Here is a 57,116-nt window from a genome sequence, read left to right as displayed (position 1 = left end):
TCTATATATATTAGATGTTGAAGCTGGGGAACTACAAAAGATGAGTATAGATACGTTGTTAGGAGCGAGCATCTGCTTTTCTCCTGAGGGCGATAAAATATGTTACTCAGCAAGCATAAGAGAGAAGGATTACTATAGAAATCATATACAAGATAATACATTAGAGATATATGATATGAATACTGGAGAGGTAATTCAGCCTCTAACAAACTTTGATAGTACGGTTACGCCATTACAGTGGACAGCTAAAGGAATTTTAATTAGATGGCAGGATAAAACGAATTATCGTATTGGATTACTAGCTGAAGATGGCACTGTGGAAGCATTAAGCGACAAGGTAGATGGCTTTATAATGGATGCCTCTATAACAAAGGATGGAAATCATATAACCTATAATAAGGCTATAACAAATGAAACCTTTGAAATCTATTTGGATGATAAAAAAATAACGAATGAAAATAGCTTTTTCGAAGACAAGCTTAAAAGTAATAGGGAAATCATCTCATGGAAAAGTAGTGATGGCCTTGAAATTGAGGGTGTGTTATCAACCCCAGCAGAGTTTGACTCAAATAAAAAATATCCTTTATTAGTAGTAATTCATGGTGGCCCGGCTTGGGCATCCTTTCCGATATTTTCAGACTGCTTCAATGAGAAATATCCGATTGAACAGTTTATCGAAAAAGGCTTTATCGTTTTAGAGCCAAACTACAGAGGAAGCTCAGGTTATGGTAATGAATTCTTAAAAGCAAACTACAGAAAACAGGGAATCGCTGACTATGATGATGTTATATCAGGGGTGGATAAACTAGTTGATCAAGGGATTGTAGATAAAGATACAGTAGGAGTTATGGGATGGAGTAACGGAGGATATATATCAGCTTTCTGTTCTACATTTAGTAGTAGATTTAAAGCTATTTCAGTTGGGGGCGGAATTACGAACTGGGGTACCCATTATGTAAATACAGATATCCCTTACTTTATTAGAATGTATTTAGGAAATACTCCATGGAATGATCCGGAGATCTATACGAAGACATCACCAATGACATATATTAAATCAGCTTGTACGCCTACCTTAATTCAACATGGGGAAAAGGATGCAAGAATTCCAACTACAAATGCATATGAGCTATATGAAGGATTAAGAGATATGGAAGTTGATACAGAATTAATTATATTTAAAGGAATGGCATATAGTTCTGATCAGCCGGGAATGAGAGTAGCTATTATGAAGCAGAACTTGATGTGGTTTTCACATTATATTCTTGGAGAAAGTATGGAGGGCTTTCGTACTATATAATGGATATTCGTACAGGGATTTTTCGTTGTACAATCGGGTCATATTGTTGAAAAAGAGATACAACAAATTATATAATTTGTTGTAAACTGCATGCAAACCATTATGATTATAAGGAAATGTAATTCGGAGGACTAATATGACAGAAAATAAAAATGTGTTACCAGTAGAACAGCGTGAAGAATTATTCAAAGTATTGAAAGCTCGTTTTGAGAAGAATATGAATCGTCATGAAGGTCTTGAATGGGCTAAAGTTGAAGCGAAGCTGGATGTTAATGCTGAGAAATTATGGTCACTTAATGAAATGGAAGTAACTGGCGGTGAGCCGGATGTTGTTGGTTATGATAAAGAGAAGGACGAGTATACTTTCTATGATTGTTCAAAGGAGAGTCCTAAAGGCCGCAGAAGTCTTTGTTATGATCTTGAAGCGTTAGAGTCAAGAAAAAAACATAAACCAGAAAATAATGTCATTGATGTGGCAACTGCTATGGGCATTGAATTATTAACTGAAGAACAATATCGAGATTTGCAACAAATTGGGGATTTCGATATGAAATCATCAAGCTGGGTACAAACGCCTTCAGATATTCGCGAACTCGGTGGCGCTCTATTTTGCGATTATCGCTTTGGACACGTTTTTGTGTACCACAATGGAGCAGATTCCTATTATGCTGCTAGAGGGTTTCGCGGTTCGTTAAGAGTTTAAATTTGGAGTAAGTAAGAAAAGAGCCTATACTTAGGCTCTTTTCTTACTTATATTTTAAAAGTAAACTGTTACTACGCAGTTTTACTTAATTTATATGTTTCGTGGTTGTTTTTCCGGAAAAGTTTAGGGAAAACATAACCGTCTAATCCAATACGTCCAGCATTATGACCTGCAATTAAAATGAACATAGTTAAAACAAGCATGTTTGGGTTTACACTAACAGTTCCACTTAATAAGAATGAAAGATTCATTATGATTCCAAAGAATGCAGCAGTTTTTGTTAATCCACCTAAAATTAAACCTAAACCTACTAAGATTTCTCCCCATTGTACGAAAAAGCTAAATAAGTCTGCGTGCGGAAGAACAAAGTTTTGAAGGAAATCCGCCCACCAGCCTTGTACTGCGGGGTGATCGCCTGATGCTTGGGCGATGGCGCCTTTGAGGAAACCGCTGGCATCAAAAGATTGTCCTAAAACTTTCCCTATTCCAGCAGTGATCCAAGAATATCCTATGTAAAGACGTAAAAGTAATAATATGAAAGTAGCACGTTTATCAGTTCTTAAAAAATTGATAACCATTGAAATCCCTCCAATATTGTATTTACATGTTTATTATATATCCATTGTGAATAAATTCACAATGAAGGAAATGTGAACGAATATATGTTGTGAGTAATTGTTTTATTTTTTGTAACATTTCATCTTTTTTGATAGACTAATAATAGAGATATATCAAAAGGAGGCAAAGACTAGATATGTGGATGAACTTGTAATGATTAGCAATTGGATAGATTATTTTTCTCTCATAAGTGAGGGTTTATTTAGCTATCTGTAAATCATTCAAGGACTGCATATTTGGCGTAGTCATTCCTTCGGTAAGGGTAGGCCTATTATGTATCTATCTTTTTTGTGGGGAAATTTATATCTCTCATATAAAATATGCGTCCTTTAAAATTGGAGGAGTATATGATGAATCAATTAAAAAATAAAGTAGCAGTTGTTACAGGTGTAAGTCGTCTAGACGGTATAGGAGCAGCTATTTGCACAGAGTTAGCAGAGGCTGGATACGATATATTTTTTACGTATTGGACAGCTTACGATAAAGAGATGCCTTGGGGCGTTGAGCAAAATGAACAAATACAATTAAAAGAAGAGCTAATACAAAAAGGTGTTAAAGTATCGAGCATGGAGTTAGATTTAACTCAAAATGATGCACCGAAAGAGCTTATAAATAGGGTTACTGAACAACTAGGCTACCCTCATATATTAATTAATAATGCAGCGTATTCTACGAATAATGATTTCTCTAATTTGTCTGCTGAAGAGCTGGATAAGCATTACATGGTAAATGTTCGTGCGACTACATTGTTAAGTAGTCAATTTGCCCGAGGATTTGATAAGAAATTTGGTGGTAGAATTGTGAATATGACTTCGGGGCAATTTCAAGGGCCTATGGCAGGAGAACTGGCGTATGCAACAACGAAAGGAGCTATTGATGCTCTTACTAGTACGTTGTCAGCAGAAGTAGCCCATTTAGGAATAACAGTGAATGCAATTAACCCAGGTCCAACTAGTACAGGATGGATGACTGAAGAGATAAAGCAAGGATTAAAGCCGATGTTTCCTTTGGGCAGGATTGGTGAGCCAAAGGATGCAGCTAGACTCATAAAGTTTTTAGTAAGTGAAGAAGCAGAGTGGATTACGGGACAAGTGATTCATTCGGAAGGTGGATTTAAAAGGTAAAAAGAAGGCATCTCCTTCCGGTGAGATGCCTTCTTTCTAATCTTTCTTCAATCTTCGTGCAACACCATTCCCTAAAGATTGTAATCCTTGAACGAGGATAATTAAAATAAAGACGGTTGCATACATTACTTCAGGTTCATAGCGTAAATGTCCGAAGCGATATGCCAAGTCCCCTAGCCCGCCAGCGCCTACAAGACCAGCCATCGCTGTTGCGCCAATTAAGCCGATTGTTGCGATCGTTAATCCGAGCACAAGAGATGGACGTGCTTCTTTAACCATGACGTGCCAAATGATTTTTATAGTAGAGACTCCCATTGCTTGGTAAGCTTCAATAACACCACGATCCACTTCTAGTAAAGCTGTCTCCATTAAGCGTGCAATATAAGGAGCTGTGAAGACGACAAGTGGTACGATAACACCTTGCACGCCAATGGATGTTCCCATTAGAAACTTCGTAAAAGGTAAAATGAAGAATAATAGAATGATAAATGGAAGAGAGCGAATGACATTAATAACTGTATTAAGAATAGGATAGATAAGTTTATTTTCTCGCTGTCCACCAGGTCTCGTCAAAACAAGTGTAACGCCGAGCGGTAATGCGATAAGGATAGAGATAAGTAATGAAATAGATGTCATTTGAAATGTTTGAATTGTTGCTTCCCATATGACTTCACCCCATTCATCCAAAAAGGACTTGTTTTCCATAGTCTGTTTTCCCTCCCTCTACGATGATACCTTTCTCTTGTAAGAATGCTAAAGCACGGTTTACTTCATTTTTTTCACCTTGCATATGAACGACAAGTTTCCCATATGCCTCATGCTTTAACTGCGTAATATTACCGGATAAAATATTTGGATATACTTGGTAACGTTTTGTAGCGACAGCTAGTGCTGGTTCTCCTGAAGAACTTCCTATAAAAGAAAGTGTTACAATTTCACCAGTAGTTTGTAGTTCTTTTTGTACTTCTTCTGGAATTTTAGCTGCAAATGCGCTATTTACAAACTTCTTCGTTGTTACATGTTGTGGATTTGTAAAAATGTCTTTCACAGTCCCGCTTTCGACTACAGATCCATGCTCCATAACGGCAACCTGGTCACAAATACGCTGGATGACATTCATTTCATGTGTAATGAGTAAAATCGTAATTCCAATTTCTTCATTAATTTTTAGTAATAAATCAAGAATAGAATCAGTTGTTTCTGGATCTAATGCGCTCGTTGCTTCATCACTTAATAAAACCTCTGGTTCATGTGATAGTGCACGAGCGATGGCAACACGTTGTTTCTGGCCGCCAGAAAGTTCGCTTGGATAAGCATCTTTACGGTTAAAAAGATCCACGATGCATAAATATTTTTCTACTCTTTTTTCAATTTCCTCTTTTGGAATGCCAGCAAGGCGTAACGGCAATGCGATATTTTCATAAACGGTAACAGTTTTAAGTAAATTGAATCCTTGAAAAATCATTCCGATTTTTTGCCTCGCTTTTGCTAGTTCTTTTGTTGATAAAGTGGTTAAGTCTTGGTTGTTTACGATGATGTTTCCTGTCGTTGGTTTTTCTAATAAATTTACACAGCGAATTAATGTGCTTTTACCAGCGCCGCTATACCCAATGATTCCAAATACCTCGCCTTTTTCTACTTTAAGGGAAGTAGACTTAAGAGCCTCAACAGTCCCTTTTTTTGTTGTAAATACTTTGGAGACGTTTTTTAATTCAATCATTATCGTCAGCTCCTACCAAGATGGTAAAACTGAACCATCAAATTTTTTCTCGATAAATTCTTTTACTTCTTTAGATTGATAAGCTTTCTTTAATTTACTTACAACAGCATCATCTTTATTTTCAGTACGAACAACGACCCAGTTCACGTATGGTGAATCTTTTCCTTCGCGGAAAATGGAATCTTTCGCTGGATTTAGTTTTGCACCTAATGCAAAGTTTGTGTTAATTGCAGCTGCTTTCACTTCACTTAATTGCGTTGGTAATTGAGAAGCTTCTAATTCAACAATCTTTAAATTTTTTGGGTTTTCAATTACATCCTTTGCAGTCGCTTTTTCTGTAGCCTTTGGATCAACTTTTAAAACCCCCGCTTTTTCAAATAATTTTAAAGCTCGAAGTTCATTCGTTGGGTCATTTGGTACAGCGATTGCATCGCCCTCTTTTAATTCTTTTACATCTTTTAAGCTTTTAGAATATACGCCCATTGGGAATGTTACTGTTGAAAATACTTCAGTTAATTTCATATTGCGTTCGGCTTTAAATACATCTAAATATGATTTCGTTTGATAGCTATTTACATCAAGACTTTTTTCATCTAACGAAACGTTTGGTGCTACGTAATCATTAAATATTTTTATATCAATGTCGAGACCGTCTTTTGCCGCAACTTCTTTAACCTTCTCAAAAATTTGTTCATGTGGTCCACCTGTTACACCGACAGTAATCTTTTTCTCGTCTAATATTTTTACATCTTTATCTGAATTTGCGCCACATGCGCCTAATAATAGTACCGCTCCGCTTACAATGCTCAATAATACTTTCTTCATCTACAATTCCCCCTTAATATACGTTCCAAAATAAAAAGCACCTCTCAAAATAAGAGAGGTGCCGAATAGACGAAATAGGTTCCTCTCTTATCTTCCAAAACGAAAACTCGTTTTGCAGGAATTAGCACCTTAGCTTATACGTTATAAGCTCGGTTGCCGGGCATCATCGGGCCAGTCCCTCCGCCACTCTTGATAAGAGTATGTATATGTAGTTTTTAAATATGGTACTAATAGTAAATCTAACAAAAGGAATTGTCAATGTTATTTTCTGAATATATTTTATTTTAAGGTAATCGAAACGTTTCCTTTCTTATGGCCCATTTCTACATACGTATGGGCTTCTGCAACTTCTTCTAATCGGTAAGTTCTATCAATAACAGGTTTTAGCTTTTCTGTTTCAACTAGTTGTTTTAGTAGGTTCATATCTTCTTTACTGACCTTTGCCATCATTCCGTTAACAGATACATATTTTCCATTAGGCATTAATGCGTCTGTACAAAGAGACTTTTTATACTTTCCAACTGCATCAAATATAATATCGTAGTGCTCGCCCTGCTTAGCAAAATCTTCTTTCGTATAATCAATTACTTTATCAGCCCCTAAAGATTGCACTAGTTCAAAATTTGAATTACTACAAACAGCTGTAACGGTCGCGCCGAAATATTTAGCAAGTTGTACAGCAGCTGTTCCTACTGATCCAGAGGCGCCGTATATGAGCACTTGTTGTCCTTTTTTTATACGGCCCTTCCTCAGAAAATGCAATGCTGAAGTTCCGCCAAAAGGAATAACGGCAGCTTCTTCATATGTCATATTGGTAGGTTTTAATGCTATTAATCCACTTTCATGCACGCATGTGTATTCGGCATAACCACCAAGGTTTAGTTCTGTTAATGCAAAAACTGGGTCTCCTTTTTTAAATTGAGTTACATCTGTTCCAATTTCTTCGATTTCACCGGATAACTCTACGCCGAGTATAGGTTTTCTCGGTTTTCTAAAACCTAATATGATCCGCATAGGAACCCAAAATAAGAGGGGACTATTAAAGCCACGTATTCTACAATCTCCAGTCGATACACTTGTTGCACGAATTTTAACTAATACTTCGTTCTTTTTAGGTTTAGGTTTTTCTACATTTTGAAGCTGGAGAACGTTTGGTGGTCCATATTGTGTACAAATAATCGCCTTCATAATAACCTCCTGAAATGAGTTGTTATTATTTACATCATATTTAAGATCTTCATTAAACATGTCGCTATATAGAGAATATAGATTAAAAATTATATAGATTTCATAGGAAAAGAGGTGATATTATTTTGGGAAAGGGGGCGACAATATGAAAAAAATTATTTTTGTTTCAAGTTTAGTACTTGCAATCAGTCTAGGGGTAGGGTGTAGTAATGAGAAAACAGCAAAGACGGATGAGCCGAAAAAAGAATCAGTTCAAAAAGAAAAGGAATTAGCAGCGAAGGATGTTTTCAAGAAAACGAACGAAGCTTTTAAAAATGAAGAGCATGTAACGATGACATATGGTGTAGGGGTAAAAGCTGAGGGAACAGAGATGGACATATTAAAGGCTAAGATGCAATTAGAGCCAAAGACAAAGAATTCTCGTTCTGAAATGAATATTTCCGGTACAGATGTTGTAGTGTATACTGTGGATGGTAAAGTTGCTGGTGAGGTAAAAAACCCTAATACAGGAGAAGTTATGACCGTATCAGAGGAGCAATTAAACGCTGGTGGAATGAAAGCGACTCAAGATATTATAGATAAGTTAGAAGTACCGGAAGTAGTTTTAGATAAAATGAAGATGGAGAAAAGCGGAGATAAATATAAACTGAAATTTACATTAAAAGGGCAAGAAACAGAAAGTATGTTAACTAGCATGGATGAAACGCAGAAGAAAATGTTACAAGCACAAAATGCGAAGATAGAAGAAGTGGATGCAGAATATATCATTACAAAAGATTTTAAATATGAATCAGCAAAGATAGACATGATTATGAGTAGTAATGGCAAGGATAAAGCACACATTATTACGAACGCAAAATATACGTCGTACGAAAAGTTTGACCCAATAAAATTGCCAGCAGCAAAGTAACAGTTTTGATGAGGGGGACCTAAAATAAGGACCCTCTTTTTTGTATACTTTCTTCATAGGAAAATAGGTACAATATGAAGAGGAAAAGATGTAGAAGAGGAGAGTGTCATTTGAAAAAAAGAAAGATGATGGTGGTCATTGTAGCTTATACAGTGCTGCTTGCAACATCTGTAAATACATATAAAGAGCAACTAATTCATCCCATTATGAGCGATGTAGGAAAGTTACTTCCAACGAAAATTAAACGTGTTGAACATGCTGAGGATGAAAGTTCATTAAAACAGGTCGTGCAAGATGCAAATGTTTCTGGAGAGAAGATTTCTATTGCAGGTATGCAACATAGCCAAGGCGGACAGACGTACTATCCGAACGGTACGATGCTTGATATGAAAGAGTATAATAAAATATTAGCATTCGATCCAGAGAAGAAGCGGATTACAGTTCAAAGTGGTGTCACGTGGAATGATATCCAGAAGAAAATTAATCCATACGGTCTTGCAGTTCAAGTGATGCAATCTCAAAACATTTTTACTGTTGGTGGTTCATTAAGTGTAAATGTACATGGGCGTGATATTCGTCATGAAGCATTGATTGATACAGTAGAGTCATTTAGATTGTTAATGGCAGATGGCACGGTACGTAATATAAGTAGAGAAGAAAATGCAGAGTTATTTCCATATGTCATCGGTGGTTACGGGTTATTTGGTGTCATTTTAGATGTGACATTAAAGCTAACTGATGATGAATTATATGAAATGCATACGAGAATGATAGACTATAAAGAATACACGTCTTACTTCAAAGAGAAAGTGAAAAAAGAAGAAAATGTTCGTATGCACTTAGCACGTATTTCTGTTGCTCCAAACTCATTTTTAAAAGAGATGTATGTGACGAATTATACATTGACACAAAATCAAAATATGAGAGAAGAGTACAGTGAATTAAAAGAAGAAAATATTATAGCTGCGCCGAAATTTTTGCTTGGATTATCACGTTATAGTGATTGGGGAAAGAATACATTTTGGGATATACAAAGAAGTTATTTTGAACGTACAGATGGACAGTTTGAGACGCGGAATAATGTTATGAGATCAGATAGTGCTTTTATGGAATATGAAAATCCGAACCTTACAGAAGTGCTACAAGAATACTTTGTGCCTATAGATTCCTTCACGGAATATATAGATGATTTACGTGCCGTATTAAGTGAAGAAGAACTGAACTTGCTCAATATTACGATTCGTTACGTGGAAAAGAATGAAAATGCAGTTTTATCCTATGCAAAAGATGATATGTTTGCACTGGTGCTTTTAATTAACCAAGGACGCTCCGAGAGTGAGGTGAAGAAAACAGAGGATGTCATTCGGAAGATGATTGATGTTACTTTAAAACATAACGGTAGTTATTATTTACCGTATTATTCTTATCCAACGAAAGAACAGCTAAAGAAAGCATATCCTCGTATAGAAGAATTTCTTCAGAAGAAGAAGGAAGTGGATCCAGAAGAGAGATTTGTGAATTTATTTTATAGGGAGTATACGAAATGACATATAGAAGATTTGTAGCCTCACAAAGCATCATTATGATGGCAGGAAGTATGGTATTTCCTTTTTACATTTTATTGCTTCGGAATGTTGGAAATAGCTTCTCACAGTTTGGGTGGGCTTATGGCTTATTTGCATTAACTTCAGCACTTGTATATCCGTTAGTAGGGAAGGCGTCTGATAGAGTAGGTGATCAAAAATTATTAATAATATACGCTTGGTCCATGGCGATATTAATGCTTTGTTTTCCAATTGCAACGGAAGTCTGGCATGTGTATATTCTTCAAGTTGTAATGGGAGTTTTAGGTGCTGTGCAGCGTAATACTGAGAAAACGTCGTTAGCACGAAAGGTTGTGCAGGAAAAGGCTGGTTATGAGATTGGAAAATACCATGTGTGGACATCAATTGGAGGCGCAGTAGCGATTATTGTAACGGGGTATTTAGTAGATTTCTTTACGATTGGTACGATTTTTTATATTGCATCTATCTTATATGTAGTAAGTGGAGTTGTATTAAGTAGTAAAAAAATATAACCATTCCTATTTTTACCTAAATACCCTTTGTTTGTTATACTAAAAGGGAAGACAAAAGAAAAGGGGACATTGCCTTTGATGAAATTTTTAGTTTTAGCTATTCTCACTTTGTTTTTGATTCCATGGACAAGAAGCGGTAGTAAACTTCGAGCAGTGGATAAGAAGGGGGATGAGAAGGTTGTAAAGGGTAAGAAATCATCCATTTTAGTTATTCCTGTTTTATTTTGGATAGGTATTGCAATCTATGAATATTTTTGGCTAATTGATGATCGAGCAGATTCGATTCTTACTCATTATTCTGTTGCAGTAGCAATTTTAATTGGGCTTGTTTTATTTTCACAAGATCAGATAGGGAAATTAGAAGGTACATTAAAAGGTCTTCTAATGTTTGTTTTACTTGCAAGTTACGGCTATTTTGGTTATTTGCACGATATAGTAATCACGCAAAAGAAATATGATTCTGTTGTTAAGGTAGAGAAAGATATTTCAGAGCCATTTACTGAAAATGATCAGCCGTTTACAGTGCCGCCAAAGACAGCGGAGAATAAGATGAAAAAAGTATTTGGGGATATTCCGAAAGTAGCTTATTTTGAGCTAGGAGAATTAACGCCACAAATGGTAAACGGTGAGGCTTTATATGTAGCGCCGATTGAAGTTTCAGGGTTTTTTAAAGCACGTAAAGCTGAAACAATTCCAGGGTACGTAACGATGTCAGGTACGAACCCTGATGCCGAAGCGAAACTGCATCTCGGTTATAAGATGAAATACGTGCCAAGCATGTTTTTCGGGAATAATTTAGAGCGTGTCGTACGAAAATCCGAACCAAATTTAATCTTTAAGGGGAAACCTAAATTTGAAGTTGATGATAAAGGGAAACCGTATTATACAATGACATATGGTGAATTTATTTCAGGGAGATCTGGATTTGAGGTAGAGGGTGTTGTTGTAGTAGATGCACAAACAGGTGAAGTGAAAAGATATGATAAAGGAAAGGCACCTAAATTTGTTGATGGTGTATTGAATCATGAGACCGCATCTACATTAAATACGTATTTCGGTAAATATATTCACGGATTTTGGAATACAAAATTCTCGCAAACTGATATGAAGATTCCGACTGAGTGGGGGACGAAAGAAGGAGTGACACCAATCTTCGGTAAGGATGGAACGCTATATTACTTTACTGATTTCACCTCTCCAAAAGAAGGAGTAGATTCTGCGTTAGGTTATTCACTTATTGATGCACGTACAGGTAAGTTGTATTACTATAACGGAAAAGAAGTAAAGGGAATTATGGATGGTTCAGCTGCTTCAGAAGTGGTGGATAATTCCTTTAAAAGAGAGAAATGGCATGGAACGATGCCGGTTATTTATAACGTGTACGGTAAACCTTCTTGGATTGTACCTGTTATTGATGACGGGGGATTAGTACGTGCCCATACTGTCATCTATGCTTCTAATGCGAAAATATTTGCAACAGGTTCGACGCAAAAAGAAGCTCTTGAGAATTATAAAAATGCGCTAAGCGGGAGTGGAGATTCATTTAGACCAACTTCGAGTGGAAAAGAAGCGCAAAAAGAAGGTATTGTACAGCGAGTATATAAAGAAAAATCAGGTGAAAATACAATTGTGTACGTACTGTTAGAAAATGAACAAAAAGTATTTATGATACCTGCGAAAAAATTCCCATATGCTATGTTTACAGAAGTGGGAGATCCAATTCAAATCACATACTTAGATACAGGAGAAGCGATGTCTTCCGTATCTAAATTTACAAATAGCAACTTGAAAAAGTAAAGCGATAGAATTTCTATCGCTTTTTTTACATTATGAAAGAGGAAAATGCGCTATACTTGACGTATGTTTATGTTGTAACTATAATTGTTACGATTCATTATGTATACGAAAGGGTGAATGGAAAAAGTGAATGAAGTTAATCACGAAATATATAAACCTGTAAAGATGAACAGGTTATGGATGATTCTTGTATTAGGAACACTTACGGCAATTGGGCCGTTATCTATTGATATGTATTTGCCTTCGTTACCGAAATTAACGGATGATTTACAAACGGGTGCATCCCTTGCGCAGCTTACGTTGACAGCATGTTTACTTGGGCTTTCAGTAGGACAATTATTTGTCGGTTCAATTAGTGATATTTACGGAAGGCGCAAACCTCTTATTATTGCTCTTATTATTTATGTTGCTTCTTCATTACTTTGTGCTGTAGCACCGTCTATTTGGACTTTAGTGCTTTTACGTTTCTTACAAGGCGCTTCGGGCTCTGCTGGTATCGTTATATCCCGTGCAATGGTAAGAGATATGTACTCAGGTTCTGAAATGACGAAGTTTTTCTCACTACTTATGTTAGTAAACGGAGCAGCACCTATTTTGGCCCCGATTATCGGGGGGCAATTATTACAGTTTACAACGTGGCGTGGTGTCTTTATCGTTCTTGGAGCAATTAGTGTATTTATGTTAATCTCGGCTACTTTCGTATTACGTGAAACATTACCTCCTGAAGAAAGAGAGACAGGTGGTTTGTCAGGAACATTGGCGACATACGGAAAGCTTCTGAAAGATCGCTTGTTTATGGGATATGCATTGTCACAAGGATTAGTAACAGCGGCAATGTTTGCCTACATTTCGGGATCACCATTTGTGTTGCAAAATATATACGGGGCATCACCACAGCAGTTTAGTTTATTCTTTGCGATTAACGGTATCGGTATTATTATTGCCAGCCAAGTTACTGGTCGTTTAGCAGGAAAAGTGAATGAGAAAACATTATTTGTTTCCGGTATTATTATCGCCGCTGTTGGTGGCTTATCTCTACTACTTACAATCGTATTAGGAATAGGTTTCATTGGTGTTTTATGCTCGTTATTCCTTGTTGTATCAAGTGTTGGGGTTGTATCGACAACCGGCTTCTCGTTAGCAATGAGAAATCAAAAACAAGCGGCAGGAACAGCATCAGCTTTACTAGGCTTATTACAGTTTATTTCAGGGGCACTTGTTGCACCATTAGTAGGTATTGGTGGAAGTAATACGGCATTGCCGATGGGTATTGTGATAGCTCTTTGTGAAATTGGTGCTGTATTATGTTATGTATTTATGGCCAGAAGAAGTGAAAAGCAGTTTGAACTGCAACAAAGACAAAATTTAGAAGCTTAAATTATAAAAAAGAGTTGATTCAAATATTTTTGAATCAACTCTTTTTTCATTTCTTTGAAATAACTCATACAGCTTTGTAAGGTGATGCAAAAGTTATTTGCATAAAGTGACGATACTGTGACAAAAATGTTGGTATATATATTAAGGTATCCTCTTAAGTGTAAAAAGTAGGGCGTTCTCGGTATAATAACAAGTGGAGATAAAAGAAACTATAGATAGAAGTAGATGTAGATAAAAGGAGAAAAAGAGATGAAGAAGGTTTTGGGTATTGCTGTAATGGGAAGTATGATTCTGCTAGCGGGATGTAATGGAAATAAAGATACGAAAGAACCGAAAGAGAAGGTAGAGCAATCTACAGAACAAACAGAAGAGATGAAAGAATACCTTGCAGTACATGAAAAATATGATATAAAAATGAATAAAGAAATCAATAAAGCACTGCAGTTATTTGAAGTGGCAAAGGAAAAGGGCGGTAAGGAAATAACGAATGCTACATATAAAGAAGATGTGCAAAAAGTAACAACGAGCATGTTAGAAGATATTGATAATATACGTAAAGAAATTCATGTTCCGAAGTCGAAAGAGCAAGAACATGAGGTATATGTTGGTTTCTTGAATGAATCGGAACAAGCGATGAAAAAATTACAGAAGTTAGCTAAAGAAGAAGATTCATCATTAATTCGTGATATAGAAATTAATTTTGCAACAGCATCGACATACTATAAACGTTTTCAAACAGAAACGAAAAAATAACCTTGCACATGCAAGGTTATTTTTTCTTCTTACCATCACCATCTTCATCTTCGTATACTAACACTTTCTGCTCTTCGTGAAATTCGGAAATAGTTTGTCCGGTAATATTATCGAAGGGTGTGTAAAAAGAAGTAACGCTTTTCTTTTTAATGAAAAGTTTATAAAATCCAATGATAACAAGTATGACAATTGTTAATGGCAGTCCTATAGTTGCTAGAAGTAAGGGATCCATCATATAGCTCCTTTAATATCATTTCTTTATATTATAAACAAAAAACTGCGATTTAGATAAATGGCCTCATTAAAAACTGATTTTTCTAAATATATCCAATTTGATTGACTTTTCATTTTTTCAGAATTATAATTCGAAATATACAATTTGAACCAAATAATAATATAGCAATTTACTTATCCAGAGAGGTAGAGGGACTGGCCCTATGACACCTCAGCAGCGGGTTCTGTAATAGGAACACCGTGCTAATTCCAGCAAGCAAGTCTTGAAAGATAAGTGATGGGCCTTTGTTTATTAAGCCTTGATCTTATTTTTTAAGATCAAGGCTTTTTGTATTCTAAAAAGAGAAAAGGGAGTAATGGAAAAAGTACGTTCATAAAACTAAGTAAATATATATGTTTAGGGGGTTATTGAAGTGTATGTAATTAAAAAATTATCAGTTATGGTGTTCACGCTATGGGTTATTACGACAGTGACATTTCTAATTATGCATATTATTCCGGGGGATCCATTTTCATCAGATGCAAAAATCTTTCCTGAAGAAGTGATTCAAAACATGAGAGCGAAGTATCACCTTGATGAACCGTTATGGAATCAATATGTTGCTTATTTAGACGGTGTAGTTCATTTTGATTTTGGTGAATCTGTTCAATCAACCGGGCAAGGTGTATCAGAAATTATAACAACTGGCTTTGGTCCATCAGCAATTATTGGTCTACAAGCACTTGTTATTTCGTTGTTAGTCGGAATTGCTGCAGGTACATTTGCTGCTCTATATCATGGGAAAGTAATTGACTATAGTGTGAGTTTGCTCGCAATTCTCGGTATTTCTATTCCAAGTTTTATTTTAGCACCACTATTTATACAAGTATTCGCTATTCAATTTGAGCTTTTACCAGTAGCGTCTTGGGGAACATTCGAACATACCGTATTACCATCTTTCGCATTGGCGTTAGGTCCAATTGCGGTTATTACAAGGTTTGTTCGTTCTAATATGATCGAAGTATTGCAGAGTGATTATATTAAGCTAGCAAGAGCGAAAGGCATACCAATTAAGAAGATTATTATAAGACATGCTCTTCGAAATGCGATTGTTCCAGTACTTACATTTGTTGGACCGTTAATGGCTGGACTTTTAACAGGGACTTTCGTTATTGAAAAAATCTTTTCAATTCCTGGCCTAGGAAAATATTTTGTAGATAGTATTTTTAACCGAGACTATCCGGTGATTATGGGAACAACAATTTTCTATAGTGCATTATTAATTACTTGTATTTTCATTACAGATATTATTCACCGCATTGTTGATCCACGTATTCGTTCTATTACATAAGGAGGGGGGATATTTAAATGGGAGCTTATGAAATTAATGAACAGTTATTAACGAAAGAAGAGAAAAAAGAATTAACGATAAATAAAAATCAGCAAACGATTAGCAGAAAGAAAGAAGTGTTTCGTAAGTTTATATCGAATCCAATCGCAGTTTTAGGAACAGTGACGTTATTGCTAATTATTGTTTTCTCGCTTATTGGCGAAAGTTTAACTTCATTTACTGCGAGTGAACAAGTAAAAGAGGCAACAAATTTACCGCCGAGTAGTGAACATTGGTTTGGAACAGATGATCTAGGGAGAGATATTTGGGCACGTACTTGGGCTGGTGGGAAGATTTCACTAACAGTTGGATTAGTAGCAGCTGCCCTCGATATAGGGATTGGTGTACTGATTGGTGGATTTAGTGGATATGTGAGAGGGCGTAATCGCCTTGGAACGTTAATTGATGAGTGGATTATAAGAGGAATTGAAGTATTATATGGCATCCCATATTTACTAATTGTTATTTTACTATTAATTGTTATGAAACCAGGTCTTTTCACCATTATTATCGCCCTTGCATTAACGGGATGGATTGGAATGGCTCGTCTCATTCGAGCACAAGTATTGTCTTTAAAACAACGAGAGTTTGTTATTGCAGCAGAGCGATTAGGTACATCACATATGAAAATTATATATGGGCATTTAATTCCGAATTTAACAGGGATTATTATCGTCAATTTATCATTTACAATTCCAGCAGCTATTTTTTCAGAATCATTTTTAAGCTTTATAGGACTTGGGGTACAATCACCAGCGGCAAGTTGGGGGACGATGACGAATGATGCACTCGGGACATTATTGAGCGGAGAATGGTGGCAGCTATTTTTCCCGGCAATCATGATTGCACTCATTATGTTCGCATTTAATGCAATTGGTGATGGTTTGCAAGATGCAATTGATCCAAAAATCGTAAAACGGAATCGAAAGGAGAAAAAACATGGGACAGCTCTTATCTTTAGAAAACGTAACGTTAGCTGTTGAAAAAGAGAATAGTAAGCAAGCAATTGTGAAACATGTTTCCTTTTCTATTAACGAAGGTGAAATAGTTGCACTTGTAGGAGAAAGTGGTTCAGGAAAAAGTATTACAGCACAATCCATTATCGGCTTGAATCAAGAATCAATTCATATCGATGATGGAAATGTATCTTTCCAATCAAAGGAATTAACGAATTTACAAGAATTAGAATGGAATCAAATTCGCGGAAAAGATATTTCCTTTATATTTCAAGATCCGCTTTCATCTTTAAACCCAACGATGAAGGTAGGCAAACAAATTACAGAAGTAATTTTGCAACATGGGAAAAAATCGAAAAGAGAAGCAAAGGGAATTGCGATTAACTTGCTAAAAGATTTAGGGATACATGAAGCAGAGAAACGCTTTGAGCAATACCCACATCAATTAAGTGGGGGGATGAGGCAACGTATTTGCTTAGCAATTGCATTTGCTTGTCATCCAAAGCTTGTAATTGCAGACGAGCCGACAACAGCGTTAGATGTAACGATTCAGAAACAAATTATGGGGCTATTAAAAAAAAGAAAAGAAAAACAAAATACGAGTATTTTATTAATTACACATGATTTGGCACTTGTACGTGAAGTAGCTGATCGAGTAGTTGTTATGTACGGGGGACGTGTCGTTGAAAAAGGAACGATACAGGAGGTAATAGGTTCTCCTAAACATCCATATACGAAAAGCTTATTACAAGCAATTCCGAATATGGATGACTCCGAAAAGGTATTACGTGCTATAGAAGGAACGACACCTTCCATTGAAACATTAAATAGCTTTGGTTGTCCTTTTGTAAATCGTTGCCCAGTAGCGATAAAAGAATGTATTCATCGTTTCCCAGAGAGAACAACATATTCTAAGGAGCATAGTTCACATTGTTGGCAGCATGTTCTAGAGCATAATAAAGCGAAATCAAAAGAGAAGGTGAATGCCTCATGACGACAGATTTAATTACTGTAAAGCAAGTAACGAAAACATATGGAAGTAAAAGTAAAGAAATCACAGCGTTAAAAGACATATCACTTTCTATCCCGAAAGGAACAACACTTGGCATTATTGGTGAAAGTGGTTCAGGAAAAACAACACTTGGAAAGCTCATAGCGGGGATTGAGAGTCCAACGTCTGGTGAAATTAATTATAACGGTCAAGTTGTTCACACGCTGAAGTCAGCTCATAAGCGAGATTTTTTACAGAAAGTACAGTTCATTTTTCAAGATTCCACAGCTGCATTAAATCCGCGCTGGAAAGTACGCGATAGTGTAACGGAAGGTTATATTTCATTCGGTTTAGGTGATAAAGGGCTGAAGGATAAAGTAGCAGGTGATGCGCTAGAGCGTGTTGGATTAGATAGAAGATATATTGATCGATATCCGCATGAATTTAGCGGAGGACAACGTCAACGTATCGCTATTGCAAGAGCGTTATTGTGTGAGCCAGAAGCATTGATTCTTGATGAACCAATTTCAGCATTAGACGTTTCATTGCAAATTCAAATTGTACATCTGTTGCAAAAAATTCAAAAGGAACAAGGCTATACATATTTGTTTATCGCACATGATTTACCGATGGTTCACTATTTATGTGAAAAAGTGGCTGTTTTATATAAAGGAGAACTTGTTGAATTTGGAAATACGGACGAAGTATTCCGTAATCCACAACATTCTTATACAAAAACATTATTAGCATCAACACCAAAAATTTTAGGCTAAAGGAGAATGTAGGATGAAGAAGTTTTTACTGTTTGTCATTATGACCGTTTTAGCAATTACTTCTGTCGCATGCGGTAAGAAAGAGACGCAAAAGGCGAGTGCTGGTAAGGGAGAAGGAGATCGATTAGTAACGAATATTAGTAGTGATCCGTATACCCTTGATTCTGCCATTGCGACAGATAGCACGTCAGGTTATGTAATTGGACAGTTGTTTTCAAGTTTATATACACAAGATAGTGATGGGAAATATCAAAATGAATTAGCGGAGAAAGAAGAAGTAAATGCTGATGGAACTGAGTATACAATTCATTTAAAGAAAGATATTAAATGGTCAGATGGTTCTCCTATTATAGCAAATGATTTTGAATTTGCATGGAAGCGATTATTAAATCCGAAAACGGGTTCTATGAATGCGACAGAAATGTATTTTATTAAAGGGGCAGAGGCATACAATACTGGAAAAGGTGAAGAGGGACAAGTTGGTATTCAAGTCGTTGATCCTCAAACATTAAAGGTAACTCTTGAACATCCAGTTGCTTCTATTAAACAAAAATTAGCAAGCTCACTATTTATTCCATTATCTAAAAATTCAATTGATGATAATAATAAATTAAAAACAGATCCAAAAGAGTTAATTACGAATGGGCCATTCACGTTAAAAGAGTGGAAGCATAACCAGGCAATTACAGTACAAAAAAATAAAGAATTCTACGATAAAAAGGTAACTCTAAAAGAAATTGAGTTTCGTATTATTCCAGACTCTAAAACAGCGTATCAATTATTTAAATCAAAAGAATTAGATTTACTAAGTAGCTTACCACAAGAGATGATTGAAAAAGAAAAAGGAAATAAAGAATATAAGCGTGTTGCAGGATTCTCATCTTATATTTACTCGTTTAACGTAGAAAAAGAGCCGTTTACAAATGCGAAGGTACGTAAAGCATTTTCATTAGCGGTTGATCGCAAATTTATCGTTGAAAAATTGTATAAAAATAATGCGCAAGAAGCATATGCATTCGTTCCAGAAGGAGCAAAAACACAAAGTGGCCGTGATTTCCGTAAAGAAAAAGGTGATTACGTTAAATTTGATCCAGCAGAAGCGAAAAAATTATTAGAAGAAGGTATGAAAGAACAAGGATGGTCTACAATACCTGAAGTAACATTAAAATTCACTACAGATACACAACATAAAAAAGTAGCAGAAGCAATGCAAGAAATGTTTAAGAAAAATCTTGGAGTAGATATTAAATTAGAAAATAAAGAGTGGAAGAGTTACATCGACACATACAAGCAAAGTGATTTCCAATTAGCTTATATGGGATGGGGCGGCTCTTTATTAGATCCAATTACTAAACTAGATTTATATGCAGGTGATGGTCCGAATAACTATGCAAAATGGCATAATAAAGAATTTGACGCTTTAATAAAAGAAGCAAAAGTTGAACAAAACGAAGATAAGCGTTTTGAATTATTGCATAAAGCGGAAGATATTATGTTTACAGATTCACCATTAATCCCAATTATTTTCCCAAGTGCCTCATATTTACAAAAACCATCAGTATCCGGTGTCCAATTCATTATCGGTTCTAGTCCAGAACTAAGGTACGCAAAAATTAAAAAATAAAGAAGTAGGCAACCGCCTACTTCTTTATTTTATTTCTCTTTTATATTCTTTTTTCGTTCCATCAGAGAAGACAACTTCTAAATCGAATTTTTGATAGTCTTTATCAAGTTTGAACACGTTCACTACTTGATCGATTACTTCTTGGTCAGCAGTATCTTTATCAAATTTTAATTCTTGTAGAAGTGGGCTTAATTTTGTGATAGCCTCGTCTCCTGTTAATTTTACATCTGCTTTATGATCTTCAATTTTTGCTTCCATTTTCTTATCAGCTGCTACATTTTTATAGTCTGCTTCGTAGTCTTTCTTTGTATCTTGGTAGTCTGCCTTTAAATCGAATTCATTGAAGTTTAGTTTTAAATCTGCAGGAGCTTCATTTTTTGCTTCTTCAGTCGTCTTTTTATTAGAAGTTGTGTCTTCTTTTGCAGGAGCTTTACATCCTGTTAATGCAGGTACTAGCATAAGAGCTAATAAAACTGATAGTAGAATTCTCATTATAAATTCCTCCTTATGTAAATTCGTTCTATACAAGTTTTTCCCAAAAACATGTAATTATGTATGTGTTGAAAATAAATTATTATCCTGCAGTCATAAGGGCTAATCCGCAATTTAAATCAAAAACGATTTGTATGTATATGGTAAATTGAAGTTGTGAGGGAGGGACTAAAATGCATGAAGAATATAAAGAGATAATAAAAAAATCAATTGAATATATAGAGAATCACTTACATGAGGAGCTTACAACAGAAAGAGTGGCATCTCACAGTGCAGTATCGATGTACCATTTTCATCGCATCTTTCAAAGATATGTTGGGATGAGTGTAACGGATTATGTTCGTAAGAGAAGATTAACTCATGCTGCACAAGATTTGGTATCGACTGAAAGAGCAGTCATTAATATTGCAGTGCAATACGGTTTTTCCTCACAAGAGGCATTTACTAGAGCTTTTAAAAGAATGTTTCAATTACCACCAAAAAAATATCGAAAGTATTTCCAGTCATTTTATATAGAAAGAGAGGGGATTTCAATGGAAAAAGGTATACCGGAAGGATGGCTATTAAGTGGAAGTCATCCCGCTGAATATGAGATGGGTTTAGATTATGAAATTGCCCATCAAGGAAAAGTATCTGCATATATAAAAGCAAAAGAGAACGTTACGCACGGAGGATTTTCAACATTAATGCAAATGTTTCGAGCGGATAACTATGTAGGTAAGAGATTACGTTTAACAGCATTTATTAAGAGTGAGAATGTAAAGGATTGGGCAGGATTGTGGATGCGAGTAGATGGAAAAAATACGGAGCCGATTGCTATGGATAACATGCAAAATCGTCCAATTAAAAATACGAATAACTGGCAATCGTACTCGGTTGTACTAGATATAAAAGAAGAAGCACTTGGTATTGCATTTGGTGTTTTATTATCAGGAGAAGGTTGTGTCTGGCTAGATAGTATTCGATTTGATGAAGTAGATGAAAAAATTCCTACAACAGATTGGGCAGAGAACTTTTATGAAACACTCTTAGAAGAACCGGTGAATCTACAATTTGAAGAAGTAGAAAAATAAAAAACAAGGAGAAAAGATATGCTCAAATATGTAAAACTAATAAGTATTAGTTTAGTAATATCGTCTTGCATTATGGGAATTAACTATTTAGTTAGCTATATTTGGTCAGGGCATACACCTTCTTTGACATGGAAAACATATTTGATGTTTTTGTTTATATTTATGATGAGTTTTAGTTCAATGCAAAAAGAAGGGGAAGAGGATTATTGACAATTGTTAGAAAAGTTATATAATCTAAATGTAAGTGATCACTTGCATGAGGAAGAGAGGATTTTATGGCGCGCTCAAAGACAGCAGAAAAAATTATTCAAGCAGCGATTGAACTAGTGAAAGAAAAAGGATATACAGCAGCGACAACAAAAGAAATTGCAATGCGTGCTGGTGTTAATGAAGTAACGATATTCCGCAATTTTAAAAGTAAGAAGGGTGTTATTGAAGCGGCGGTTGCTGAATTTTCATATGTACCGCATTTAAAACAGTTTTTACAAACAGAAATTGTGTGGGAATTAGAAACGGATTTGAAAAATTTAGCAAGGCATTATCATAATTTTTTAGATGGGGTAAAAGATATTATTGCTATTGGTATACGTGAGGCTGGAGAATTTCCTGAATTAGACGGGGAAATTGCTAAAATACCACAAGGACTAAAAGAAGAATTAAGTATCTATTTTGCAAAAATGCAGGAAAAAGGAAACATTATTGATACGAATATTGAAGCGCAAGTAATGAACTTTATCTGGATCAATTTTGGATATTTCTTATCTAAATTACGTTTTGCCGATCGCCTGACAGAAGTTGATGATGAGAAATTTATTGAAAATAATATTGTTTTATATGCTAGGGCATTAAGACCCTAGTATTTATTTAAAATAAAATGCAAGCATGTACTTGCTTGCTGAATAGGAGAGTGAGAAGATGGAAGCGTTAAAACAATTTTTAAAACGACCTGGTACGTATGTAGGAATGGTAGTGGCATTATCGTTCCAACTTATTTTCTTTTGTGTTTGGTTAACGGCGTATGATGGAGTGAATGAAAGAGCTGATCAAATGCGTATCGCTATTGTGAATGAAGATGTCAATATAGGTAGTAAAATAGCAGAAGGCTTACAGAGAAATTTACCATTTCAAGTGAAAGCAGAACGGTCTGTGGAAAAAGCAACCAAAGAAATGAATGACCATGTGTACGATATGATCATTGAAATTCCAGCTTCTTTTTCAAAAGATATAAATGGAACAGGAAAGACAAATTTACACTTCCATATTAATCAAGCGAATGCCATGATGGCCAAGCAAATGATGGAAGGAGCTGCAAAACAAATTCGAGATAATGTAAATAAAGAGATAGCAAATTATAAGAAACAAGCGATTGTTGGAAAGCTACAAGCCGTAGGACCTGAGAATGTAGAAGTGATAAAAGGGTTAACCGAAGATTCAATTGGTTTTACAGTTCATAAGGTAAATGATGCAAAAGGATTTTCAGTGAATATGGTACCGCTAATGATCGTATTAGCCTCATTTGTAGGAGCAATAATTATGAGTATGGAACTATCAAAAGTTGCAAAAGAAGTAAAGGTTGGTTGGAGTAATTTCTTATCACGACAAATCATTAACGGTACAGTATCAATTTTGCTGGCATGTATTACAATTGGTTTGATGAAAGGGTTCCAAATCGAAATGCACGAAACGGTATGGAGTGTATGGATATTTCAAGCGATAGTTTTCTTTGCATTTCTTTCATTAACACAAATGTTTCTAACTGTGCTTGGAAATGCAGGTATGATTTTTAATATTATCTCGCTATCGTTCCAACTTGTAAGTTCGGGTGTAATCGTACCACATGAGATGCTTTCTAAAACATATCAAACAATTGGTGAATTATTTCCCGCAACATATGCAGCGAATGGCTATTATACAATAATATTTGGAGGAGTTAGTTTAGAGAGAAATATTATTTCATTATTAGTTATTGTATTGGTTACACAATCAGTAGCAGTGATGACTTTAGCTATAAAAGGAATGGTAAAGGAAAGAAGAAGCTCTTTAGTTAAAGAAGCATAAAATAAAAAGGTATCCTCAATTGGATACCTTTTTATTAGCACTTATTATTTTGTAACTTCTGTCCACTTGTAGTTAAACTCACCACCGAAGTCAGTTGTTACAAGTCCTTTAATGAAAGAGCGTTGTAAGTAAGAACGACCTTGTTGGTATAAAGGAGCGACAGCACCGTCTTGTAATAGAATTTTTTCAGCTTGCTGCATTGCTTCAAAGCGTGCCTTTTCATCACCAGCTAAATCTGTTTTTACTTTATGAATTAGCTCGTCGTACTCTTTGTTAGAGTATTTATCAAAGTTATAAGCACTATCTGTTGTGAATAAATCTAAGAATGTAATAGGATCAGCGAAGTCAGGGCCCCAGCCATCAATACCGATTTCGTAGTCACCACTTAATAGTAGTTTCAACTGTTGTTTACGTGGTTGTGGTTTTAAATTCACTGTTAATCCATCTAAGTTCTTTTCTAGTTCACCTTTTAAATATTCACCAGTCTTTTTAGCTAAAGCATTATCACTTGTTAAGAGTTCAATTGTTACTTTGTCAGTACCAAGTTCTTGCTTCGCTTTTTTCCAGTTTTCTTTCGCTGTTTTCACATCATCCTTGACTAGATTTCCATTTTCTTTACGGAAGTCATTGCCTTCTGGACTCTTTGCAAATTTCGCAGGAACCATTCCTTCAGCTGGAACAGCGCCGTTATTTAAAATTGTTTCTACGTATGCCTTTTTATTCATTGCTCCGTTAATAGCAAGGCGTACATGTTGATTTTTTAATGTTTCATTTTTTTGATTTAGTCGTAAAAACTGAATACCAACTTCAGCGCGTTCTTTGAAGTTTGGATCGCCCTTATATTTATCAACAAACTCTGCAGTTAAAGCAACACGATCAATTTGTCCTGAATCATATAAGTTAACTTCTGTAGACTTATCTTTAACGACATTGAAGTTGATTTCTTCTAATTTTACAGTTTTAGCATCCCAATAGTTAGGATTCTTCTTCAATTGGAAGCTTTGTTCATGCTTCCAGTTATCTAATGTGAAAGCACCGTTGTAAATTAAATGATTTGTTTCTAAACCGTATTTATCGCCTTGAGACTTTAAGTACTCTTCATTAATTGGTAAGAATGTTGAGAATGTCGTTAAGCTTAAGAAGTAGGGAACAGGACGGTCTAGTTGTACTTCTAAAGTTTTGTCATCAACAGCTTTAATACCTAATTGATCAACCGGTAATTGTTTTTGGTTTATTTGTTTCGCATTCTGTATATCGAAGAATAAGAATGCATATTCAGCAGCTGTTTCAGGATTTACGGCACGTTGCCAAGCGAAGGCGAAGTCTTTTGCTGTAACAGGAGTACCGTTTGACCATTTCGAATCACGAAGATGGAATGTATATTTTGTTTTATCAGGACTAACGTCAACCGACTCAGCGACACCAGGAATTGGTTTATTATCTTCGCCCATTGCATATAAACCTTCAAAAACATTTCGCATTACGTTCATGGATTCCCCATCCGTTGCTTTTGCAACATCCATTGTTGGAATTTCTGAAGCAAATGATAAGTTAATTGCTTGTTTATCAGGTGCTTTATCGTTTGCTTTTGCACCGCTTGCATTATTTTTATTTCCCCCACAAGCAGTTAGTAGTAGACTTGCCCCTAAAACAGATGCCACAACAGGTACAACTTTTTTCTTCATTGTTCGTTCCTCCCTAAATGTGTTGTTCATAACGTCATAATGTCCATGTCTTGAAGTAGCTATAGAAAGAGAAAAAACCTAGTATAAATATTTGTTTATAGGTAATCATGTGTTCTATATGTATATACATGTTGAATTATAATGTATCGTTATATGTTTCAATGTAGTAGACATTATATTTTGATGGTTAAATATTTCGTTTCTTTGATTATTTAGAATATTAACACCAGAAAGAACTATATGTCAATAATAAAAACAAAGTGTTAATTTCTTGGAATAATATATCAAAAAAGTAGATTCACTCATATTAAGGAATCTACTTTTAATATATTTTGTCAAAAAAACAATGGGAGTTGATGGAAATACGTTGTTTAAAGTTTCACTTTATTTTTCAATTTTTGCCCATTTGAAGTTTAATTGACCTGCAAAGTCTACTTGTACAATGCCTTTCACATAAGATTTCTCTAAATAAGATTCGCCTTTTTGGTAAAGAGGAGCAATAACAGAGTCTTTAAATAATATTTTCTCTGATGCAAGTAATGCATCAAAGCGGGCTTTTTCATCACCAGCTAAAGTAGTTTTCACCTTTTCAATTGCTTCGTCGAACTCTTTATTAGAGTAATGATCTAAGTTGTAAGGGTTATTCGTTGTAAACAATTCAAGGAATGTAATTGGATCAGCAAAGTCAGGGCTCCAACCATCAATTCCGATTTCGTAGTCACCTTTTAATAAGAGTGAAACTTGTTGTTTACGTGGTTGCGGTTTTATATTTACTGTTAAGCCCTCTAAATTCTTTTCTAATTGACCTTTTAGAAACTCACCAGTCTTCTTCTCAAGGTCACCGTCACTTGTTAATAATTCTAATGTTATCTTTTCAGAACCTAGTTCTTTTTTTGCTTTTTTCCATAATTCTTGTGCAGATTTCGTATCAACTTTTGTTAAATCGCCGTTTGTAGCACGGAAGTCTTTTCCATCAGGACCTTTTGCAAAGTTTTTTGGCACAAGACCAAAGGTTGGTGTAGAGCCATCATTTAATAACGTATTGACAAAGGACTTTCGATCAATCGTTTGATCAATTGCTTGGCGTGCAGAAACGTTTTGAAGTACTTTGTTTTGTTGATTCATACGTAAAAATTGTACCCCTACGTTCGGACGTTCTTTAAAATTAGCATCCTTTTTATATTTATCAACGAAGTCAGATGTTAGTTTTATACGGTCTAATTGTTTAGATTCGAATAAATTTACTTCTGTTGATTTTTCTTTTACGATGTTGAAATTGATTTCTTCGATTTTGACAGTATCTTTATCCCAGTAGGTAGGGTTTTTCTTAAATTTAAAGCTTTGTTCATGCTTCCAATCACTTAGTGTAAAAGCTCCGTTATACAAAATTGTATTATCTTCTAAAGCGTACTTATCACCTTGTGTTTTAAAGAATTCCTCGCTAATTGGTAGAAATGTTGGGAACGCCGTTAAGCTAATAAAGTACGGAACAGGACGCTCTAATTCTACCTCAAACGTATGGTCATCAATTGCTTTTACACCAAGTTGATCGGCTGGAAGCTCTTTGTTGTTAATTTGTTTTGCGTTTTTAATATCAAAGAATAAAAATGCATATTCAGAGGCTGTTGCTGGGTCAACAGCTCTTTGCCAAGCGAAGACGAAATCTTTCGCTGTAACAGGAGTACCGTTTGACCATTTTGAATCTCGCAGGTGGAATGTGTACTTCGTTTTATCGCCACTTACTTCATGGGATTTTGCAACGCCAGGGACAGGTTTGTTACCTTCACCAAGATTATACAAACCTTCAAATACGTTTCTCATTACTTGACCGGAATCAGTATCTGTAGCACGAGCTGTATCCATTGTTCGTATTTCAGAAGGTGAAGATAAGTTTAAAACCTGTTTACTAGGTGCCTCGTCTTTTGCATTTGCTCCGCTAGCTTCGTTTTTATAACTACCGCAACCAGTTAATAAAATACTTACTCCTACAACTGATGCGATACCGGGTACAAACTTCTTTTTCATTTGATTTTCCTCCTAAATAATTAATAAGATTGGATGATGATGAGGGAAATGAAAAATAAAAAATCCCTCTTTTCTGATTAAGAAAGAGGGATTTTCACATACAAGTTATGTACCCGTATATAAACGAAGTCCCTCATTCTATCTTTCAAGCATAAAGCTTGCAGGAAGTGGCACAGTATTCAAAATGAACCTGCTGCCGAGGTTTCAAAGGGCCAGTCCCTCCACCTCTCTTGATACAATGAGTAAACGAATAAATTTTATTAATTTTTGTGTTTCTTTGATAATTCAAAATCTTACACCTTGGATAATGAAGTGTCAATCAAATGGAATATAGTTTAAATTTTCAGTTTTTTAAAGTGAAAAAAACCACTGCACATGGCAGTGGTTTTTCTACTAGAAGTTAAAGTTATCTGGATCTGGACCGACGCGATGATTTTCATTCAAAGCTTGAATTGCTTTCATATCATCCGAGCTTAATTCAAAATCGAAGATGTTTGCATTTTCAATAATGCGGTGCTCTTTAATTGATTTAGGAATCGTTACAACTTCATTTTGTAAATCCCAGCGTAAAATAACTTGTGCAGTTGATTTACTATATTTTGTCGCAATTTCTTGTAATGTTGGATGATCCAGTAGTTGTCCTTGCATTAATGGTGACCAAGCCTCGAGCTGGATGTTATGTTCTTTACAGAAAGCATGTAATTCTTCTTGTGCTAAACGAGGGTGGTATTCCACTTGGTTGACCATTGGCTTAATTTCAGCAATTTCAAATACGTCTTGTAAGTGGTGAATGTGGAAATTACTCACACCGATAGCACGAACGCGACCATCTTTATAAAGCTTTTCTAACGCTTTCCATGATTCAGTATATTTCTCTTTTACAGGCCAATGTACTAAATATAAATCTAAATATTCTAGGCCTAATTTCTCTAATGTAGTTTCAAATGCTTGAAGTGTTGTTTCATAACCTTGATCGCTATTCCATACTTTTGAAGTGATAAATAGCTCTTCACGAGGAATACCAGATTCGCGAATTGCTTGACCAACGCCTTCTTCATTTTGATAGATTGCTGCAGTATCGATGCTGCGGTATCCGTTTTTAATAGCTGCTTTTACAGAATCAATTACTTCTGATCCGTCCTCTACTTTAAACACACCTAAACCGAACCAAGGCATTTTTACACCATTATGTAATGTTGTATAGTCTTTTAAACTTGTTAAATTCATATTATTTCCCCCTAGCTTTTTTATTTGTTGCTTCAACTGCTTGTTGAATGACTTCTGAAAAATTATTTTCATATAGAACTTTTAAGCCTTCAGCAGTTGAACCTCCTGGTGTTGTTACTTGTTCTCGGAGCATAGCTGGATCTTCGTTTTGTTGGAGCATAGCGGCAGAACCAGCAATCATTTGAATGACAAGGTGGTTTGCCGTTTTTTCATCAATTCCATAGTTTTTCGTCGCTTCAATTAAACCTTCAGCAAAGTGATAGAGAAAAGCAGGTGCACTACCAGTAATGGCGGTAAGTTGATGAACTTCCTCTTCAGTACAAAACTGTGAGGTACCAATACCTTTTAAAAGGAGTTGTAGCGTTTCTTGATGCGTTTCACCTACGGAATGTCCCGTCGTATATAAGGAGATGGACTTTCCGATTTCAGCAGCTGTATTTGGCATAATCCAGGCAACAGGTGTCCCTTGAGGAAGCCTTTTTTCTAAATAAGATGGTCCAATCCCGGCAGCAACGGTCACAACGAATTGCTCAGTTAGAAGAGGAGATAACTCCTGTAATAACTGTTCATGTGCAGCTGGTGGCATTGCTAAAACAATCGTATCAACGGATGTAATATGCTGCTTCCAGTCTGTAGTGATGGACACATTATATCGCCCTTGTAATTGTTCTAGTTTTTCTATGTTGCTTCGGTTGGAAACGATAATTTCTTCGATATATTCTTTACTCGTTTTAAGTAACCCGGAGAAGATAGCTTCTGCCATACGACCGGCACCAATAAATAAAATTCGATGTTTAGTAAGCATATCCTTTATTCCCTTCTAGTAGAGATATGTTATAAAAAACGATACCATTTTTAAGAGAATTTTGTAAAAAGAAAAGACTTACCGTATATGGAATAGATAATGAGGGGGTTTTTGAATAAGGGAATTCATGATAAAAATAAGAGGAGTTCCTTATACTGGTGATATGGAATTTATTACACATCTGGGGAGAGATAAATATGGTTAGAAGTCCACTTTTTTTACTCATTTCTAGTATTATTTGCGTATTGGTTGGATTTTACATTCAATCGAGTTATATTGAAATTTTCGCATCGGTTATGGGGATTGTTAATGTTTGGTTATTAGCAAGAGAAAAAGTATCCAACTTTTTATTTGGTATGATTACTGTTACGTTATTTCTGTATATTTTCATTATACAAGGTTTATATGCAATGGCAGTATTAGCAGTCTTTCAATTTATATTTAATGTATATGGTTGGTATTATTGGATTGCACGTAGTGGGGAAGAAGAGGTAAAAGCAACTGTTCGTTTAGATTTAAAGGGGTGGACCTTTTATATAATTTTTATTTTAGTTGCTTGGGTTGGTTGGGGCTATTATCAAGTCCGTTATTTAGAATCAACAAGTCCATATTTAGACGCTTTAAATGCTGTATTAGGATTAGTAGCTCAATTTATGCTAAGTCGAAAAATCTTAGAGAACTGGCATTTATGGATTTTGTATAACGTAGTTAGCATTGTAATTTATATTTCCACTGGTTTATATGTCATGCTAATACTAGCTGTTATTAATCTCTTTATATGTGTAGCTGGTTTGCTAGAGTGGAAGAAGAACTATAAAGGACAAGTGCGTGTAAATAATTATATTTAGAAAATAATTAAAATCGAAAAAACCCCTGGGACACATATGCCTCAGGGGTTTTTAATAGAATATAAGTTTATGCTTTTGTTAGACCAAGTAATACAGCGCCGCCGATAATTAAAACACTACCTAGTGCAATAAAGATCAATTGACGTTTTGTTTTCTTTTCACCTAAGAAGACAATCGCACCGAATGTTGAGATAACGATTCCAGTTTGAGATAATGGGAAGCTTGTCGCTACTCCGACACGTGGTAATGAAAGAAGTAAGAATAAGTTTCCTGTTCCCCAAAGTAAACCAGATAAAGCATTACGAATTGCATATTTGTTAAATGGCTTATGTTTAGATGTCAGTACAACCGCACCGACAAACATACCAACTGCTTGTGGTAAAATAGCAGACCAACCATCAATGTTATACCAACGAATAATAATTACATATACAAGATAGCCGAAAGTAGAAACAATTAGAGTAAGAAGTCCTTTTTTCAATTGTCCTGGTGGCTGTGCATTTTCTTTATCATCTAATGATGTGAATACAACACCAACTACGATTAATAGGATTGCAATCGTTCCCATAATGATCGTTGTTGTAGTAGTCCACTCGCGGAAAGCGATAACTCCAAAGATAGAAGTTGCAACAAGTTGCATACCAGTAGAAATCGTTACAGTAGTAGAAACACCTAACTTTTCAACTGTTTTTAATTGGTTTACTTGTCCTAAAGCCCAGAATAAACCTGAAATAAAACCAACAATCAAGATTGTCATTGTTAAAGCTGGTTGAGTAAATACATACATAACTGTTGCGAAGAATAGAGCACCGATTGTCATACCTACCGTTTGGCTATATGCACCACCGCCCATTTTTACGCTTACTAATAAGATGTTTCCCCATGCAATTGCAGGAAGAAGCGCTAATAAAATGTCCATTACAAGACTCCCTTCGGTTTGCTATACCAATATAATTACATATCGTTCTAACGATCGGTAATGCCCCACTAATAGAGTAGAAGATTACCGATCGCTAAAACAGGATGAAGAATTCACGATATAAATGCGTTTTCATTTCTTCATTTTTTCAAACACCTCCATATAATAACAGGAAATTGCCTATTTTAGAAAGTAAATTCAAATAGAATGTATATTTAAATAAAAGGTAAAATTCAGTCACTTTATATAGTATTTTTTATTTCCTAAGAAATAAAAAAGCAGCTTTTGTCGAAAGCTGCTTTAAGAATTAGTAATTCTTTTATTAATGAGCTGAATACATAGGAGAAATATGAGTGACATACTGATAGTGATAATTACAAGTGTCCAAGCGAGTTGCATATTACTTGCATCAATGGCCATATAAATTGCTGTTGGGATTGTCTGTGTTTTGCCAGGAATATTCCCAGCAAACATGAGTGTAGCACCAAATTCTCCTAGTGCACGAACAAAGCTTAAGATCATACCGCTTAGTAATGCAGGAAATGCAAGCGGTAGTGTAACGTGTAGAAAAACTTGATATTCACTGGCGCCGAGATCGCGAGCGCCCTCTTCAATTTGTACATTTGCGATCGAAAATCCTGTTTTTGCTGATTGATACATGAGCGGAAATGCGACAACTGTAGAAGCAATGATAGCAGCAGTAGATGTGAACATAATGGACTGCTGAAATAACGATTCTATCCACTTTCCAATGGGGCTGTTATTTCCAAAAATAATAATGAGAAAAAAGCCGATTACAGTTGGCGGAAGTACCATTGGTAATAAGAAAATAGTTTCTAGTATTACTTTATATCTCCATGAGGAGCGTGCTAGTGACCGACTGATAATCGTTCCTAAAATTGTGACGATAATGGTGGCGTATGCAGCTACTCGTAAAGATAAAAAGACAGGTGACAAAATATCATCAAAGTTCATGGCAATTATGATAGGACTGTAAATCCATATTTCTTAAAGATAGATTGTGCATCTGTTGACTGCAAATATTCATAAAATGAAGTCGCCTCTTTCTTATGCTTCGATTCTTTTATAACGCCTAAAGGATAGTGAATTGGCTCATGAGAAGTAGCTGCTGCCGTCTCGCCAATTTTTACTTTGTCTGAAATGAGAGCATCTGTTTTGTATACAATACCAGCATCGACATTACCTGTTTCTACATATGTTAACACTTGGCGAACATCTTTTGTAAATACGATTTTATTTTGAATGTCATTCCAAAGATTTTCATGTGTGAGAGAAGCCTTTGCATATTTCCCAGCGGGTACAGATTCAGGTGTACCAAGTGCGATTTTTTTGATTTTCTCATCTTTTAAATCTTGAATTTTTGTAAGAGAGCTATCTTTTGGGACGACTAGAACTAGTTCATTTCCAAGAAGGTTTTTTCCTTCTTTTTCATTAATGAATCCTTTTTTAACAAGTGTTTGGAATTTATCTTCTGCTGCAGAGAAGAATAAATCAGCAGGCGCACCTTGTTCGATTTGTTGTTGAAGTGCACCAGAAGCACCGAAGTTAAAAGAAAGTTTAATATTAGGCTTTTTCTCTTTATATTGTTTTTCAATTTCTTTTAATGCATCTTGTAAGCTAGCAGCAGCTGATATAGTCAGTTCGACTGTTTTTCCCTCTTTAGCAACTGACTTCTCTTTCTTTTCCCCGCTTGTACAAGCAGCACTAAATATAAGAAGAAAAGAAAGTATAAGTGCCCCAATAGATCGTAATGTGAATTTGTTCATAAAAAAATCCCCTTTCGTTTTGACATAATTAATTATAACTAAATATAACTAAATATAACTAGTTATAATTGAATATAATTTGAACAATATGGTTGTTTTTAAAAAATAGGAGAAATATTCTTTTCTTTGTTACAATGAAGGAAGAAAGTGAGGAATCGTCTATGGATCATCATTCCTACACAACGGAAGAAGTAGCGAAGCGATTAAAAGTATCAAAACTAACTGTATACGACTTAATTAAAAAAGGAGAACTTCCTTCTTATAGAGTTGGTAGACAGATGCGCATTGATACAGCGGATTTAGAACAATATATAAAGCAAATGAAAACAGGAAAGATACAAGTTACTTCTGTAAAGAATGACGATGGTAGTATCTTGAATACATGCATCATTAGCGGGCAAGAACTAACGTTAGATATGTTGGCAAAACGTATAGAAAATCGATTGCTAAATTCTAATGTATTAAGAGCGTATCAAGGTAGTTTAACAAGTTTAGTGAAGATGTACCAAGGAGAAGGAAGTGTAGTTAGTTTACACTTATTTGATGGTGAAACGGGTATATATAATGTTCCTTACGTAAAACGTATTTTAGTTGGACAACCATGTATTATGATCAATTTATTGGCAAGAAATGTGGGGTTTTATGTTCAAAAAGGAAACCCAAAGAAAATAAAGACATGGGCTGACATATCCGGGTCCTCTATAAAATTTGTAAATCGAGAAAAAGGCTCTGGTATTAGGGTGCTAGTGGATGAACAATTACGAATTCAAAAGTTAAATAAAGAACATATTAGTGGATATGAATGGGAAGAATCGAGTCATCTTGGTGTTGCCACGCAAGTTGCGAACGGAAAAGCTGATGTTGGGGTAGGGTCGGAAAAGGTTTCGCAAATTGTAAATGTAGACTTTATTCCGATAATGAAAGAACAGTATGATTTAGTAATTTTGAAGAATAAAGACAATGAAGAACTTATTGAAGTGATGAAAGACATTCTGCAATCGGAAGAATTTCATAATGAGTTAAAAGCGATTGGCGGATACGATATTATGAAAACAGGCCAAATTATATATGAAACAAACTAAAAAGCTGCTTGTCTATAAGACGAGCAGCTTTTTCTATATATAAAGGGGTTTGGGGAAACGAATTGTTAAATAAGACTTTGAGCAAGTGTGTAAATGAAAGCTGTAAGAAGAGTCGCTCCACTTGCAAGTCCGATAAAGTCTGATTTGTTGAAAGTAATGTTGTTCATTATAATCTCTCCTTATTTGTTTAATGTAGTTGCAACTGCTTTTGCATCGACAAGTGCGGATAGCACCATGCCCATTGTGTTAAAAAAATTGTTTGATTTCATTTTGTTCATCATGCGTATCCGCTCCTTTTCGAATTGTTGTTGCCCTGCTTTATGTCTTAATTATAGGGAAAATGATGAACTACAACTATCGAATTATCTTACGGGAGACTTACACTTTTGTAAGAAAAAAAGACATTCGTGTAAGAATGTCTTTTAAAGCATATTGATGTGATGATGCTCTTCAATTGTTTTTAAAAAGCTACGCATTGAATTGGTCATGTAGCTATCTTTGCGGCGTATGAAAACAGTTGAAATACTACCGTATTTCTCGGGAATCGGATGACAGTGTACTTTACCTGCTGTAGAAAGATGTTGTACCGCGGACTGGGGCACGAGTGTAATCCCAAGACCGAGTGCTACACTATTTAATATTGTTTCTAATATGTTAAATTCCATAATTCTTTTTGGTAGCAAACCTTCATCTTTAAGCCATCGTTCTAGTTTGGAACGGTATCCACACCCTTGATTAAAAACGAGTAAGGGCGTCGTAGTAAATTCTTCTATATGAAAAGCTTTATTTTGTGTCACGAGCATTAATTTTTCTGTACTAACATCGTATTGTTCAATTAGTGGATGCTTAATAGGACCTGATATAAAGGCGCCATCTAATTGATGGTCAAGGACTTCTCTAATAAGTTCTTCGGTTAGACCAGCTTGTAATGATAAATCAACGTTTGGATAGCTTTTATAGTAAGAAGACAAAATGGTGGGCAATGTACTTACTGTTTCGACTGTACCGATTTTTAATATACCAGATGGTGTTTCACTATCTAGAAACACTTGTTTTAGCTCTTCAACATCTTGCAAAATTTTACTAACATAAACGAGCATTTTTCTTCCTTCAGCTGTTAAAGTCATGCCTCGTTTATGACGGTAAAAGAGCGGTGTTTTTAGCTCGTTTTCTAATTGTTTAATACGTGCGGTTACATTTGATTGTACATAATTTAATTCCTTTGCTGCGCCGCTTACACTACCGCGATCGGCAACGCTTTGGAAGATTTGTAAGTCTCGTAATTCCATTGTATGCTCCCCCTTGATGTTAACTATCATTATAAATGATAGTTAACATCATTTTGAATCATTTTACGTGATATATTTTTTCTTTTACAATTCTCTTTGTGCAAATAGAAAGAAACGGGGGATTGCGGTGAAAAGAGGTCAAATGATAATAGGGGCTTTAGCGTGTTTAATTGCGAGTATGTCATGGGGAGCGATGTTTCCAGTTGCTGATCATGCGCTAGAATACATAGATCCATTTTATTTTTCGCTTATTCGCTATGGAGCAGTGGCGATAATGCTGATTGTATTGTTGTTAATGAAAGAAGGAAAACAGGCATTTCGTTTAGAGGGAAGAGGAAAATTACTTGTCTTTTTTGGAACGATGGCATTTACAGTATATAATGTCCTCATATTTTTAGGGCAAATGTTAATGGGAAAATCAGGTGTAATGGTAGCCTCCATTATGGAAGCACTCATGCCGATGATTTCCATTTGTATTTTATGGGGATATAAGCATATAAAACCGAAAAAATATATGATAACGAGCATGATTATCGCTTTTGTAGGAGCTGTGTTTGTTATTACGAAAGGTGATATGAGTTTCTTTTTAACATTGAAAGATAACATGTTTTCACTAGCGTTTATATTTATTGGTGTTGTAGGTTGGGTTATTTATACGATGGGTGGTCAAACGTGTAGCGATTGGTCAACATTACGCTATTCTACATTGACGTGTGTATTTGGTACGACTGTCACAGGAATTATAACTGTAATGATTACGGTGCTTGGGTATGTTCCAGTCCCGAATATGGGAACGATTTCTATCGTGAAGTATGATTTGTTATTTATGATGACATTACCAGGAATCATAGCGCTACTCGCTTGGAATTACGGTGTGAAAATCTTATCATCGATTAACGGCATTTTATTTATTAATTTTGTACCCATTACGACTTTGATTATTATGATGATACAAGGGTATCAAATAACAATGTTTGATATTGTAGGAACTTTACTTGTTATTGCAGCACTTATTCGCAATAACGTTTGTCAGAGAAAAGAAGAAAATATAAATAAGCAAGTTTTACAAGAAGAGCAATTACGCCAAGCGGTTTAATAGGCAATTGGAGGATTTCACATGTTAGAAAGTTTATTGTTTTTCTTCGCCGTCGGAGTTGCGTGCGAGCTTGCAGCAATTAATCGAAATGGTCGTAAGAAGGTAAAACAACAAGCTGAACTGATACAGCTTTTAAAAGAGTTAAAAGAAAGAAAAATTTAAAAAGACGACCGGGCATAGACGGTCGTCTTTTTCTATATAAAGGGGAAAGGGGACACAAAGTTTATATAAGCGTAGCAGCGTAAATAAAAGCAGTAAGAAGAAGAGAGCCGCTAGCTAGTCCTAAAAAATCTAATTTGTTAAAGGCGATGTTTTGCATAATATATTCTCCTTACTTGTTTAATGTAGAAGCAACAGATTTTGCATCGATAAGAGCGGACAATACCATGCCCATTGTATTCGTAAATTTGTTGTTCTTCATTTTGTTCATCATATCGATCCGCTCCTTTTCAAATGGTTGCCCTGTTTCTGACTTAATTGTATAAGATATTGGGGAGAGTCACTATCGAATTAGCTTACAAGAAAATTACACTTTTGTAAGAATTGAAATTTAACAATAAATACTTATTTTTATTACCAACTCCTAAAACTTAGTGTTATAATCATTGTAAGAAAATGATTATACTTCGGATATTTAGAAAGGAACGAAACAAATGTATAAACCAATTACATTTTCGTTGAAATATATATTTAAAATGGCTGGGAAAGTAGAAGTACAAGGGAGAGAGAAATTACCGGAAGGCGGCCCTTACGTTGTTGCGTGTACACATACGAGTTTTATGGACGTTTTAATGTTAGCAACTGGGATGTATCCAACCCAAATTCATTACATGGCCAAAAAAGAATTATTTGAAGGGAAATTCAAAAACTGGTTCTTTAAAAATGTAAATGCATTTCCGGTAGATCGTGCGAATCCAGGGCCGAGCACATTAAAAATTCCATCGCGTTTATTAAAAGAGGGAAAAGTAGTAGGGATTTTCCCAAGTGGAACGAGATCAACAGAAGACGTTTCATTAAAAGCGGGGGCTGTTACGATTGCACTGCGTTCTAACGTTCCATTAGTGCCGGCAGCTTATATTGGTCCATCAAGTGTAAAAGAATTAATAAAAGGAAAAAAAGCGCAATTAGTTTTTGGAGATCCGATTCAAATTGATGCCGGAGAACAAATAGATCGAAAAACGGCTATGAAAATGATGACGGATCAATTAAACGAAAAATTTGAAGAACTAAAGGAAACTTTGCAATCGAAACAAAAGTAAAAAAGACGACCGGGCATAGACGGTCGTCTTTTTCTATATATAAAGGGGAAAGGGGACACAAAGTTTATATAAGCGTAGCAGCGTAAATAAAAGCAGTAAGAAGAAGAGAGCCGCTAGCTAGTCCTAAAAAATCTAATTTGTTAAAAGTGATGTTATTCATAATACACTCTCCTTACTTGTTTAATGTAGAAGCAACAGATTTTGCATCGATAAGAGCGGACAATACCATGCCCATTGTATTCGTAAATTTGTTGTTCTTCATTTTGTTCATCATATTAATCCGCTCCTTTTGGAATAGTTGTTGCCCTGTTTCTGACTTAATTGTATAAGATATTGGGAAGAGTCACTATCGAATTAGCTTACAGGAAAATTACACTTTTGTAAGAAAAACGAATGAAAGTGTAATGATGAGAAGATTTGACATATGTTCATGGAATTCATTAAGTTAAAAGGAGAGGTGAGTGTATGGCTAATATTAAAGATATCGCAAAGATGGCCGGAGTTTCAGTTACGACCGTTTCGAGGGTGCTAAATGATCACCCATATGTAAGTGAAGAAAAAAGGAAAGCGGTTATTGAGATAGTTGAGAAGTTGAATTACTCACAAAACGCAAACGCTGTTCATTTATCCAAAGGGAAGACGAATATTGTTGGTGTAATTTTACCTTACATTAATCATCCGTGTTTTGATGCGATGGTAGGTGGAATGATGGAGGTGGCGTTAGCTCATAATTACAGGGTGTTACTTTGCCAAACGAATTACAATAAAAAAGAAGAAATGAAAAGTTTACATATGCTAAAAACAAAACAATTGGACGGCCTTATTATTTGCTCGCGTGCGAATGATTGGGAAACGATAGAACCGTATGCTTCTTACGGCACAATAATTGCTTGTGAAGATAATGATATTTCAAATATCTCAAGTGTATATACAAATCATTCGGCAGCCTTTCAGTTAGGAATGAATTATCTTATTGAAAAAGGTTATAAAAAAATTGGTTATTGTACGGGAAGGAAGTTAGGGCCAAGTAGTCAAAAACGTTTTGATGTTTATAAACATCAATTACAATCCATAGATGAAGAGGTTAATGAAGAGTGGATTTTTACAGAATGTTTTACATTAGAAGATGGTGTGAGAGCGGCTCATAAGTTAAAGGAGATGCAGGTCCTCCCAGAAGCGTTAATAGTAGCAGGAGATGAAGTTGCGATTGGGATTATGACAGAAGTTGAAAAGTTAGGTATTCAAGTTCCTGAGGATTTGGCGATTATTGGTTTTGATAATCAACCTATTTCACAAGTGTTACAGTTGACAACGATTGATCAAAATTTAAAGGAGATAGGCAAAAACGCTTTTGAAATGTTTTATAGGCAAGTGAGCAACGAGAGTTATAAACAAGAAAAGGTGGAGATTCCGTATGAACTTGTGGAACGCTCTACAGTTTAGTCTTAATCCGTTATGTGTATAATCGCATAATGGATTATTTTTTGAAATGTCTTTGACAGGAAACGCGTTTCATACTTTATAAAAGAGTTAAACCGGTCTGTAATAATCCATGGATTCTTTTCAAGTGTTAAAACAATGAATAGAATTTGGAGGAATATGCATGAATGAACTTTTATCGAGTATGAAAAAATATGTAGAGGATGACGAAAAGATTTTAGCTGTTGTGGTAGGGATATTTGAGAAGGATGATTTTACCGTAGCTTACCGGCATGGGATTTTCGCTGCTACTACTAGACGTCTCCTTTTTTACGGGAAATTTTCGGGCTACCCTGCAATATTTGAAGAGTATCCGTATTTGCATATAGATGACATAGATCTCTGTCCATATTTTGAATTTACTTGTAATCATGAAAGGGTTAGAGCTAGGTATATTCAGAAAGGGAATGTGGAGCGATTTGTTCGTGCAGTTAGAGAAAATATGAATAATTAATCAACCCTTTGTTTAAACATAATATCTCGATCTTTAAGAGGTAAAATGCGGAATAAAAACCACTTCTAAACCTCTAGGAGATAGTGATACAATGTCAAATGGGGGAGGGTATGAATTATGGTTAATCAACGTATAAAGGAAATAACACTAATTACAATTGGTTCATTATTATTCGCAATTGGTATTAATTACTTTGCAATTCCAAACCGTTTATCGGAAGGTGGAATTATTGGTTTAACGGTTGTTACGTACTACTTATTTGATTGGTCACCAGGGATTGTGAACTTTGCTATAAATGCAGTTTTACTAGCTATTGGTTATAAGTTTTTTGATAAAAAAACGATGGTTTATACGATTTTAGGGATTGTAGAAACATCCTTGTTTTTATATGTTACAGAACATATTGAGTATCATGTAAATAGTGATACGCTATTAGCAGCTTTATTTGCTGGTTTGTTTGTAGGTATCGGATTAGGCTGTATGTTCAAAGCTGGAGGTACATCAGGAGGATCGGCAATTTTAGCACAGTTAGCAAATCAATATTTAGGGTGGAGCGTTGGTAAAGGCGTACTTATTATTGATATCGTTGTAATTGCTGGTTCTGTATTTATAATAGGACAAGAAAAAGCGATGTACACACTTGTTGCAGTATTCATCGGTGCGAAAGTGATTGATTTCATTGTAGAAGGAATGGATACAAAAACGGCTGTTACAATCATTTCAAATCAACCAGATTTAATACGTGAGGCTATTACGAAAAACATGACACGCGGTGTCACTGTATTAGAAGGACGCGGCGGATATACTGGAAAAAATAAAGAAGTTTTATATGTTGTTATTAATAAACAAGAGCTTGTTAAGTTAAAGCAAGTTATTAGCCGAGTAGATGAAGATGCTTTCGTTGTTATTCATGATGTGCGTGATGTGCTTGGTGGGGGCTTTAAAGCGAGCTAAAAGGTGAACGAGTAAAATCGTTCACCTTTTTTTATTCTTACAAAAATGTAAGTGTAATGTAATGAGATTCAATAGTAGATTTTATTGCTTCTTTTTAAAATGGATGTATATATATCCTGCAGAGGAGGAATGTTTATTGTGAAGAAAAAAATGATCACTACTATAATAGCGATGCTAGTGATAGTAGTAATGTTACTGCCTACGAAACTTGGACCAGTTATTGATAAATATAATCCGCTTTATAAGACGAAAGAATACTATACGGTTGTGAATACAATTGGTCAGCATGTTGGTGATGAGTGGTATGAATATGAATTTATTGCATTTGACGAACGTGGAAGAGAACAAAAAATAAAGAAGACTGTTAAGCATATGTTAAAGAGAGATGAAGCATTAAAAGTGTACGCAAAAGGACGATACGGCGAGTCAATTGAAGAAATTGAAGCTGTAAATATTCCTATTAATGCGAAGAGTAAACTTTTAGCGATGAGATAGCGAAATATACCCCTGCCTATTTTTTGTCGAAAATCAAAATACTGGGTAGGGGTATTTTGAGGTTCGTAAAAAAGCCTTAGTCCATATGGGCTAAGGCTTTTTTTATTATATAAAGGGGAAGGGGGTACATTGTAGTAGCATGAGTGAAAGGTATAAGAAGAGTAGCTACTAGCAATGTAATTTGGTTATATGAGCGTTCTTCTTATTTGGCTTACTTTCTAACTGTATTGTACGAAATATAGATATGGAAAACTATCGAATTACATTACGCATAGCTTACAAACATGTAAGCCTTCTGTAATGTAATTCGATAGTTAAAAGATAGTAAATTTAATATAGTATCAGTAGAAAGTCTAATGTATTACTTTCTGTTTGTAATGTAAGGAAGAATGAAAAACCAACTACTTTTTAATAACCCTCATCTGTATGTAGATGGGGCTCTTTTTATAAACCTTACAACATTGTAAGGTTTACGTAAGTTAATTCGATAGTAAAATTGTCATATTTTTTGCATAATAGATACAAATAGATGAAAATAATTAGGGATTTAGTAAGAAGGGAGAAAAATGGGATGCGTAAAGAAGAAGTAGTGAGGTTTCCAATTAAAGATTTCTGTAGCTACTTTACTGTTGCCGTAGTATGTATTGGATTATTTGATATCATAACAAACTTAATTGTTAAATAATATAGATGATAAAACAAGAAGGGGGTTCCTTTCTTGTTTTTTTTATGGAGGAATAAAGATGAAGTGGATTGATAGCCATATACATGTTGATCAATATAAGGATGAAGAGAAAAGTAGATTACTTAAAGATTTGGAAAATAGTAAAGAGGTAAAGGGGCTTATTGCGGTATCTATGAATTATCAATCATGTAAGGAAACTTTATCTTTAGGAAAGAAATTCCCTTTCATACACCCAGCAATAGGATTTCATCCGGAGCAACCGATTCATAAAGAAGAATGTGAGCGCATATTCAAATTAATTGAAGCTCATGCTGAGGAAATCATTGCGATTGGTGAAGTGGGCTTGCCGTATTATTTAGCGAAAGAAGATGAAGGGGTTACTATAGATTCATACGTGGCGATATTGAGACGATTTATAGAACTAGCTAGTGAATATGATTTGCCCATTGTATTACACGCAGTTTATGAAGATGCCAATATTGTATGTGATTTACTTGAAGAATATAAAATTTCACGTGCACACTTCCATTGGTTTAAAGGAAATGAAGCGACAATGGGACGGATGGTGAGGAATGGTTATTATATTTCTATCACACCAGATGTTTTACATAAGGAGAAAATTAGAAAGATCGTTTCGTATTATCCACTGGAATATATGATGGTAGAAACGGATGGACCGTGGGAATTTCAAGAGAATACTATAACACACCCTTGTATGATTAAAGATGTATTAGAAGAAGTTAGTGTAATAAAAAAAATTCCAGTAGAGAAAGTTGCAGAACAAATATATAAGAATACAGTTCGCTTTTATCGATTGACTGAATCCTAAAAAACACCAAGCAGCTCGCTTAGTGTTTTTTATTAGGATTCTAATTTTTTCGCACGTCTTAATAATAATAGAAAGACAATGATAACGAACCCAAGTATAAGGAAGAATCCATATTGTTTTATATAATCAATTACGTCATTTGCACTAGTTGGTTTTTCAACGTGGATACCGTCTTTATTAGTAGTAATATGAATATCTTTCATTTTTACTTCATTCGTTTCTTTTTGTAAATCAATCCACTCTATGTTTGGAATACTCTCTAGATCTTTTAATACTTCTTTTAATGGGTTCACACCTAAGTAAGGATGATAGAATGCACCAATAACTCCATCGGATAATTTAGCAACAGATAAAGCACGCTCTTTCATTTGGGCAATAGCTCGTGGTTTATCTTCTTCAATAAATCCAACTGTTTCAGGCATTAATTTCATTCCATGTAGAAATGATGGTGTACTTCTATACGCTGGAGAGTGCATGGATTTCCAAGTTGTATCACTTAACTGCAGCTGACCTACATAAGTTGAAAAGTACTTTGATAAGATTTCATAACCTTTTTGAGACATTGTGTAATGAGGTGCTTCAAATGCGACAGGATATAGTTTAGCATCTACAAGCTCTTGGATACCTTTTTCAATATGATCTGTCGTATATTTTTCTTCAAATGCTTCACCTTTTTTTACATATTGGTTATATGCCTCTATATTTGGAAAATTATCTTTTGTTTTTGGCTTTTCATGCTTCGGTTGACGAATGGGTTGATCAGTTTTTACGTCCCAAAATTCAAACCCTTCACCAGTTTCACTGTCATAAAATTGGTGAGTATAACCATGCATAATAATTGCTGCGCCATCATCTTGCATAGAGCGTAAAAGATCGACTAGTTCGGGTTTATCTTTTAAATGTAGTGTTTTACCTGTATTTGGATCTGTATATACAGGAATAACAGTTATCATGTAAGGAATCTTTTTCTTCTTTAATAAGTCGGCAATATCCTGTAATTGATTTATATCTGCAGCTGGGTGAACATCCTCAAGGCGTAAATAGGCTAATTTTTTATTAGTTTCAGGTTTTTGTTGAAAATAAGAAAATAAGCTTTCGCCAATATAATAAGATATCCAATCAAAGAGGTTGGAAGTTGCAACGTAATACGAATTGTTTTGCTGTACAATTAATGGATAAGTATTATTGTCTCTTAAGGCATGGGCAAGCATTGTTCCATTTGTATCAAGTTGTTTAATTGATCTCTCTTCCTCTAATGTATTCTTTAGCTTACGTGTTGGATATTCAATTTTATCAGAGTTTATATCTTCGTTTTTAAGTGTGATGAACGAAAAACGATTAGATAACTGTTCTATGTTTTGACCTAAAACTAGTAGTGGTCCGGGGAAGCTTTCTAGAAATTCTTTTGCTTCAGTAGAAAGTTCTTCTTGTTTTTCACCCATGTAAATAACGTGTGTATACGAAGATTTATCAGTTACTTCAGATAACTGTTTTATATTTTTAATTGTTATATCATTAGTGAAATGTCCTACTTGTGTATTAAGTATTTGGATATCACTTGTAATTTGATCATCATTTGAACTGTATAAAATAAGGACTTTCGACTTTTCGGTTTTTTGTGCGGAAATAGGGACAGGAATTAATAGTAGTAAACTGAATAAGAGTAATAGCCATTTTTTCATATTATTATTCTCCTAGTTTATATTTAGAATTCAATTTACAATTATATACAAAAAATAAGTTATAGTCTATGAAAGTTACATTTTTGCACGTATTTACCAAATGTTTTTTCACAAAATAGGCCTAAAGCATGATGATAATATGTATAGTTATTTGCTATGATAAAAGAGTAAGAGAATGATAGAACATAGGTAATTGTAAAGGGAAGGCTGAAAGGGGACAAATTTCAGCGGAGAAAGAGGTAGAGGTAGTGAAGAAATTCTTTGTAGGATTTTTAGTCGTTCTTGGGGTGTATTTATATTTCCAAGGAAAGTCTGAAGGAATGGATAAGCTAGTGAAAGAGACAAGCTATGTTGATTCAGAAGAAGCAAAACAGATGAAACAAATTATTATAGAGGAAGCAAAGAAAGTAAATCTTCCAGAATGGATACCTCTTACAATTGCCGAACATGAAAGTCGATTGAATCCAAGAAGTATTGGAGACAACGGAACTTCATTCGGATTGTTTCAATTGCACCGTGGTGGTGGACTTGCGCCAGATCATTTAACTGATGAAGAGTTGAAAGACCCACGTACAAATGCACAAATTGCAATGCCGCATTTGGTGAAGGGATATAAGCGCGGGGTGCAAAGAGGTTTGACTGATTTTGCATTATTGAAATATGTAGCGAATACATCGGGATGGCCAGGGAATTTAGGGCCAGAGTGGACGGATAATAATATGAAGTATAACGTTGGATTAGAGAACGTATACTATCGAAATAAAGGTGTACTAAAAGAGTAGGTTTTCGATACCTACTCTATTTTTTTATGGATATTTTTGTCTTCCTGCCTTGTGAAGTACTGCGCTAGTTGTATGTTCACTTCTTCTAGTTTTGTAGAAACTTGTGGTATTTTATATCCTACATACAACGGTGAAACGACAAACCTAGGAACAACTTTACAAATAATTTTTCCGTTTAAGTGATAGAAGAATAAGTTATAACTGCTACACCCTTTATGGAAATCTGTCAGTATGTAACGTACAGTTTGCTGAATGTAATTTGCCATTTCATCTATACATGCAATATCATCAATGATTATATTGAATTCAGTAAAACCGATAATAGGACGCTCTGAAATATTGAGTTCAATACGTTCATTTTTTTGAACAATTATCCCTTGGAAATTTTCCTCTTTAATATTCTCGAGATAGTCTACATGTTTCATTCCGATAATTTGCATGTGTGCATGATGCAAACTTCCGCCTGAAAATGGACCATGATTTTTGTATAAAATTACAGATGAAAAGTCTTCGTTTTCCTGTAACTTTAACCAATGTTGAATAGAGAAATGAATTAGTTTTCGCATATGCTCTTCTGTATATGTTGCGATATGATCTTCACAATTATCCGTTTCGATTAACACGGTTTGAAATGTATCTTTTAATGTAGGGAATTTATTTTTCAACCAAATAATTGAGCCCTCAGTTTCTAAAATATCCGTTAAATTTTCTCTATCGCAAAATGGACATGCAGCGCTTCTGTTCCGAATGCTTTCAGGTTTTTGTTTACCGATATCGTTTAAAAAATATAGTTGTTGTGTATCCATTTGTATATACCCCTTTAAAATATGTGTAAAAATCCCGCTTAATACATTCGGGGAAAGGAGGAGGAAATCCTTTAAAGTGAATAGGGAAAAATAAAAGACAAGATATCCTCATTACAATAGGGTATCTTGTCTTTTATTTTTTCTTTAATAATGTGTATGGATAATATAGAGTATTTTCACTATGTTTCGTTTTTCTATTTTTTATTGTGTATAAGGCGATTGCTGTACTTGTGATTATAATAATGGCTTTCTTCATATTCATATACCCCTTTTTATTGTTGGTTTAATTCTTGGCTAACTGCCTTTGCATCGACTAAAGCGTGTAAGATCATTTTCACCATGTTCATCATATTTCTTCACTCCTTTTTATAGTTCATTTAGTTCTTTTACAACTGCTTGTCCGTTCACTAATACCTCAAAGATTGCTTTTACGATTTCTTTCATCATGATTGTTTCCTCCTTTTGTTTGTCTCTCTTGTTTACATCTTTATTGTATAGGGAGGCATCTTTTCGTACTATCGCTTTCCATTACGTGAACATAACAGTTTTGTAAGATTTGATGTCACTTATTGAAATGTTTAGTCTATCTTCATTATTTTCAGAAAAATGACTATTCAAACATAAAATAGGGAAGTATAATAAAGAAGTAAGTATTAAATTCCGTACGAAAGGGGTGAATGAGATGAAACGTTCTTTAGCTGCGCGTGCCAAATTTTTAGATTTTATCTATTTTTGTCGTGCGATTTTTCATGATGTAATTGTTAACGGGATACGTCTGCCCTTTTTTAACAATTGCATAGTAGCTATTGAACGATAGAAATCTCTTCACCCATTTTTAATAAACGTGTGAAAAGGGAGCTATTTGGCTTCCTTTTTCTATGTCGAAAATCATGGGGAATGTTTCTTTCCCATGGTTTTTTTATATTGAAAGGAGTACGGAAAATGACAATTTGTAGTGTAAATAATGTAACGAAATCTTTTGGTGGAAACATCATATTTGAAAATATATCGCTTGAAATAAAGAATGGTGAACGTGTTGGTTTAGTTGGCCGTAACGGTAGTGGGAAGACAACAATCTTTGGTCTTCTAACAGGAATGGAGAATGTGGATGCAGGAGCCGTTCATATGAAGAAAGGTACACGTATTGGTCATGTCGCACAAATTCCAAAGTTTGATGAGGGCATGACTGTATACGATGTATTGGGTTCCGCCTTTAAAGTAGAAAAGGAATTAGAAAAAGAAATGCGTGTTTTAGAAAAAAATATGACGGAGGAACGGGAAGCGTCTGCTTTGCAAAAACTGATGGAGAGGTACGGTGTAATTCAAGAAAAATTTACGTTTCTTGGTGGTTATGAAATAGAGGCAAATATTATGAAGGTAGCAAATGGTCTACAAGTGACGGAACTATTCCTCCGATCATTTCTAGAATTAAGCGGAGGAGAACAGACGAAGGTAAGCCTTGCGTATATGCTATTGCAGAAACCAGATTTACTTCTATTAGATGAACCGACAAATCATTTGGATTTATTTGCAGTCGAATGGTTAGAGCAATTTTTAAAAGAATACACCGGAACAGTTATGGTTATTTCACATGATCGCTATTTCCTTGATGAAGTTGTAACGAAAGTTTTTGATTTAGAAGATGGAGAAATTCACGTGTATCATACGAATTATTCTCGGTTTGTTGAGGAGAAGGAAGAAAGGTTGCTTCATGAGTTTCAGGCTTATCAAGAACAGCAAAAGAAAATAAAGAAAATGAAAGAAGCAATTAAGCGTCTACGTGAATGGGCAAATCAAGCGAATCCGCCGAATGAAGGACTCCATAAGAGAGCGAGAAATATGGAACGTGCGTTAGAACGTATGGAGAAGTTAAAGAGACCGATTTTAGAACGAAAACAGATGGGACTTCAGTTTGAAGGGCAAGAGAGAAGCGGGAAAGATGTTGTTGTAATGAAAGAAGTGAGTAAAGGTTTTTCTGACAAACCTTTATTTGAACAAGCGAATTTACATGTTCGTTTTCAGGAGCGTGCGGCTATCGTTGGTCGTAATGGCACAGGGAAGACTACGCTACTAAAATTACTATTAGAAGAAATAGAGCCAGATGCTGGTGAAATTCGGATGGGTAGTAGTGTCAAAATTGGTTATTTATCGCAGCATGCGTACGGAAATAGGAAGAGTAATGTATTGGAAGCTTTCAGAGAGTATGTAGCTGTAACAGAGGGAGAAGCAAGACATATATTAGCTAAGTTTTTATTTTATGGTCCAGCTGTGTTTAAGAATGTAACGCAACTGAGCGGTGGAGAAAAAATGAGGCTAAGACTGGCGCAACTTATGTATCAAGACATCAATTTTTTAATTTTAGATGAGCCGACAAACCATCTTGATATTGAATCAAGGGAAGTTTTAGAGGAAGCTCTTGAGCAATATAATGGAACGATTTTAGCTGTTTCACATGATCGTTATTTTTTAAATAAGTTATTTGAAAAGACGTATTGGATTGATGAACGCAAATTATTTGAGTTTGCAGGGAACTATGCATGGGCTCGTCAAAAGTGGGAGGAAAGGATTGAGAAGCAAGTAATAAAGCAGAAACCTCAAGGGAGAAAAAGTATTGAAACAGTCCCTGTAAAAAAGAAAGAAGCTAGGAATATTGAGGGGATTGAAACCGAGTTAATGCGTGTAGAAGAAGATATATATGCACTTGAATGTAAAATGGAACATGTAGCTGATGTTGAAATGCTTGAACAATTGTATGAAGAAAAAACGAAAAAAGAGTTGTTACGAGCGGAGTTATATAATGAGTTAGATAATATTGTGGGGTAAAGAGTAGAAAGCTAATTCCTTTCAGTTTTGCTGAAGGAATTAGCTTTCTTTTTTTATAACTATATTTTACTGTAAGAGATAAATGAAAAAGTGTGTTTCACGTGAAACAGTAACTTGGGTAAATCTTTGTTACGCATCTTGCATAGGTTGTGAAACATATGCAATGGTGAGGCAAAATATATATGTTATTAGTAGATTTTCGATAGGATTAATTACGAAAGTAAAGGCTAATTATTTCCCGAGGCATAAGTATGTATGATGGAAATCTGAGATTGAAAATAAAAAAGAAAGCAGAGTCACAGCTTTACGCGCTGAACTCTGCTTTCTTTTTGTGTGGTATCTTCTTTTGTTGAAATGATAATAGCGATCCCGAGCATAATAAAAAAAGCTAAAAAGAGGACGAATTTTGGGAAGAAAGGGAATAGTAATAGCGCCCCGACTATCATAATTGTTAATAATACGTAGTGCAGGACATATTGGAATAGGTTGTCCATGTTTTCGCCCCCTTTTTGGTAATTGATTATTAGTATTCTATGTTTCATGCTGAAGGAATAGAAGTAGTTTTTATGTTTTTTAATATAAAATGTGGATGCATAAACTAAAAAACATTAGAAACGATACATATTGAAAACGAAAAGGGACTTATAAAAAAAGCTATAGTAGGGGTTGAGTGAAGATAACTACAACGATATGTAGTTTCCTAAATTAAATAAACAATATTTTTGAAAAAAACCATAAAAATATTTATTTAGAAAGAATTGACAAAATATATTGAAAGTTATAAGCTATTAACCATAAAGTCTACCGGAAAAGTCGGAATAAGATTGTTACCCCTCAAAAACATCTATTTTTTTACGATTAAAACCGACTTTTCCGATTGGCTATAAATGTTGCTGTGGGAGGCATACATAGGGCAAGCAGTTCATAAGGTGTAATTATTAAAAAAAAGTTAGGGTGGGGACAATGAAGAAAAAGACGAAAAAATGGGCTGGTGTATTTTCGGTATTAATGAGTAGTTCGCTTGTGCTATCTGCTTGTGGGGGACAGGAAGATAAGGCTTCTACAGAACCGGTTAAACAACAAGATTTAAAAAATATAAAAATTGAAAAGATCGCTGCGACAGATAAAACGAAAGTACCAGATAAAGCGAAGAATAGAAAAGATACGCTAGTAGTTGGTATTAGTAAACCTGGCGGCGTATTTTTACCATATTTCCAACAAAATGGTTGGGATGGAAACGTGACTTCAGTGATTTTTGCATCTCTTGTATCAACGGATAAACAAGGGAAACCAATTCCGGAATTAGCGGAGAAGTGGGACGTTTCTTCTGATCAGTTAACATATACATTCCATTTACGTAAAGACTTAAAATTTAGCGATGGATCGCCATTAACAGCAGATGATGTAGCGTTCACATTGACGCTTTTACATGATAAGGCATATGAAGGTGAAATAGATATCTCTCAATATGCGGTTAAAGGTGGTAAAGAATATAAAGAAGGAAAGGCAACTTCTATTGAAGGTATTCAAGTTGTTGATCCACAAACAATTAAAATTACCACTGAAAAAGTTAATTCACAAGCTATATTTGTTTTAGGTGGTACAGTATTATCAAAAGCTTATTACGGAAAAGATTACAAACAAAATACAAGTTTAGATTACTTAAAAGAGTTATATGGAAAACCGATAGCTGCGGGTCCATATAAATTTGAAAAGTATATCCCGGGGCAAGAAGTTCGATTTGTAGCAAATGAAAATTATTATGCGGGCAAACCCAAAATTCCAAACTTCATTTATAAAATTACTTCTGGCGATACGAAGCTTCAATTATTCCAAACAGGTGAGGTTGACTACACTGGCCTAGGTACTGGTGATGAAATTCTTGAACAGGCTAAGGGTTTAGAATTTGCGAATATCCAAATCGAAACAGCAGCGTCATTTAGTTATATTTATATGAATAATAATAAGCCGTACTTAAAGGATAAAAAGGTTCGCCAAGCACTTATTTACGGATTAGATCGTAAAAAATATGTTGATACAGCATTGAAAGGATACGGTACGGTAGCTAATGTACCAATTCATCCAACTTCTTGGGCTTATACGGAAGAAGGAGTTAATAAATATGAATACGACAAAGAAAAAGCGAAAAAATTATTAGATGAAGCAGGATGGAAAGTTGGTTCGGATGGAGTTCGTGAAAAAGATGGTCAAAAATTAAAGCTTTCTTATTTCGGCCCAAGTTCGGCTAAAGATAGTGATTTATTAATTCCAATTGCGAAAGAGAATTATAAAGAAATAGGTGTAGAATTTAATCCAGAATTTATGGACTTTAATACTATGCTTTCGAAGGTAAATAAAGGTGACTATGATTTAGCTTCTGTTTCGACACCGATTACAAGTGATCCGAGTGAAACAGCTGGTGAATATTTGTCTGGTGTCAATGATAAGAGTCTTGGTTATAAAAATGCGAAAGTAGATGAGTTAATTAAAAAAGGTATTGAGACAGTTGATATTGAAAAACGTAAACCTATTTATAAAGAATTATATAAAGAGTTAAGTGATGACCCACCAGTAATTCTATTAAACTACCGTAGAACAATTACTGGTTATAACGGGAATATAAAAGGAATTGACTCTGAAAAATACAATAGTATTAGCGCAAACTTACCAGTTTTATCATTTGAAAAATAACGATAAGGATGTATAAATAGAAGACATTTTTTCATTCGGTTAGTAATGTACCGCTTTGAAAAAATGTTCTTCTATTTTAGGCATAAGATTGGAGAGAAAAAGGGTGAAAACATATATCGTTCGTAGGTTGTTACAAATGATTCCTACACTGTTCGGAACATCAATTATTATTTTCTTCCTGTTTGCGCTGCTTCCAGGAGACTATATTGATTCAAATCCAAAGATTACACCTGAAAGGGCAGCTGAACTTAGGGAATTATATGGATTAAATAAGCCAATTGTTGAGCGTTATTTTCATTGGTTAGGTAATGCATTGCAAGGGGATTTTGGTTTTTCGCTTCAATATCAGGAACCTGTAACGTCATTATTAAATAAATTTATTTGGAATTCTTTTAGTGTAGCTGTTATTGCATTGTTTTTTATTTGGCTAATTGCACTTATTATCGGCGTATTCTCAGCGACGAAGCAACATTCTTTATTCGATAAACTTGTAACAATTGGTGTCTTTGCAGCAATGTCATTTCCTTCATTCTTTATCGGTTTGTTTTTAATTAAGGTGTTCGCGGTGGACTTTAAGTTATTACCGATAGGCGGAATGATTGATGTCGGGAGTAATTCGACTGGATTAGCTTACGTAATAGAAGTTGCCAAGCATATGGTTTTACCAGTATTTATTTTGACTCTTCTTGGTGTGGGTTCATTAACTCGTTACTTTAGAACAAGCATGTTAGAGGTTGTAAGGCAAGATTACATACGAACAGCACGGGCGAAAGGTTTAAAGGAGAAGACTGTTATTTATAAGCATGCGTTAAAAAATGCAATATTACCGGCGATTACGTTATTAGCATTTGAATTACCAGGTTTATTTTCGGGAGCAATTATTATTGAACAAATTTTTAACTGGCCAGGGATTGGTAATATTCAATTAGAAGCACTAAATTTTCGTGATTATACAGTATTAATGGCTTTTACGATGTTTCTTTCTTGTTTAACAATTGTTTCAAACTTTTTCGCTGATATCGTATATGCAGTTGTTGATCCACGTATTCGGTTGAAGTAAGGGGGGATTAGATGGAAACTGTTACAGCAATTCCAGAGAAAAAAGAAAAAAAGAGAAGAAATGAATCATCACCATGGCGACAGGCTCTTAAAAAAATAAAGAGAAATAAGATGGCACTCGTGGGGTTTTATGCACTAATGTTTATGTTTTTATTTTGTTTTGTCGGTCCGCTCTTTTCGCCATATGCATCAGGGAAAATACAAGTCGCTTTAATTAACAAACCACCTAGTTTTTCACATTGGCTCGGTACAGATCAATTGGGAAGAGATATTTTAACGAGACTTATGCAAGCAGGACGCATTTCATTAACAATTGGATTAGCTTCAATGGTCTTATCGGTTATACTTGGAGCTTTATTAGGAGCTATTGCAGGTTTTTATCGCGGGATTGTCGACAATATTATTATGCGTCTTGCAGATATTTTAATGTCGATGCCGGGATTGCCGTTGCTTATTATAATGGGAGCTATTTTATCAGAATGGAAAGTACCATCTGATTATCGTCTTTATGTCATTATGATTATTTTAAGTTTAGTAGGTTGGCCAGGACTTGCACGTCTTGTAAGAGGTCAAATTTTATCACTCAGGGAGCAAGCATTTATGCAAGCTGCTGATGTGTTAGGAATAAAAGATTACCGGAAAATTATATATCATTTAATCCCTAATGTTTTACCGATCTTAATTGTTGTATCCACATTAGGTGTTGCAGGCTCTATTTTAGGGGAATCCGCACTAAGCTACTTAGGTCTCGGAGTCGTCCCGCCTACACCATCATGGGGAAATATGATTAGTGCAGCTAACTCATTAATCGATTTCCAAAAGCGTCCGTGGTTATGGATTCCGCCCGGTTTTGCAATTTTTATAACAGTTGTATCAATTAATTTACTTGGTGATGCACTTCGTGATGCGTTAGATCCAAAGATGAGACGGTAGGTGAGGGAATATGAGTAAAGCGGTAGTAGAGCTGAAAGATTTGCAAACACATTTTCAGACAGAAGAAGGAACAGTAAAGGCTGTTAATCATGTTAGCTTTGCAGTTCGAGAAGGTGAAACAGTTTGTGTTGTAGGTGAATCGGGTTGCGGAAAGAGTGTAACGGCGCTATCGATTATGGGACTTATTGCTGAATCAGGAAGTGTAGTAGGTGGAGACATTTTATATGAAGGAAAAAGTCTTTTAGGTATGAAAGAGAAAGAGCTTCGTAGTTTACGAGGAAATGATATTGCGATGATATTCCAAGAGCCGATGACATCGCTGAATCCCGTCTTCACTGTAGGAGAACAAATTGTAGAAACGTTAAGAGAGCATGAATTACTTAGTAAAAATGAGGCGTATAAAAAGGCAATCGAATTAATTCGTAAAGTTGGTATAGCTCGTGCGGATGAAATTGTCCATTCGTATCCACATGAACTAAGTGGAGGCATGTTACAACGCATTATGATTGCTGTTGCGCTTAGTTGTAATCCTAAGTTATTAATTGCAGATGAACCGACAACTGCTCTTGATGTTACGATTCAAGCTCAAATATTAGACTTACTAAGACAGATAAAAGAGGAATTTAAAACATCGATTTTATTAATTACACATGATTTAGGCGTTGTAGCAGAAATGGCTGATTACGTTGTCGTTATGTATGGCGGAAAAGTTATTGAGGAAGCTCCAGTACTAGAGATATTCCAAAATCCGAAACATCCGTATACGAAAGGTTTGTTGAAATCAAAACCGGTAATGGGAAAACGAATAGATAAACTATATTCTATTCCAGGGCAAGTTCCGAATTTAGTTGGCTTAGGTGAATTTTGCTATTTTAGTGGTCGTTGTGAGCATTGTATGGAAATATGTAAAGAAGAGGCACCAAATTTGAATGTACACGATGAGAACCATAAAGTAGCTTGCTGGTTATATGAGGAGCGTGCGGAACAATGAGTGAACCATTATTAGAAGTGAAAAACTTAAAGACGTATTTTCCAATTAAGGGCGGCATATTTAGTAGAACGATTGGACATGTAAAGGCAGTTGATGGAGTAAGTTTTACTATTAATAAGGGTGAAGTGTTCGGTCTCGTTGGAGAATCAGGAAGTGGAAAAACAACGATAGGAAAAACAATTTTACGTCTCGTCCAAAAAACGGAGGGAGAAGTAAAGTTTAAAGGGCACGATGTTCATTCCTTATCCAAGGAGGAATTGAGAAAACATCGCCCTAATATGCAGCTTGTTTTTCAAGATCCATTTAGTTCATTAAACCCAAGAATGAGAATTGGAGAAGCACTTGGTGAGCCGATGTTGGCTCACGGACTAGCGACGAAAGAAAATGTTCGTGCAAAGGTGATAGAAGTATTGGAGTTATGTGGTTTAGCTCCGTATCATATTGACCGGTATCCTCATGAGTTTTCTGGTGGGCAACGTCAGCGTATCGTTATTGCAAGAGCTATGGTATTAAATCCAGAATTCATTGTAGCTGACGAACCTGTGGCAGCACTAGATGTATCTATTCAAGCACAAATCATTAATTTATTTAGTGAGTTACAGGAGAAAAAGGGATTATCTTATTTATTCATTTCACATGATTTAAGTGTTGTGGAACATTTATGTACAAAAATAGGAATTATGTATTTAGGAACGATTGTAGAAACGGCACCGCGTGATGAGTTATTTACGAATCCACTTCATCCGTATACAAAAGCATTGTTATCAGCTGTGCCAATACCAGATCCAACAGTGAAGCGGGAGCGAATTATACTAGAGGGGGATATTCCCAGTCCAGCAAATCCACCTTCAGGTTGTCGTTTTCATACACGCTGCCCGTTTGCGACAGATGTTTGTAAACAAACGGTACCAGAGTTTCGTAATGTTGGTGAAGATCATTTTGTTGCTTGTCATCATGTATAAAAGAGAAGGACCCTTTCAGAAGTTGAAAGGGTCTTTTTTTATTTACTAGATAAAGTTTGTTTTAAAACAAATTGCTCGATTGCATGGGCAACACCATGTTCATTGTTTGTTAATGTTACAACGTCACATAATTTTTTTACATCTTCTTCAGCATTTCCCATTGCAACAGATAAACCAGCAACTTCTAACATTGGTACATCATTAAAATTATCACCAATAGCAATTGTATCTTCAATTGGTATATTAAAATGAGCTGCCATCTGCTGTAGCCCATTTCCTTTATGGCCATTCTTATCCATAATTTCTAAATTAGTAGGAGCAGATGCTGTAACCATAATAGCAGTGTCTTCTTGTAACCTACTTAATAACTGGGCGCGATGACCTGCATTGAACGTTAAAATGAAGAATTTAGATATTTCGAGTTCTTGATTGTTTACAACATCTTCGATTTTTTGGAAATCAGTAATTAGGTTTGATTTCTTTTGTTTTTCTGTAATTCTTTCGAGTTCTTCTAATGTAACATCTAGCGCATGCTTGTTTTCTTCGAATGCCTGCATCACTTGATCTTGCCATGTAGAAGGAGAGTAAACCCCTTTATTTGTATATAGCTTATATGGAAAACCTTCAGCTTCTAGTAATTTTGCAAGTTTGTATACTTTATCGTTTTGTAAACAACGCGAGTTAATTACTTTTCCATCCACGTAAACAATTGCCCCATTGCTTGCTCCAACTGGAAGAGATAATTGGTATTCTTCCAATAGTTTTAAAGCATCCTCTTTTGCGCGGCCAGAACAAATCATTACAATATGTCCAGCTTCTTGTGCAGTTTGGATTGCTTGTAAGTTCTCTTTGGAGATTTCAAGATTAGATGATAGTAGTGTACCATCCATATCTAATGCGATTAATTTCAAAATGACCACCTCTTTGTTTTTATTATACATAGTTATATAGAGGAAACATATAAACTTATCTTGGAAAGATAGTATTTTGTCCTATAGTGTACCATCCAGTGAAAACCTAGTAGATTCAACCTTACTTATTAAAGATTTACCTTGATTTGTAATAAAAGTAGAGAGGAATATAGTTATATTTAGGTTTATGACTGTAATGTTACACGAATGTTACAAACTTGAATGTAGTGGGAAATGCATTAAAACAGTATTTTTAAGGGTGTTTATAAAAAAACGTAAAAAAAATGTAATAAAATTTACGTAATCATATTGCAACGTAATAATAGTTATGTTACATTAATGTTACAAACGTTACGTTATTAAATTCAATGTAACGGTAACATAAAAACTATGAAAAAAACATTTCTTAGAAATTACATATAGAAAACTTATTCAAAGGGAGGATAAATGATATGAAAGAGCAAGTATTACAAGTAACAAAAGGTGACTTCGTAGGATCAGCAAGTGGAGCGGTAGTATTAACAGCATTAATCGTATTTCTATCAAGCGTATTAGTATAATAGAAGTTTTGTAACAAAAGATAAATGAAGGGAGA

Annotated in this window: 60 protein-coding genes and 3 riboswitches (1 of these 63 running past the window's edge); of the genes, 37 read left to right on the top strand and 23 right to left on the bottom strand. The window is 35.1% G+C overall.

The window, feature by feature from the left end; genetic code table 11:
- Both JDS98_RS26950 and JDS98_RS26945 read left to right on the top strand, forming a co-directional pair.
- On the top strand, positions 1-1,300 hold the 3' portion of the coding sequence (locus tag JDS98_RS26950) for a S9 family peptidase (protein ID WP_098711729.1). 659 nt of this gene lie to the left of the window's left edge; the window shows 1,300 of its 1,959 coding nt (coding positions 660-1,959); the start codon falls outside the window, past its left edge; the stop codon is at positions 1,298-1,300.
- 136 nt (positions 1,301-1,436) lie between these two features.
- On the top strand, positions 1,437-2,003 hold the full coding sequence (locus JDS98_RS26945; protein WP_000138392.1) for a DUF4256 domain-containing protein: 567 nt from the start codon (positions 1,437-1,439) through the stop codon (positions 2,001-2,003).
- A gap of 71 nt (positions 2,004-2,074) precedes the next feature.
- On the opposite strand, the gene JDS98_RS26940 is transcribed toward JDS98_RS26945, so the two are convergent.
- Entirely contained in the window at positions 2,075-2,581 is a 507-nt protein-coding gene (locus tag JDS98_RS26940) for a DoxX family membrane protein (RefSeq protein ID WP_000236354.1), read from the bottom strand.
- 387 nt (positions 2,582-2,968) lie between these two features.
- On the opposite strand from JDS98_RS26940, the gene JDS98_RS26935 reads away from it, so the two are divergent.
- Entirely contained in the window at positions 2,969-3,745 is a 777-nt protein-coding gene (locus JDS98_RS26935; RefSeq protein WP_002105638.1) for an SDR family oxidoreductase, read from the top strand.
- Between the two features lie 36 nt (positions 3,746-3,781).
- On the opposite strand, the gene JDS98_RS26930 is transcribed toward JDS98_RS26935, so the two are convergent.
- From JDS98_RS26930 to JDS98_RS26915, 4 genes are all read right to left on the bottom strand, one after another.
- The gene (locus tag JDS98_RS26930) at positions 3,782-4,450 is read right to left on the bottom strand and encodes a methionine ABC transporter permease (protein WP_000428866.1); all 669 of its coding nucleotides are present in this window, start codon (positions 4,448-4,450) and stop codon (positions 3,782-3,784) included.
- Positions 4,425-5,465, bottom strand: a complete 1,041-nt coding sequence (locus JDS98_RS26925) for a methionine ABC transporter ATP-binding protein (protein WP_000571369.1) — start codon at positions 5,463-5,465, stop codon at positions 4,425-4,427. Before JDS98_RS26925 ends, JDS98_RS26930 begins: the two co-directional genes overlap by 26 nt.
- A gap of 12 nt (positions 5,466-5,477) precedes the next feature.
- Positions 5,478-6,290: a MetQ/NlpA family ABC transporter substrate-binding protein gene (locus JDS98_RS26920; protein ID WP_000756964.1), complete on the bottom strand. Its 813-nt coding sequence runs from the start codon at positions 6,288-6,290 to the stop codon at positions 5,478-5,480.
- 84 nt (positions 6,291-6,374) lie between these two features.
- Positions 6,375-6,489: riboswitch (SAM riboswitch) on the bottom strand.
- A gap of 80 nt (positions 6,490-6,569) precedes the next feature.
- Positions 6,570-7,478: an NAD(P)-dependent alcohol dehydrogenase gene (locus JDS98_RS26915; protein ID WP_000643898.1), complete on the bottom strand. Its 909-nt coding sequence runs from the start codon at positions 7,476-7,478 to the stop codon at positions 6,570-6,572.
- A 145-nt stretch (positions 7,479-7,623) separates the two neighbouring features.
- Between JDS98_RS26915 and JDS98_RS26910 the strand changes: the two genes are divergently transcribed.
- The 6 genes from JDS98_RS26910 (at position 7,624) to JDS98_RS26885 (ending at position 14,392) form a co-directional block, all read left to right on the top strand.
- Positions 7,624-8,388: a DUF6612 family protein gene (locus tag JDS98_RS26910; RefSeq protein WP_097958069.1), complete on the top strand. Its 765-nt coding sequence runs from the start codon at positions 7,624-7,626 to the stop codon at positions 8,386-8,388.
- Positions 8,389-8,498: 110 nt separating this feature from the next.
- Complete coding sequence (locus tag JDS98_RS26905; protein WP_141546091.1) at positions 8,499-9,935, top strand: FAD-binding oxidoreductase; 1,437 nt, start codon at positions 8,499-8,501, stop codon at positions 9,933-9,935.
- Positions 9,932-10,465, top strand: a complete 534-nt coding sequence (locus JDS98_RS26900) for an MFS transporter (RefSeq protein ID WP_000222357.1) — start codon at positions 9,932-9,934, stop codon at positions 10,463-10,465. The genes JDS98_RS26905 and JDS98_RS26900 overlap by 4 nt, the downstream gene beginning before the upstream one ends.
- A 78-nt stretch (positions 10,466-10,543) precedes the next feature.
- A complete protein-coding gene (locus JDS98_RS26895) occupies positions 10,544-12,262 on the top strand; it encodes a DUF3981 domain-containing protein (protein ID WP_000670917.1) in 1,719 nt (572 codons plus the stop codon).
- 117 nt (positions 12,263-12,379) lie between these two features.
- Positions 12,380-13,639, top strand: a complete 1,260-nt coding sequence (locus JDS98_RS26890; RefSeq protein ID WP_199634513.1) for a multidrug effflux MFS transporter — start codon at positions 12,380-12,382, stop codon at positions 13,637-13,639.
- Between the two features lie 249 nt (positions 13,640-13,888).
- Positions 13,889-14,392, top strand: a complete 504-nt coding sequence (locus JDS98_RS26885) for a hypothetical protein (RefSeq protein WP_000756524.1) — start codon at positions 13,889-13,891, stop codon at positions 14,390-14,392.
- 16 nt (positions 14,393-14,408) lie between these two features.
- Here JDS98_RS26885 and JDS98_RS26880 read toward each other — a convergent pair whose 3' ends face one another.
- A complete protein-coding gene (locus JDS98_RS26880; protein ID WP_000371394.1) occupies positions 14,409-14,624 on the bottom strand; it encodes a DUF3951 domain-containing protein in 216 nt (71 codons plus the stop codon).
- A gap of 173 nt (positions 14,625-14,797) precedes the next feature.
- Positions 14,798-14,903, top strand: a riboswitch (SAM riboswitch).
- Between the two features lie 136 nt (positions 14,904-15,039).
- Between JDS98_RS26880 and JDS98_RS26875 the strand changes: the two genes are divergently transcribed.
- Genes JDS98_RS26875 through JDS98_RS26855 form a run of 5 tightly spaced genes read left to right on the top strand, consistent with a single transcriptional unit; the run spans position 15,040 to position 20,340 of the window.
- Positions 15,040-15,957 carry an ABC transporter permease gene (locus JDS98_RS26875; RefSeq protein WP_000289322.1) on the top strand — a complete coding sequence of 306 codons (918 nt, stop codon included), beginning with the start codon at positions 15,040-15,042 and terminating at the stop codon, positions 15,955-15,957.
- 17 nt (positions 15,958-15,974) lie between these two features.
- Entirely contained in the window at positions 15,975-16,979 is a 1,005-nt protein-coding gene (locus JDS98_RS26870) for an ABC transporter permease (RefSeq protein ID WP_097958066.1), read from the top strand.
- Complete coding sequence (locus JDS98_RS26865; RefSeq protein WP_199634512.1) at positions 16,936-17,946, top strand: ABC transporter ATP-binding protein; 1,011 nt, start codon at positions 16,936-16,938, stop codon at positions 17,944-17,946. The genes JDS98_RS26870 and JDS98_RS26865 overlap by 44 nt, the downstream gene beginning before the upstream one ends.
- Positions 17,943-18,716 carry an ABC transporter ATP-binding protein gene (locus JDS98_RS26860; RefSeq protein WP_097958063.1) on the top strand — a complete coding sequence of 258 codons (774 nt, stop codon included), beginning with the start codon at positions 17,943-17,945 and terminating at the stop codon, positions 18,714-18,716. Before JDS98_RS26865 ends, JDS98_RS26860 begins: the two co-directional genes overlap by 4 nt.
- 13 nt (positions 18,717-18,729) lie before the next feature.
- On the top strand, positions 18,730-20,340 hold the full coding sequence (locus JDS98_RS26855; protein ID WP_199634511.1) for a peptide ABC transporter substrate-binding protein: 1,611 nt from the start codon (positions 18,730-18,732) through the stop codon (positions 20,338-20,340).
- Positions 20,341-20,364: 24 nt separating this feature from the next.
- On the opposite strand, the gene JDS98_RS26850 is transcribed toward JDS98_RS26855, so the two are convergent.
- Complete coding sequence (locus JDS98_RS26850; RefSeq protein WP_001221551.1) at positions 20,365-20,832, bottom strand: YusW family protein; 468 nt, start codon at positions 20,830-20,832, stop codon at positions 20,365-20,367.
- Between the two features lie 173 nt (positions 20,833-21,005).
- Between JDS98_RS26850 and JDS98_RS26845 the strand changes: the two genes are divergently transcribed.
- The 4 genes from JDS98_RS26845 to JDS98_RS26830 all read left to right on the top strand — a co-directional run bounded on the left by JDS98_RS26845 (position 21,006) and on the right by JDS98_RS26830 (position 23,963).
- Positions 21,006-21,905 (top strand): helix-turn-helix transcriptional regulator, encoded by a 900-nt coding sequence (locus JDS98_RS26845; protein WP_097958060.1) that lies wholly within the window; start codon positions 21,006-21,008, stop codon positions 21,903-21,905.
- Between the two features lie 18 nt (positions 21,906-21,923).
- Positions 21,924-22,115, top strand: coding sequence for a lipoprotein (locus JDS98_RS26840; RefSeq protein ID WP_000922543.1), 192 nt, complete (start codon positions 21,924-21,926; stop codon positions 22,113-22,115).
- Between the two features lie 65 nt (positions 22,116-22,180).
- Positions 22,181-22,762, top strand: coding sequence for a TetR/AcrR family transcriptional regulator (locus JDS98_RS26835; protein ID WP_000124366.1), 582 nt, complete (start codon positions 22,181-22,183; stop codon positions 22,760-22,762).
- 58 nt (positions 22,763-22,820) lie between these two features.
- Positions 22,821-23,963, top strand: a complete 1,143-nt coding sequence (locus JDS98_RS26830) for a YhgE/Pip domain-containing protein (RefSeq protein WP_106080932.1) — start codon at positions 22,821-22,823, stop codon at positions 23,961-23,963.
- Between the two features lie 44 nt (positions 23,964-24,007).
- Here JDS98_RS26830 and JDS98_RS26825 read toward each other — a convergent pair whose 3' ends face one another.
- The 4 genes from JDS98_RS26825 to proC all read right to left on the bottom strand — a co-directional run bounded on the left by JDS98_RS26825 (position 24,008) and on the right by proC (position 29,705).
- Positions 24,008-25,648, bottom strand: a complete 1,641-nt coding sequence (locus tag JDS98_RS26825) for a peptide ABC transporter substrate-binding protein (RefSeq protein WP_199634510.1) — start codon at positions 25,646-25,648, stop codon at positions 24,008-24,010.
- A 384-nt stretch (positions 25,649-26,032) separates the two neighbouring features.
- Complete coding sequence (locus tag JDS98_RS26820) at positions 26,033-27,673, bottom strand: peptide ABC transporter substrate-binding protein (RefSeq protein WP_199634509.1); 1,641 nt, start codon at positions 27,671-27,673, stop codon at positions 26,033-26,035.
- Positions 27,674-27,808: 135 nt separating this feature from the next.
- Positions 27,809-27,913: riboswitch (SAM riboswitch) on the bottom strand.
- A 153-nt stretch (positions 27,914-28,066) separates the two neighbouring features.
- A complete protein-coding gene (locus JDS98_RS26815; RefSeq protein ID WP_001054814.1) occupies positions 28,067-28,900 on the bottom strand; it encodes an aldo/keto reductase in 834 nt (277 codons plus the stop codon).
- A gap of 1 nt (position 28,901) precedes the next feature.
- Positions 28,902-29,705 (bottom strand): pyrroline-5-carboxylate reductase, encoded by an 804-nt coding sequence (gene proC / locus JDS98_RS26810; protein WP_000956243.1) that lies wholly within the window; start codon positions 29,703-29,705, stop codon positions 28,902-28,904.
- A gap of 197 nt (positions 29,706-29,902) precedes the next feature.
- Between proC and pnuC the strand changes: the two genes are divergently transcribed.
- On the top strand, positions 29,903-30,553 hold the full coding sequence (gene pnuC, locus JDS98_RS26805) for a nicotinamide riboside transporter PnuC (RefSeq protein WP_097958057.1): 651 nt from the start codon (positions 29,903-29,905) through the stop codon (positions 30,551-30,553).
- A gap of 67 nt (positions 30,554-30,620) precedes the next feature.
- Here pnuC and JDS98_RS26800 read toward each other — a convergent pair whose 3' ends face one another.
- From JDS98_RS26800 to modA, 3 genes are all read right to left on the bottom strand, one after another.
- Entirely contained in the window at positions 30,621-31,472 is an 852-nt protein-coding gene (locus JDS98_RS26800; RefSeq protein ID WP_000353551.1) for a GRP family sugar transporter, read from the bottom strand.
- Between the two features lie 300 nt (positions 31,473-31,772).
- Positions 31,773-32,447, bottom strand: a complete 675-nt coding sequence (gene modB, locus JDS98_RS26795) for a molybdate ABC transporter permease subunit (protein WP_097958056.1) — start codon at positions 32,445-32,447, stop codon at positions 31,773-31,775.
- A 5-nt stretch (positions 32,448-32,452) separates the two neighbouring features.
- Positions 32,453-33,259: a molybdate ABC transporter substrate-binding protein gene (gene modA, locus JDS98_RS26790; RefSeq protein ID WP_097958054.1), complete on the bottom strand. Its 807-nt coding sequence runs from the start codon at positions 33,257-33,259 to the stop codon at positions 32,453-32,455.
- Between the two features lie 134 nt (positions 33,260-33,393).
- On the opposite strand from modA, the gene JDS98_RS26785 reads away from it, so the two are divergent.
- Entirely contained in the window at positions 33,394-34,341 is a 948-nt protein-coding gene (locus JDS98_RS26785; protein ID WP_199634516.1) for a substrate-binding domain-containing protein, read from the top strand.
- 65 nt (positions 34,342-34,406) lie between these two features.
- On the opposite strand, the gene JDS98_RS26780 is transcribed toward JDS98_RS26785, so the two are convergent.
- On the bottom strand, positions 34,407-34,508 hold the full coding sequence (locus tag JDS98_RS26780) for a DUF3948 family protein (protein ID WP_001060019.1): 102 nt from the start codon (positions 34,506-34,508) through the stop codon (positions 34,407-34,409).
- A 255-nt stretch (positions 34,509-34,763) separates the two neighbouring features.
- Positions 34,764-35,630, bottom strand: a complete 867-nt coding sequence (locus tag JDS98_RS26775; RefSeq protein ID WP_097958053.1) for a LysR family transcriptional regulator — start codon at positions 35,628-35,630, stop codon at positions 34,764-34,766.
- Between the two features lie 127 nt (positions 35,631-35,757).
- On the opposite strand from JDS98_RS26775, the gene JDS98_RS26770 reads away from it, so the two are divergent.
- Positions 35,758-36,726, top strand: coding sequence for a DMT family transporter (locus tag JDS98_RS26770; RefSeq protein WP_142307026.1), 969 nt, complete (start codon positions 35,758-35,760; stop codon positions 36,724-36,726).
- Positions 36,727-36,747: 21 nt separating this feature from the next.
- A complete protein-coding gene (locus tag JDS98_RS26765; RefSeq protein ID WP_000894071.1) occupies positions 36,748-36,888 on the top strand; it encodes a YrzO family protein in 141 nt (46 codons plus the stop codon).
- A 61-nt stretch (positions 36,889-36,949) separates the two neighbouring features.
- On the opposite strand, the gene JDS98_RS26760 is transcribed toward JDS98_RS26765, so the two are convergent.
- A complete protein-coding gene (locus JDS98_RS26760; RefSeq protein ID WP_097958939.1) occupies positions 36,950-37,045 on the bottom strand; it encodes a DUF3948 family protein in 96 nt (31 codons plus the stop codon).
- Between the two features lie 334 nt (positions 37,046-37,379).
- Here JDS98_RS26760 and JDS98_RS26755 point away from each other — a divergent pair, with 334 nt between their 5' ends.
- Positions 37,380-37,985 carry a lysophospholipid acyltransferase family protein gene (locus tag JDS98_RS26755; protein ID WP_000277795.1) on the top strand — a complete coding sequence of 202 codons (606 nt, stop codon included), beginning with the start codon at positions 37,380-37,382 and terminating at the stop codon, positions 37,983-37,985.
- Between the two features lie 64 nt (positions 37,986-38,049).
- On the opposite strand, the gene JDS98_RS26750 is transcribed toward JDS98_RS26755, so the two are convergent.
- Positions 38,050-38,145: a DUF3948 family protein gene (locus tag JDS98_RS26750; protein ID WP_001060006.1), complete on the bottom strand. Its 96-nt coding sequence runs from the start codon at positions 38,143-38,145 to the stop codon at positions 38,050-38,052.
- 305 nt (positions 38,146-38,450) lie between these two features.
- Between JDS98_RS26750 and JDS98_RS26745 the strand changes: the two genes are divergently transcribed.
- The 5 genes from JDS98_RS26745 (at position 38,451) to JDS98_RS26725 (ending at position 42,881) form a co-directional block, all read left to right on the top strand.
- Complete coding sequence (locus JDS98_RS26745; RefSeq protein ID WP_001273894.1) at positions 38,451-39,428, top strand: LacI family DNA-binding transcriptional regulator; 978 nt, start codon at positions 38,451-38,453, stop codon at positions 39,426-39,428.
- Between the two features lie 160 nt (positions 39,429-39,588).
- Positions 39,589-39,918: a PH domain-containing protein gene (locus tag JDS98_RS26740; RefSeq protein ID WP_001004254.1), complete on the top strand. Its 330-nt coding sequence runs from the start codon at positions 39,589-39,591 to the stop codon at positions 39,916-39,918.
- Positions 39,919-40,035: 117 nt separating this feature from the next.
- Positions 40,036-40,872 (top strand): YitT family protein, encoded by an 837-nt coding sequence (locus tag JDS98_RS26735; RefSeq protein ID WP_000248049.1) that lies wholly within the window; start codon positions 40,036-40,038, stop codon positions 40,870-40,872.
- A gap of 138 nt (positions 40,873-41,010) precedes the next feature.
- Positions 41,011-41,367 carry a YxeA family protein gene (locus tag JDS98_RS26730; RefSeq protein ID WP_000728436.1) on the top strand — a complete coding sequence of 119 codons (357 nt, stop codon included), beginning with the start codon at positions 41,011-41,013 and terminating at the stop codon, positions 41,365-41,367.
- A gap of 743 nt (positions 41,368-42,110) precedes the next feature.
- Entirely contained in the window at positions 42,111-42,881 is a 771-nt protein-coding gene (locus JDS98_RS26725) for a TatD family hydrolase (RefSeq protein WP_199634508.1), read from the top strand.
- A 32-nt stretch (positions 42,882-42,913) separates the two neighbouring features.
- Here the strand turns inward: JDS98_RS26725 and JDS98_RS26720 are convergent, their stop codons facing one another.
- Entirely contained in the window at positions 42,914-44,563 is a 1,650-nt protein-coding gene (locus JDS98_RS26720) for a DUF2334 domain-containing protein (protein WP_097958933.1), read from the bottom strand.
- A gap of 248 nt (positions 44,564-44,811) precedes the next feature.
- On the opposite strand from JDS98_RS26720, the gene JDS98_RS26715 reads away from it, so the two are divergent.
- Positions 44,812-45,345 (top strand): transglycosylase SLT domain-containing protein, encoded by a 534-nt coding sequence (locus tag JDS98_RS26715; RefSeq protein WP_000713241.1) that lies wholly within the window; start codon positions 44,812-44,814, stop codon positions 45,343-45,345.
- A gap of 11 nt (positions 45,346-45,356) precedes the next feature.
- On the opposite strand, the gene JDS98_RS26710 is transcribed toward JDS98_RS26715, so the two are convergent.
- Both JDS98_RS26710 and JDS98_RS26705 read right to left on the bottom strand, forming a co-directional pair.
- A complete protein-coding gene (locus JDS98_RS26710) occupies positions 45,357-46,151 on the bottom strand; it encodes a DUF4931 domain-containing protein (RefSeq protein WP_097958932.1) in 795 nt (264 codons plus the stop codon).
- Between the two features lie 133 nt (positions 46,152-46,284).
- Positions 46,285-46,413 carry a hypothetical protein gene (locus JDS98_RS26705; protein ID WP_002037821.1) on the bottom strand — a complete coding sequence of 43 codons (129 nt, stop codon included), beginning with the start codon at positions 46,411-46,413 and terminating at the stop codon, positions 46,285-46,287.
- A gap of 420 nt (positions 46,414-46,833) precedes the next feature.
- On the opposite strand from JDS98_RS26705, the gene JDS98_RS30510 reads away from it, so the two are divergent.
- Both JDS98_RS30510 and abc-f read left to right on the top strand, forming a co-directional pair.
- On the top strand, positions 46,834-46,968 hold the full coding sequence (locus tag JDS98_RS30510) for an RAxF-45 family protein (RefSeq protein ID WP_000830640.1): 135 nt from the start codon (positions 46,834-46,836) through the stop codon (positions 46,966-46,968).
- Positions 46,969-47,093: 125 nt separating this feature from the next.
- Positions 47,094-48,974 carry a ribosomal protection-like ABC-F family protein gene (gene abc-f / locus JDS98_RS26700; protein WP_097958930.1) on the top strand — a complete coding sequence of 627 codons (1,881 nt, stop codon included), beginning with the start codon at positions 47,094-47,096 and terminating at the stop codon, positions 48,972-48,974.
- A gap of 296 nt (positions 48,975-49,270) precedes the next feature.
- Here abc-f and JDS98_RS26695 read toward each other — a convergent pair whose 3' ends face one another.
- Positions 49,271-49,468 carry a hypothetical protein gene (locus tag JDS98_RS26695; protein ID WP_000369250.1) on the bottom strand — a complete coding sequence of 66 codons (198 nt, stop codon included), beginning with the start codon at positions 49,466-49,468 and terminating at the stop codon, positions 49,271-49,273.
- A gap of 469 nt (positions 49,469-49,937) precedes the next feature.
- Between JDS98_RS26695 and JDS98_RS26690 the strand changes: the two genes are divergently transcribed.
- The 5 genes from JDS98_RS26690 (at position 49,938) to JDS98_RS26670 (ending at position 55,610) form a co-directional block, all read left to right on the top strand.
- The gene (locus tag JDS98_RS26690) at positions 49,938-51,665 is read left to right on the top strand and encodes an ABC transporter substrate-binding protein (RefSeq protein ID WP_000730694.1); all 1,728 of its coding nucleotides are present in this window, start codon (positions 49,938-49,940) and stop codon (positions 51,663-51,665) included.
- A 103-nt stretch (positions 51,666-51,768) separates the two neighbouring features.
- Positions 51,769-52,725 (top strand): ABC transporter permease, encoded by a 957-nt coding sequence (locus JDS98_RS26685; protein ID WP_000860741.1) that lies wholly within the window; start codon positions 51,769-51,771, stop codon positions 52,723-52,725.
- Between the two features lie 11 nt (positions 52,726-52,736).
- Positions 52,737-53,657 (top strand): oligopeptide ABC transporter permease, encoded by a 921-nt coding sequence (gene opp4C, locus JDS98_RS26680; protein WP_097958927.1) that lies wholly within the window; start codon positions 52,737-52,739, stop codon positions 53,655-53,657.
- 10 nt (positions 53,658-53,667) lie between these two features.
- A complete protein-coding gene (locus JDS98_RS26675; protein WP_000030774.1) occupies positions 53,668-54,648 on the top strand; it encodes an ABC transporter ATP-binding protein in 981 nt (326 codons plus the stop codon).
- Positions 54,645-55,610: an ABC transporter ATP-binding protein gene (locus tag JDS98_RS26670; RefSeq protein WP_097958925.1), complete on the top strand. Its 966-nt coding sequence runs from the start codon at positions 54,645-54,647 to the stop codon at positions 55,608-55,610. Before JDS98_RS26675 ends, JDS98_RS26670 begins: the two co-directional genes overlap by 4 nt.
- Positions 55,611-55,648: 38 nt before the next feature.
- Here JDS98_RS26670 and JDS98_RS26665 read toward each other — a convergent pair whose 3' ends face one another.
- Positions 55,649-56,521, bottom strand: a complete 873-nt coding sequence (locus JDS98_RS26665) for a Cof-type HAD-IIB family hydrolase (RefSeq protein WP_098227100.1) — start codon at positions 56,519-56,521, stop codon at positions 55,649-55,651.
- Between the two features lie 452 nt (positions 56,522-56,973).
- Between JDS98_RS26665 and JDS98_RS26660 the strand changes: the two genes are divergently transcribed.
- Positions 56,974-57,081 carry a DUF3948 family protein gene (locus JDS98_RS26660; protein ID WP_000664237.1) on the top strand — a complete coding sequence of 36 codons (108 nt, stop codon included), beginning with the start codon at positions 56,974-56,976 and terminating at the stop codon, positions 57,079-57,081.
- The last annotated feature ends 35 nt before the right edge of the window (positions 57,082-57,116 follow it).

Source organism: Bacillus cereus group sp. N11 (genome assembly GCF_016483605.1).
GTDB classification, from domain to species: Bacteria; Bacillota; Bacilli; order Bacillales; family Bacillaceae_G; genus Bacillus_A; species Bacillus_A toyonensis.
Note: the sequence above shows the minus strand (reverse complement) of the source record. Positions and strands in the feature narration are given on the sequence as shown.

What these genes read in the sequence shown, in the direction of transcription:
- JDS98_RS26880 (WP_000371394.1), bottom strand. Translation starts at nt 14,624, where the DNA reads ATGGATCCCTTACTTCTAGCAACTATAGGACTGCCATTAACAATTGTC.
- JDS98_RS26820 (WP_199634509.1), bottom strand. Translation starts at nt 27,673, where the DNA reads ATGAAAAAGAAGTTTGTACCCGGTATCGCATCAGTTGTAGGAGTAAGT.
- opp4C (WP_097958927.1), top strand. Translation starts at nt 52,737, where the DNA reads ATGGAAACTGTTACAGCAATTCCAGAGAAAAAAGAAAAAAAGAGAAGA.
- JDS98_RS26740 (WP_001004254.1), top strand. Translation starts at nt 39,589, where the DNA reads ATGAATGAACTTTTATCGAGTATGAAAAAATATGTAGAGGATGACGAA.
- JDS98_RS26925 (WP_000571369.1), bottom strand. Translation starts at nt 5,465, where the DNA reads ATGATTGAATTAAAAAACGTCTCCAAAGTATTTACAACAAAAAAAGGG.
- JDS98_RS26815 (WP_001054814.1), bottom strand. Translation starts at nt 28,900, where the DNA reads ATGAATTTAACAAGTTTAAAAGACTATACAACATTACATAATGGTGTA.
- JDS98_RS26830 (WP_106080932.1), top strand. Translation starts at nt 22,821, where the DNA reads ATGGAAGCGTTAAAACAATTTTTAAAACGACCTGGTACGTATGTAGGA.
- JDS98_RS26920 (WP_000756964.1), bottom strand. Translation starts at nt 6,290, where the DNA reads ATGAAGAAAGTATTATTGAGCATTGTAAGCGGAGCGGTACTATTATTA.
- JDS98_RS26850 (WP_001221551.1), bottom strand. Translation starts at nt 20,832, where the DNA reads ATGAGAATTCTACTATCAGTTTTATTAGCTCTTATGCTAGTACCTGCA.
- JDS98_RS26755 (WP_000277795.1), top strand. Translation starts at nt 37,380, where the DNA reads ATGTATAAACCAATTACATTTTCGTTGAAATATATATTTAAAATGGCT.
- proC (WP_000956243.1), bottom strand. Translation starts at nt 29,705, where the DNA reads ATGCTTACTAAACATCGAATTTTATTTATTGGTGCCGGTCGTATGGCA.
- JDS98_RS26675 (WP_000030774.1), top strand. Translation starts at nt 53,668, where the DNA reads ATGAGTAAAGCGGTAGTAGAGCTGAAAGATTTGCAAACACATTTTCAG.
- JDS98_RS26825 (WP_199634510.1), bottom strand. Translation starts at nt 25,648, where the DNA reads ATGAAGAAAAAAGTTGTACCTGTTGTGGCATCTGTTTTAGGGGCAAGT.
- modB (WP_097958056.1), bottom strand. Translation starts at nt 32,447, where the DNA reads ATGAACTTTGATGATATTTTGTCACCTGTCTTTTTATCTTTACGAGTA.
- JDS98_RS26870 (WP_097958066.1), top strand. Translation starts at nt 15,975, where the DNA reads ATGGGAGCTTATGAAATTAATGAACAGTTATTAACGAAAGAAGAGAAA.
- JDS98_RS26750 (WP_001060006.1), bottom strand. Translation starts at nt 38,145, where the DNA reads ATGAATAACATCACTTTTAACAAATTAGATTTTTTAGGACTAGCTAGC.
- JDS98_RS26785 (WP_199634516.1), top strand. Translation starts at nt 33,394, where the DNA reads ATGAAGGAAGAAAGTGAGGAATCGTCTATGGATCATCATTCCTACACA.
- JDS98_RS26860 (WP_097958063.1), top strand. Translation starts at nt 17,943, where the DNA reads ATGACGACAGATTTAATTACTGTAAAGCAAGTAACGAAAACATATGGA.
- JDS98_RS26745 (WP_001273894.1), top strand. Translation starts at nt 38,451, where the DNA reads ATGGCTAATATTAAAGATATCGCAAAGATGGCCGGAGTTTCAGTTACG.
- JDS98_RS26910 (WP_097958069.1), top strand. Translation starts at nt 7,624, where the DNA reads ATGAAAAAAATTATTTTTGTTTCAAGTTTAGTACTTGCAATCAGTCTA.
- JDS98_RS26765 (WP_000894071.1), top strand. Translation starts at nt 36,748, where the DNA reads ATGTTAGAAAGTTTATTGTTTTTCTTCGCCGTCGGAGTTGCGTGCGAG.
- JDS98_RS26660 (WP_000664237.1), top strand. Translation starts at nt 56,974, where the DNA reads ATGAAAGAGCAAGTATTACAAGTAACAAAAGGTGACTTCGTAGGATCA.
- JDS98_RS26935 (WP_002105638.1), top strand. Translation starts at nt 2,969, where the DNA reads ATGATGAATCAATTAAAAAATAAAGTAGCAGTTGTTACAGGTGTAAGT.
- JDS98_RS26720 (WP_097958933.1), bottom strand. Translation starts at nt 44,563, where the DNA reads ATGAAAAAATGGCTATTACTCTTATTCAGTTTACTACTATTAATTCCT.
- JDS98_RS26780 (WP_001060019.1), bottom strand. Translation starts at nt 34,508, where the DNA reads ATGAACAACATTACTTTCAACAAATCAGACTTTATCGGACTTGCAAGT.
- JDS98_RS26725 (WP_199634508.1), top strand. Translation starts at nt 42,111, where the DNA reads ATGAAGTGGATTGATAGCCATATACATGTTGATCAATATAAGGATGAA.
- JDS98_RS26710 (WP_097958932.1), bottom strand. Translation starts at nt 46,151, where the DNA reads ATGGATACACAACAACTATATTTTTTAAACGATATCGGTAAACAAAAA.
- JDS98_RS26915 (WP_000643898.1), bottom strand. Translation starts at nt 7,478, where the DNA reads ATGAAGGCGATTATTTGTACACAATATGGACCACCAAACGTTCTCCAG.
- JDS98_RS26895 (WP_000670917.1), top strand. Translation starts at nt 10,544, where the DNA reads ATGAAATTTTTAGTTTTAGCTATTCTCACTTTGTTTTTGATTCCATGG.
- JDS98_RS26840 (WP_000922543.1), top strand. Translation starts at nt 21,924, where the DNA reads ATGCTCAAATATGTAAAACTAATAAGTATTAGTTTAGTAATATCGTCT.
- JDS98_RS26945 (WP_000138392.1), top strand. Translation starts at nt 1,437, where the DNA reads ATGACAGAAAATAAAAATGTGTTACCAGTAGAACAGCGTGAAGAATTA.
- JDS98_RS26835 (WP_000124366.1), top strand. Translation starts at nt 22,181, where the DNA reads ATGGCGCGCTCAAAGACAGCAGAAAAAATTATTCAAGCAGCGATTGAA.
- JDS98_RS26930 (WP_000428866.1), bottom strand. Translation starts at nt 4,450, where the DNA reads ATGGAAAACAAGTCCTTTTTGGATGAATGGGGTGAAGTCATATGGGAA.
- pnuC (WP_097958057.1), top strand. Translation starts at nt 29,903, where the DNA reads ATGGTTAGAAGTCCACTTTTTTTACTCATTTCTAGTATTATTTGCGTA.
- modA (WP_097958054.1), bottom strand. Translation starts at nt 33,259, where the DNA reads ATGAACAAATTCACATTACGATCTATTGGGGCACTTATACTTTCTTTT.
- JDS98_RS26845 (WP_097958060.1), top strand. Translation starts at nt 21,006, where the DNA reads ATGCATGAAGAATATAAAGAGATAATAAAAAAATCAATTGAATATATA.
- JDS98_RS26890 (WP_199634513.1), top strand. Translation starts at nt 12,380, where the DNA reads ATGGAAAAAGTGAATGAAGTTAATCACGAAATATATAAACCTGTAAAG.
- JDS98_RS26760 (WP_097958939.1), bottom strand. Translation starts at nt 37,045, where the DNA reads ATGCAAAACATCGCCTTTAACAAATTAGATTTTTTAGGACTAGCTAGC.
- JDS98_RS26800 (WP_000353551.1), bottom strand. Translation starts at nt 31,472, where the DNA reads ATGGACATTTTATTAGCGCTTCTTCCTGCAATTGCATGGGGAAACATC.
- JDS98_RS26885 (WP_000756524.1), top strand. Translation starts at nt 13,889, where the DNA reads ATGAAGAAGGTTTTGGGTATTGCTGTAATGGGAAGTATGATTCTGCTA.
- JDS98_RS26775 (WP_097958053.1), bottom strand. Translation starts at nt 35,630, where the DNA reads ATGGAATTACGAGACTTACAAATCTTCCAAAGCGTTGCCGATCGCGGT.
- JDS98_RS30510 (WP_000830640.1), top strand. Translation starts at nt 46,834, where the DNA reads ATGAAACGTTCTTTAGCTGCGCGTGCCAAATTTTTAGATTTTATCTAT.
- JDS98_RS26670 (WP_097958925.1), top strand. Translation starts at nt 54,645, where the DNA reads ATGAGTGAACCATTATTAGAAGTGAAAAACTTAAAGACGTATTTTCCA.
- JDS98_RS26705 (WP_002037821.1), bottom strand. Translation starts at nt 46,413, where the DNA reads ATGAATATGAAGAAAGCCATTATTATAATCACAAGTACAGCAATCGCC.
- JDS98_RS26690 (WP_000730694.1), top strand. Translation starts at nt 49,938, where the DNA reads ATGAAGAAAAAGACGAAAAAATGGGCTGGTGTATTTTCGGTATTAATG.
- JDS98_RS26695 (WP_000369250.1), bottom strand. Translation starts at nt 49,468, where the DNA reads ATGGACAACCTATTCCAATATGTCCTGCACTACGTATTATTAACAATT.
- JDS98_RS26940 (WP_000236354.1), bottom strand. Translation starts at nt 2,581, where the DNA reads ATGGTTATCAATTTTTTAAGAACTGATAAACGTGCTACTTTCATATTA.
- JDS98_RS26855 (WP_199634511.1), top strand. Translation starts at nt 18,730, where the DNA reads ATGAAGAAGTTTTTACTGTTTGTCATTATGACCGTTTTAGCAATTACT.
- JDS98_RS26735 (WP_000248049.1), top strand. Translation starts at nt 40,036, where the DNA reads ATGGTTAATCAACGTATAAAGGAAATAACACTAATTACAATTGGTTCA.
- JDS98_RS26900 (WP_000222357.1), top strand. Translation starts at nt 9,932, where the DNA reads ATGACATATAGAAGATTTGTAGCCTCACAAAGCATCATTATGATGGCA.
- abc-f (WP_097958930.1), top strand. Translation starts at nt 47,094, where the DNA reads ATGACAATTTGTAGTGTAAATAATGTAACGAAATCTTTTGGTGGAAAC.
- JDS98_RS26865 (WP_199634512.1), top strand. Translation starts at nt 16,936, where the DNA reads ATGGGACAGCTCTTATCTTTAGAAAACGTAACGTTAGCTGTTGAAAAA.